This is a genomic window from Vibrio sp. OY15, from assembly GCF_000742455.1.
Taxonomy (GTDB): Bacteria; Pseudomonadota; Gammaproteobacteria; order Enterobacterales; family Vibrionaceae; genus Vibrio; species Vibrio alginolyticus.
This window is the reverse complement of the sequence record NZ_JPIL01000006.1, coordinates 1-57671: the sequence shown is the minus strand read 5'-3', so window position 1 is coordinate 57671 and position 57671 is coordinate 1. Positions and strand designations below refer to the sequence as shown.

At 45.8% G+C, this 57671-nt stretch carries 54 protein-coding genes (1 of these 54 running past the window's edge); 18 read left to right on the top strand and 36 right to left on the bottom strand.

Going from position 1 to position 57671, the window contains the following annotated elements; translation table 11 throughout:
- The 3 genes from glnG to add all read left to right on the top strand — a co-directional run.
- Nucleotides 1-632, top strand: partial view of a nitrogen regulation protein NR(I) gene (glnG, locus tag IJ23_RS07380; RefSeq protein ID WP_033905903.1) — the 3' end only. 772 nt of this gene lie to the left of the window's left edge; only the last 632 of its 1404 coding nucleotides appear in the window; its start codon lies beyond the left edge, outside the window; its stop codon occupies nucleotides 630-632.
- A 102-nt stretch (nucleotides 633-734) separates the two neighbouring features.
- On the top strand, nucleotides 735-3281 hold the full coding sequence (locus IJ23_RS07375; RefSeq protein ID WP_025768297.1) for a bifunctional diguanylate cyclase/phosphodiesterase: 2547 nt from the start codon (nucleotides 735-737) through the stop codon (nucleotides 3279-3281).
- Nucleotides 3282-3428: 147 nt separating this feature from the next.
- Entirely contained in the window at nucleotides 3429-4433 is a 1005-nt protein-coding gene (gene add / locus IJ23_RS07370; protein ID WP_033905900.1) for an adenosine deaminase, read from the top strand.
- Between the two features lie 69 nt (nucleotides 4434-4502).
- On the opposite strand, the gene hemN is transcribed toward add, so the two are convergent.
- The 5 genes from hemN to IJ23_RS07345 all read right to left on the bottom strand — a co-directional run bounded on the left by hemN (nucleotide 4503) and on the right by IJ23_RS07345 (nucleotide 9210).
- Nucleotides 4503-5894, bottom strand: coding sequence for an oxygen-independent coproporphyrinogen III oxidase (hemN, locus tag IJ23_RS07365; RefSeq protein ID WP_033905898.1), 1392 nt, complete (start codon nucleotides 5892-5894; stop codon nucleotides 4503-4505).
- Nucleotides 5895-6078: 184 nt separating this feature from the next.
- Nucleotides 6079-6567, bottom strand: a complete 489-nt coding sequence (locus IJ23_RS07360) for a DUF2489 domain-containing protein (protein ID WP_005379254.1) — start codon at nucleotides 6565-6567, stop codon at nucleotides 6079-6081.
- 7 nt (nucleotides 6568-6574) lie between these two features.
- Complete coding sequence (gene yihI / locus IJ23_RS07355) at nucleotides 6575-7117, bottom strand: Der GTPase-activating protein YihI (protein ID WP_005379252.1); 543 nt, start codon at nucleotides 7115-7117, stop codon at nucleotides 6575-6577.
- Complete coding sequence (locus tag IJ23_RS07350) at nucleotides 7117-7755, bottom strand: class I SAM-dependent methyltransferase (protein ID WP_005379250.1); 639 nt, start codon at nucleotides 7753-7755, stop codon at nucleotides 7117-7119. Before IJ23_RS07350 ends, yihI begins: the two co-directional genes overlap by 1 nt.
- An 837-nt stretch (nucleotides 7756-8592) precedes the next feature.
- The gene (locus IJ23_RS07345; RefSeq protein WP_005379248.1) at nucleotides 8593-9210 is read right to left on the bottom strand and encodes a c-type cytochrome; all 618 of its coding nucleotides are present in this window, start codon (nucleotides 9208-9210) and stop codon (nucleotides 8593-8595) included.
- A 159-nt stretch (nucleotides 9211-9369) separates the two neighbouring features.
- Here IJ23_RS07345 and yihA point away from each other — a divergent pair, with 159 nt between their 5' ends.
- Nucleotides 9370-10029, top strand: coding sequence for a ribosome biogenesis GTP-binding protein YihA/YsxC (gene yihA / locus IJ23_RS07340; RefSeq protein WP_017635019.1), 660 nt, complete (start codon nucleotides 9370-9372; stop codon nucleotides 10027-10029).
- 506 nt (nucleotides 10030-10535) lie between these two features.
- On the opposite strand, the gene IJ23_RS25805 is transcribed toward yihA, so the two are convergent.
- The 4 genes from IJ23_RS25805 to hemB form a co-directional block, all read right to left on the bottom strand.
- Nucleotides 10536-10583, bottom strand: a complete 48-nt coding sequence (locus IJ23_RS25805) for a hypothetical protein (RefSeq protein ID WP_438356636.1) — start codon at nucleotides 10581-10583, stop codon at nucleotides 10536-10538.
- Between the two features lie 193 nt (nucleotides 10584-10776).
- Entirely contained in the window at nucleotides 10777-13563 is a 2787-nt protein-coding gene (polA, locus tag IJ23_RS07335) for a DNA polymerase I (protein WP_005379246.1), read from the bottom strand.
- A gap of 619 nt (nucleotides 13564-14182) precedes the next feature.
- On the bottom strand, nucleotides 14183-14617 hold the full coding sequence (locus IJ23_RS07330; RefSeq protein ID WP_005379245.1) for a GNAT family N-acetyltransferase: 435 nt from the start codon (nucleotides 14615-14617) through the stop codon (nucleotides 14183-14185).
- Between the two features lie 127 nt (nucleotides 14618-14744).
- The gene (gene hemB / locus IJ23_RS07325; RefSeq protein WP_031777176.1) at nucleotides 14745-15806 is read right to left on the bottom strand and encodes a porphobilinogen synthase; all 1062 of its coding nucleotides are present in this window, start codon (nucleotides 15804-15806) and stop codon (nucleotides 14745-14747) included.
- A 184-nt stretch (nucleotides 15807-15990) separates the two neighbouring features.
- Here hemB and IJ23_RS07320 point away from each other — a divergent pair, with 184 nt between their 5' ends.
- Nucleotides 15991-16752, top strand: a complete 762-nt coding sequence (locus tag IJ23_RS07320; protein ID WP_033905897.1) for a TatD family hydrolase — start codon at nucleotides 15991-15993, stop codon at nucleotides 16750-16752.
- A 458-nt stretch (nucleotides 16753-17210) separates the two neighbouring features.
- Here IJ23_RS07320 and tatC read toward each other — a convergent pair whose 3' ends face one another.
- The 7 genes from tatC to rmuC all read right to left on the bottom strand — a co-directional run bounded on the left by tatC (nucleotide 17211) and on the right by rmuC (nucleotide 23399).
- Nucleotides 17211-17963 carry a twin-arginine translocase subunit TatC gene (tatC, locus tag IJ23_RS07315; RefSeq protein WP_033905893.1) on the bottom strand — a complete coding sequence of 251 codons (753 nt, stop codon included), beginning with the start codon at nucleotides 17961-17963 and terminating at the stop codon, nucleotides 17211-17213.
- A 68-nt stretch (nucleotides 17964-18031) separates the two neighbouring features.
- Nucleotides 18032-18430 (bottom strand): Sec-independent protein translocase protein TatB, encoded by a 399-nt coding sequence (gene tatB, locus IJ23_RS07310; RefSeq protein WP_033905892.1) that lies wholly within the window; start codon nucleotides 18428-18430, stop codon nucleotides 18032-18034.
- A gap of 3 nt (nucleotides 18431-18433) precedes the next feature.
- On the bottom strand, nucleotides 18434-18679 hold the full coding sequence (gene tatA / locus IJ23_RS07305) for a Sec-independent protein translocase subunit TatA (protein ID WP_005382958.1): 246 nt from the start codon (nucleotides 18677-18679) through the stop codon (nucleotides 18434-18436).
- Between the two features lie 52 nt (nucleotides 18680-18731).
- Nucleotides 18732-20366 (bottom strand): ubiquinone biosynthesis regulatory protein kinase UbiB, encoded by a 1635-nt coding sequence (gene ubiB / locus IJ23_RS07300; protein WP_033905891.1) that lies wholly within the window; start codon nucleotides 20364-20366, stop codon nucleotides 18732-18734.
- Nucleotides 20363-20998 (bottom strand): ubiquinone biosynthesis accessory factor UbiJ, encoded by a 636-nt coding sequence (locus IJ23_RS07295; protein WP_005379213.1) that lies wholly within the window; start codon nucleotides 20996-20998, stop codon nucleotides 20363-20365. Before IJ23_RS07295 ends, ubiB begins: the two co-directional genes overlap by 4 nt.
- Nucleotides 20999-21009: 11 nt before the next feature.
- Entirely contained in the window at nucleotides 21010-21789 is a 780-nt protein-coding gene (gene ubiE / locus IJ23_RS07290) for a bifunctional demethylmenaquinone methyltransferase/2-methoxy-6-polyprenyl-1,4-benzoquinol methylase UbiE (protein WP_005379210.1), read from the bottom strand.
- 77 nt (nucleotides 21790-21866) lie between these two features.
- On the bottom strand, nucleotides 21867-23399 hold the full coding sequence (gene rmuC, locus IJ23_RS07285; protein ID WP_033905890.1) for a DNA recombination protein RmuC: 1533 nt from the start codon (nucleotides 23397-23399) through the stop codon (nucleotides 21867-21869).
- Between the two features lie 168 nt (nucleotides 23400-23567).
- Here rmuC and IJ23_RS07280 point away from each other — a divergent pair, with 168 nt between their 5' ends.
- On the top strand, nucleotides 23568-24473 hold the full coding sequence (locus tag IJ23_RS07280; protein ID WP_033905889.1) for a DMT family transporter: 906 nt from the start codon (nucleotides 23568-23570) through the stop codon (nucleotides 24471-24473).
- Nucleotides 24474-24667: 194 nt separating this feature from the next.
- The gene (locus IJ23_RS07275; protein WP_033905887.1) at nucleotides 24668-27115 is read left to right on the top strand and encodes an EAL domain-containing protein; all 2448 of its coding nucleotides are present in this window, start codon (nucleotides 24668-24670) and stop codon (nucleotides 27113-27115) included.
- An 18-nt stretch (nucleotides 27116-27133) separates the two neighbouring features.
- On the opposite strand, the gene IJ23_RS07270 is transcribed toward IJ23_RS07275, so the two are convergent.
- Genes IJ23_RS07270 through IJ23_RS07255 form a run of 4 tightly spaced genes read right to left on the bottom strand, consistent with a single transcriptional unit; the run spans nucleotide 27134 to nucleotide 29375 of the window.
- Nucleotides 27134-28204 (bottom strand): AI-2E family transporter, encoded by a 1071-nt coding sequence (locus tag IJ23_RS07270; protein ID WP_033905886.1) that lies wholly within the window; start codon nucleotides 28202-28204, stop codon nucleotides 27134-27136.
- 45 nt (nucleotides 28205-28249) lie between these two features.
- On the bottom strand, nucleotides 28250-28576 hold the full coding sequence (locus IJ23_RS07265; protein WP_050550070.1) for a hypothetical protein: 327 nt from the start codon (nucleotides 28574-28576) through the stop codon (nucleotides 28250-28252).
- On the bottom strand, nucleotides 28566-29078 hold the full coding sequence (locus IJ23_RS07260) for a hypothetical protein (RefSeq protein WP_033905884.1): 513 nt from the start codon (nucleotides 29076-29078) through the stop codon (nucleotides 28566-28568). Before IJ23_RS07260 ends, IJ23_RS07265 begins: the two co-directional genes overlap by 11 nt.
- Before the next feature lie 48 nt (nucleotides 29079-29126).
- Nucleotides 29127-29375, bottom strand: coding sequence for a hypothetical protein (locus IJ23_RS07255; RefSeq protein WP_005379196.1), 249 nt, complete (start codon nucleotides 29373-29375; stop codon nucleotides 29127-29129).
- Nucleotides 29376-29737: 362 nt separating this feature from the next.
- Between IJ23_RS07255 and IJ23_RS07250 the strand changes: the two genes are divergently transcribed.
- Entirely contained in the window at nucleotides 29738-30175 is a 438-nt protein-coding gene (locus IJ23_RS07250; protein WP_005379194.1) for a DUF2383 domain-containing protein, read from the top strand.
- A gap of 148 nt (nucleotides 30176-30323) precedes the next feature.
- Nucleotides 30324-30722, top strand: coding sequence for a hypothetical protein (locus IJ23_RS07245; protein WP_005379193.1), 399 nt, complete (start codon nucleotides 30324-30326; stop codon nucleotides 30720-30722).
- Between the two features lie 201 nt (nucleotides 30723-30923).
- Here the strand turns inward: IJ23_RS07245 and IJ23_RS07240 are convergent, their stop codons facing one another.
- From IJ23_RS07240 to IJ23_RS07220, 5 genes are all read right to left on the bottom strand, one after another.
- Nucleotides 30924-32588, bottom strand: coding sequence for a diacylglycerol kinase family protein (locus IJ23_RS07240; protein WP_033905882.1), 1665 nt, complete (start codon nucleotides 32586-32588; stop codon nucleotides 30924-30926).
- 144 nt (nucleotides 32589-32732) lie between these two features.
- The gene (locus tag IJ23_RS07235; RefSeq protein WP_005379185.1) at nucleotides 32733-33164 is read right to left on the bottom strand and encodes a hemerythrin domain-containing protein; all 432 of its coding nucleotides are present in this window, start codon (nucleotides 33162-33164) and stop codon (nucleotides 32733-32735) included.
- A gap of 103 nt (nucleotides 33165-33267) precedes the next feature.
- Complete coding sequence (locus tag IJ23_RS07230; RefSeq protein ID WP_005379178.1) at nucleotides 33268-33465, bottom strand: hypothetical protein; 198 nt, start codon at nucleotides 33463-33465, stop codon at nucleotides 33268-33270.
- 8 nt (nucleotides 33466-33473) lie between these two features.
- Nucleotides 33474-33650: a DUF1328 family protein gene (locus IJ23_RS24055; RefSeq protein WP_005379177.1), complete on the bottom strand. Its 177-nt coding sequence runs from the start codon at nucleotides 33648-33650 to the stop codon at nucleotides 33474-33476.
- 45 nt (nucleotides 33651-33695) lie between these two features.
- The gene (locus IJ23_RS07220) at nucleotides 33696-34247 is read right to left on the bottom strand and encodes a BON domain-containing protein (protein ID WP_005379174.1); all 552 of its coding nucleotides are present in this window, start codon (nucleotides 34245-34247) and stop codon (nucleotides 33696-33698) included.
- Nucleotides 34248-34683: 436 nt separating this feature from the next.
- Between IJ23_RS07220 and IJ23_RS07215 the strand changes: the two genes are divergently transcribed.
- Nucleotides 34684-36027: a sigma-54 interaction domain-containing protein gene (locus IJ23_RS07215; protein ID WP_005382945.1), complete on the top strand. Its 1344-nt coding sequence runs from the start codon at nucleotides 34684-34686 to the stop codon at nucleotides 36025-36027.
- 93 nt (nucleotides 36028-36120) lie between these two features.
- On the opposite strand, the gene IJ23_RS07210 is transcribed toward IJ23_RS07215, so the two are convergent.
- The 3 genes from IJ23_RS07210 to ftnA all read right to left on the bottom strand — a co-directional run bounded on the left by IJ23_RS07210 (nucleotide 36121) and on the right by ftnA (nucleotide 38436).
- A complete protein-coding gene (locus IJ23_RS07210; protein ID WP_005379170.1) occupies nucleotides 36121-37314 on the bottom strand; it encodes an NAD(P)/FAD-dependent oxidoreductase in 1194 nt (397 codons plus the stop codon).
- 179 nt (nucleotides 37315-37493) lie between these two features.
- On the bottom strand, nucleotides 37494-37817 hold the full coding sequence (gene uspB / locus IJ23_RS07205) for a universal stress protein UspB (protein WP_005379169.1): 324 nt from the start codon (nucleotides 37815-37817) through the stop codon (nucleotides 37494-37496).
- 91 nt (nucleotides 37818-37908) lie between these two features.
- Nucleotides 37909-38436 (bottom strand): non-heme ferritin, encoded by a 528-nt coding sequence (gene ftnA, locus IJ23_RS07200; protein WP_005379167.1) that lies wholly within the window; start codon nucleotides 38434-38436, stop codon nucleotides 37909-37911.
- A 282-nt stretch (nucleotides 38437-38718) separates the two neighbouring features.
- Between ftnA and uspA the strand changes: the two genes are divergently transcribed.
- The gene (gene uspA, locus IJ23_RS07195) at nucleotides 38719-39144 is read left to right on the top strand and encodes a universal stress protein UspA (protein ID WP_005379165.1); all 426 of its coding nucleotides are present in this window, start codon (nucleotides 38719-38721) and stop codon (nucleotides 39142-39144) included.
- Between the two features lie 64 nt (nucleotides 39145-39208).
- Complete coding sequence (locus IJ23_RS07190) at nucleotides 39209-40087, top strand: carboxylate/amino acid/amine transporter (protein ID WP_017635030.1); 879 nt, start codon at nucleotides 39209-39211, stop codon at nucleotides 40085-40087.
- A 69-nt stretch (nucleotides 40088-40156) separates the two neighbouring features.
- On the opposite strand, the gene IJ23_RS07185 is transcribed toward IJ23_RS07190, so the two are convergent.
- From IJ23_RS07185 to IJ23_RS07175, 3 genes are all read right to left on the bottom strand, one after another.
- Nucleotides 40157-40729 carry a hypothetical protein gene (locus tag IJ23_RS07185; protein WP_017635031.1) on the bottom strand — a complete coding sequence of 191 codons (573 nt, stop codon included), beginning with the start codon at nucleotides 40727-40729 and terminating at the stop codon, nucleotides 40157-40159.
- Nucleotides 40730-40915: 186 nt separating this feature from the next.
- Nucleotides 40916-41695 carry a class I SAM-dependent methyltransferase gene (locus tag IJ23_RS07180; RefSeq protein ID WP_033905881.1) on the bottom strand — a complete coding sequence of 260 codons (780 nt, stop codon included), beginning with the start codon at nucleotides 41693-41695 and terminating at the stop codon, nucleotides 40916-40918.
- A gap of 89 nt (nucleotides 41696-41784) precedes the next feature.
- A complete protein-coding gene (locus tag IJ23_RS07175; protein ID WP_033905880.1) occupies nucleotides 41785-44910 on the bottom strand; it encodes an EAL domain-containing protein in 3126 nt (1041 codons plus the stop codon).
- A 113-nt stretch (nucleotides 44911-45023) separates the two neighbouring features.
- Between IJ23_RS07175 and asnC the strand changes: the two genes are divergently transcribed.
- Complete coding sequence (gene asnC / locus IJ23_RS07170) at nucleotides 45024-45488, top strand: transcriptional regulator AsnC (RefSeq protein WP_005389595.1); 465 nt, start codon at nucleotides 45024-45026, stop codon at nucleotides 45486-45488.
- A gap of 66 nt (nucleotides 45489-45554) precedes the next feature.
- Here asnC and prlC read toward each other — a convergent pair whose 3' ends face one another.
- Complete coding sequence (gene prlC, locus IJ23_RS07165) at nucleotides 45555-47597, bottom strand: oligopeptidase A (protein WP_033905877.1); 2043 nt, start codon at nucleotides 47595-47597, stop codon at nucleotides 45555-45557.
- Between the two features lie 399 nt (nucleotides 47598-47996).
- Here prlC and IJ23_RS07160 point away from each other — a divergent pair, with 399 nt between their 5' ends.
- Nucleotides 47997-48836, top strand: coding sequence for a 23S rRNA (adenine(2030)-N(6))-methyltransferase RlmJ (locus IJ23_RS07160; protein ID WP_005379158.1), 840 nt, complete (start codon nucleotides 47997-47999; stop codon nucleotides 48834-48836).
- Nucleotides 48837-49095: 259 nt separating this feature from the next.
- A complete protein-coding gene (gene gorA, locus IJ23_RS07155; protein WP_005379157.1) occupies nucleotides 49096-50451 on the top strand; it encodes a glutathione-disulfide reductase in 1356 nt (451 codons plus the stop codon).
- Between the two features lie 81 nt (nucleotides 50452-50532).
- Here the strand turns inward: gorA and IJ23_RS07150 are convergent, their stop codons facing one another.
- Nucleotides 50533-51438, bottom strand: a complete 906-nt coding sequence (locus IJ23_RS07150) for a LysR family transcriptional regulator (RefSeq protein WP_005379156.1) — start codon at nucleotides 51436-51438, stop codon at nucleotides 50533-50535.
- A gap of 121 nt (nucleotides 51439-51559) precedes the next feature.
- Between IJ23_RS07150 and xapA the strand changes: the two genes are divergently transcribed.
- Nucleotides 51560-52384, top strand: coding sequence for a xanthosine phosphorylase (gene xapA, locus IJ23_RS07145; RefSeq protein WP_005379149.1), 825 nt, complete (start codon nucleotides 51560-51562; stop codon nucleotides 52382-52384).
- A gap of 105 nt (nucleotides 52385-52489) precedes the next feature.
- On the opposite strand, the gene IJ23_RS07140 is transcribed toward xapA, so the two are convergent.
- Together IJ23_RS07140 and IJ23_RS07135 are read right to left on the bottom strand one after the other, a co-directional pair.
- The gene (locus tag IJ23_RS07140; RefSeq protein ID WP_005394384.1) at nucleotides 52490-53101 is read right to left on the bottom strand and encodes a bifunctional 4-hydroxy-2-oxoglutarate aldolase/2-dehydro-3-deoxy-phosphogluconate aldolase; all 612 of its coding nucleotides are present in this window, start codon (nucleotides 53099-53101) and stop codon (nucleotides 52490-52492) included.
- 9 nt (nucleotides 53102-53110) lie between these two features.
- Nucleotides 53111-54487, bottom strand: a complete 1377-nt coding sequence (locus tag IJ23_RS07135) for a GntP family permease (RefSeq protein WP_012841240.1) — start codon at nucleotides 54485-54487, stop codon at nucleotides 53111-53113.
- A 153-nt stretch (nucleotides 54488-54640) separates the two neighbouring features.
- On the opposite strand from IJ23_RS07135, the gene IJ23_RS07130 reads away from it, so the two are divergent.
- Both IJ23_RS07130 and edd read left to right on the top strand, forming a co-directional pair.
- A complete protein-coding gene (locus IJ23_RS07130) occupies nucleotides 54641-55165 on the top strand; it encodes a gluconokinase (protein WP_033905875.1) in 525 nt (174 codons plus the stop codon).
- On the top strand, nucleotides 55165-56961 hold the full coding sequence (gene edd / locus IJ23_RS07125) for a phosphogluconate dehydratase (RefSeq protein WP_033905870.1): 1797 nt from the start codon (nucleotides 55165-55167) through the stop codon (nucleotides 56959-56961). Before IJ23_RS07130 ends, edd begins: the two co-directional genes overlap by 1 nt.
- Nucleotides 56962-57460: 499 nt before the next feature.
- Here the strand turns inward: edd and IJ23_RS25285 are convergent, their stop codons facing one another.
- Entirely contained in the window at nucleotides 57461-57622 is a 162-nt protein-coding gene (locus tag IJ23_RS25285) for a hypothetical protein (RefSeq protein ID WP_155396189.1), read from the bottom strand.
- Nucleotides 57623-57671 lie beyond the last annotated feature (49 nt).

The window sequence follows — 57671 nt, the reverse complement described above, 5'->3', positions numbered from 1 at the left end:
TAGCTGACGGGCAGTTTTATCGAGTGGGCGGTCACTCTCCGATCAGTGTCGATGTACGAATTGTCGCGGCAACACACCAGAACTTAGAAAAGCAGGTGCAAGAAGGTGACTTCCGTGAGGACCTCTTTCATCGCTTAAACGTGATTCGCGTGCAGATCCCGGCACTGCGTGAGCGTAAGCAAGACATTGAAAAGCTTACACAGCATTTTCTTATCCGTGCGGCTGATGAGCTTGGTGTGGAAACAAAAACTCTCCACCCATCGACCGTGGAGATTCTTAACCGCCTTGATTGGCCTGGCAACGTTCGTCAATTAGAGAATATTTGCCGTTGGTTAACCGTTATGGCCAGTGGTAGCGAAGTGTTACCAAATGACTTGCCAAGCGAACTACTCGAAGAGAAAAAATCCATTTCAGACTCTGCACATGGTAGTTGGCAAGAACAATTGGCGGATTGGGCACGGCATTCACTCGCAGCAGGAGATAAAGAACTACTTTCTTACGCTTTACCAGAATTTGAACGCATTTTATTAGAAGCAGCCTTAGAGCACACTAAAGGTCATAAGCAAGATGCCGCTAAAGTATTAGGCTGGGGGCGAAATACACTCACCAGAAAATTAAAAGAATTGTACTGACAATCACTTACGTGGTGCGTTAACAACGAGCGTCGTTTGTCACTCGATATTAATAAAAACATCAGTACAATTGTGGCGCACCACCATCTATGTGATTAGGCGATGTCTACTGCTACGACTCAAATTACACTGCGTACTGCTGTTCTGATTCCATTTGTCATGATCTTCTTACTGGCGATCGGTGTCATTGTCTACGTCCAAAAACAAAGTTACGAAGAAGTGGTCACGGATATCAGTGACAAGCAACTTTCCGTGTTAACCGAAAGTGTCCACGACCACCTCAATAGCTATCTACGTAAGCCTTTTACTGCGGTTATGGCTCTCGCGCACAACGTCAGCTATCACAACCTTTATCGCCCTCACGATACCTCAGACATTCAAAACTACCTGCTAAGTGCATTCAAAAATCTTTACCAATCGATACCGCAGTTGGATGTAATCGCATTTGGTTCAGAAAACGGCGACTTTGCAGGCTTTCGCCGCGAACTTTCCGACGATTACACCTTAATGGTGCAAGATCGCCACACCGATGGTGATCTGGTTATTTATGGAACCAACCATGTGAGTAACAACATTCGAACGGTTATCTCCCAATACGATCCTCGCACTCGCCCATGGTATAAGCCCGTTGCAGAGAGCCAAAACGCCACTTGGTCTGAAATTTATACCAATGCTGATGAACGCCAGGATATTACGCTATCAGCCATGACGCCGGTGTACAAACACGACCAATTTGCTGGTGTTTTGGTGACAGACATTCGTATCAATACATTCAACGAATTCCTGCGCGAGTTAAAATACAACACTAAAGCGTCGGTCTACATCATGGACCCAGATCATCGTTTAATCGCTCACTCAGGCCCGGGAAGCGTCATCTCATGGGGCACAAAATTTTCGGATAAAGGGCAGCGTTTGCTTGCCGCTGAAAACGCAGACCCGATCATCAAAATCAGTGCGAGCCGAGTCCGGTCTTTCGATCTCAACAACACCAAGCAACCTTATACTTTTTCATTTGAACATGATGGCCAACGTATTTTCAGTCGGCTAACCCCGTATCGAGACCAAGACGGCTTAACATGGTTTATCGGCACCTCCATTTCGGAGTCTGAGCTTCTCGGCCTGTTACCAAAAAGCCAGCAAGAGAGCTGGCTCGTTGGCATTATTGTAAGCCTATTTGGTATCGCCATCAGTTGGATCATTTTCAACCGAGTTACCAGACCAATTAACGCGACGGCCGCCGCCGCTCAGCACCTGGCAAATGGGGATTGGGATAGCGGCATGCCAAAGCCTGGTTATGTGTATGAGACAACCGTACTGGTTCATGCTTTTAATGAAATGGCGAACAATCTAAGAGCTTCATTCAAAGCATTGCGTGAACAGTTGGTTTATGACTCTCTAACACGCTTATATAGTCGTCAGGGTTTGGTCGAAATCTGTGAAAATCAGTCTGATCTTTGTCACGGCAGTTTATTTTTACTTGGTATCAACAAATTTAGAGATATCAACGACAGTGTGGGTCATCACAACGGCGACCAGCTGTTGGTCAGCATCGCTGAAAGGTTAAAACAGCAGTTTCGTGACAACGCATTATTGGCTCGGATTGGTGGTGATGAGTTCGCGGTGTTTCTCTCAAATGTCGACACTGAAACCAAAATTAAACAAACCGAGCGTCGATTACAGCAACTCTTTTCCACCCCATTTATGGTGGAAGGCGAGAATGTAGTGATGAAGATTTCACTTGGTATTGTACAAACCCAGCCAAACGAAACCATGCCTTTATGGTTACGCAACGCCAGCATCGCATTAAGTTACGCTAAACAAGACTCACTGACTGGTGTTTGTCACTACAGCCCAGAACTAGCGAGCGCTTCAAAGTTTCGTACACAAATGCTGACCAAGATCCAAACTGGCATTGAAAACCGAGAGTTTATTCCTCATTACCAACCGATTGTGGATCTCGTCAGTGGCACAGTGTGTGGCGCCGAAGCACTTGCGCGTTGGCATAGCGACTCAGGTATGGTGTCACCATTAGATTTTATTCCAATTGCTGAAGAAAGCGGCATGATCAAAGCCATCGGCCAACAGATTCTGTTACAAGCTTGTCGCGACACTTACCAAGCGATCGAAAGCAAACAGTGGCCGTCGGACTTCCAACTGCATGTGAATATCTCTGTTAATCAACTATCCTGCCCAAGTTTTGTTGATACGGTGACAAGCGTATTGGATATCACGAAATTACCAGCAAGTAACCTCACACTAGAGATCACAGAATCACGTATCATTGATAGCGCACCGACCACACTAGAAAATATGACTAAACTGCGTGAAATGGGTATTGGTATCGCGATAGATGACTTTGGCACCGGCTACTCATCACTGGGTTACCTCCACTCTCTGCCGTTTACCTGCTTGAAGATTGATCGCACCTTCATCAATCAACTCACACAAGAAAACTTAAACAGTTCAGTCGTCGCTGCCGTCATCAATATCACAGCAGGTCTCAAAACTAATGTCGTCGCGGAAGGTGTCGAGGATAGCAATCAAGCACAATTACTCCGCTCTTTAGGCTGTAATCAGGTGCAAGGCTTCTACTACAGCCGCCCTATGCCACTAGAAGAATGGCCAACACATTTGGTGAACATGAAGTAGAAAAGAGCGAGAATCGTTGATTTCCTAGTCATCCTCTACTGACAATCTACCCAACTGTTATTTATACTTAACTGCAAATCTTACCCATGTATTGTCACAGATGATGTTTGGGCCCTGTTCCAGTTCATAACTATCCGGATCGACAAAATGATAACGAAGAACCTTCCTCTTACTGATTTGCACCGTCACCTCGACGGTAACATTCGTACTAAAACGATTCTTGAGCTAGGCCAAAAGTTTGGCATTGCCCTACCAGCGTACGATATTGAGTCTCTCACTCCTCACGTTCAAATTGTCGAAGCGGAACCCTCTCTTGTTGCTTTCCTTTCTAAGCTTGACTGGGGTGTTGCGGTACTGGGCGATCTAGATGCGTGTCGTCGTGTCGCGTACGAAAACGTAGAAGACGCGCTAAATGCACAAATCGATTACGCTGAGCTGCGTTTCTCTCCTTACTACATGGCGATGAAACACAAACTGCCAGTAGCGGGGGTTGTTGAAGCCGTCGTGGACGGTGTGCAAGCGGGTATGCGCGATTTTGGCGTGAAAGCCAACCTGATCGGTATCATGAGTCGTACATTTGGTACTGACGCATGTCAACAAGAACTGGACGGCATTCTGAGCCAGAAAGATCACATCGTTGCCGTTGACCTTGCGGGTGACGAGCTAGGCCAACCGGGTGATCGCTTTGTGTCTCACTTCAAGCAAGTACGCGATGCTGGCCTTGGGGTAACGGTCCATGCTGGTGAAGCAGCAGGTGCAGAGAGCATGTGGCAAGCAATCAATGAGCTGGGCGCAACTCGTATCGGTCACGGCGTAAAAGCGATTCACGATCCAAAACTGATGGATTACCTAACAGAAAACCGCATTGGTATTGAATCTTGCCTGACGTCAAACTACCAAACAAGTACGGTAGAAACGCTAGAAAACCACCCTCTCAAGCAGTTCCTAGAGCATGGCGTTCTTGCGTGTTTGAACACTGACGATCCAGCGGTTGAAGGCATCGAACTGCCATACGAATACGAAGTAGCGGCACCAGCCGCTGGCCTGAGCCAAGACCAGATTCGCCAAGCGCAAATCAATGGCCTTGAGATTGCGTTCCTTTCAGAAGCAGAAAAATCGGAACTGAGAGAAAAAGTAAAAGATCGCGCTTAAATCCAGCGAAAACATAAAAAAATGCCAGCATCTGCTGGCATTTTTTATATCTTGAATCTGTATCTCTGATTAAATAACACGAGAGAACTGTTGCTGACGTGCCTTTGCTCGTAGGTATTTATCGAAGCTCATACAAATATTACGGATCAACAAACGACCTCGCAGCGTCACACGAATTTCATTATCATCCACTTCCACCAGCTCATCGTTAATAAAGGTCTGAAGTAGCTGCAAATCTTCTTTAAAGTACTGTTCAAACCTCACTTTAAACTCAGACTCAATGGCTTTCTTGTCTAACTTGAAGTTACAAATCAGCTGCTTAATCACTTCGCGACGGAGCAAATCATCGGAGTCCAGAGAGACCCCTTTCCATAGAGCGTGACGAAGTTCGTTGACTTGAGCGTAGTATTTCTTCAGCTCTTTCTGGTTTTGCGCGTACGCATCGCCGATCATCGAGATTGCAGAAACACCAAAGCCAACCAAGTCACATTCACCTTGTGTGGTGTAGCCTTGGAAATTGCGATGCAAAATACCTTCGCGCTGGGCAACAGCAAGTTCATCGTCCGGCAAAGCAAAGTGGTCCATACCGATAAATTGGTAGCCAGCACCGGTCAGTGTCGCGATGGTGTCTTGCAGAATCGCCATCTTCTCTTCTGCCTTTGGCAGGTCTTCGTCTTTAATCTTACGCTGCGCTGCAAATAGCTGTGGCATGTGCGCGTAGTTAAACACGGATAGACGGCCCGGCTGCATCTCTAGCACTTGTTCTAGAGTCTTGGCAAAAGATTCTTTGGTCTGCTTCGGTAAACCGTAAATCAAATCTAGGTTCGTCGAACGAAAGCCTAACTCTTTTGCGCGCGCAACCATCGCAACGATGAACTCTTCATCTTGCTCACGATTCACCAGTTTTTGCACTTCTTTGTTGAAGTCCTGAACACCGATGCTCAAGCGATTGAAGCCTTCACTACGCAGATGATCCAGCATGATCAGCTCGATTTCACGCGGGTCAACCTCGATACTGATTTCAGCATCGCTACTAAAAGTAAACTCTTGGCGTAGCAGGCTCATTACACGCGTGATTTGCTTTTCAGAGAGAAACGTCGGTGTACCACCACCAAAATGCAATTGCGTCACGGTGCGACCAACAAGTAATGCAGCACGTTGACGAATTTCGTGTTCAAGCACGTCGAGGTATTCATCCGCTTTGTGCGAGTGGCGCGTAATGACTTTATTACATCCACAGTAGTAACAAAGCTTGTGACAGAACGGAATGTGTACGTACAGCGATAATGGGCGTTCTGGGTATTGAGTGCATGCCATATCATAATCAGAAATGGTGAACGCTTCATGAAACTCCAGCGCCGTTGGGTACGACGTATAACGAGGCCCGGAATAGTTGTACTTATCCAATACCGCTTGATCCCAGACTATTTGCTGTTTCGATTCAGTGTGTTGATTCGACATGGTGGTACTTTCCGTTAAATGCTAGGGCAACGAAAGCCGTCACCCGATATTCAGAGCCGCTATTTTGCCATACGACGATGACAAGCGTGGCAACGCCGACTGGCTTTTTAAGTATAAAACTAAAGAAGTGCTAGCGTGATCACGATACCCCCATTAGCCATAAGGAGACTATTGGGGGTCGCGCTTAAATCATCTGAATATTGATTTGATTATTCAGTGGCTGGACGTTTTTCTGCAACACTTTGAGCTCCTCAATAATCGCATCAGTGAGGCGGCTTTCCGCTTTATGACGCGTCAAGTTCTGTTGCATACGCTCTTTCTTGGCAAGTTGTTGGCGTTCTTCGCCACGCGCCATATCTTTCACTATGTGGTAAAGCTCAGAAATCGCAGGGTACGTTTTATCGAAATCAACGCGGTCTTCACCTTGTACATAATCCATGATGTTATACACACGGATACTGATTTCAGATAAATCGCACTGCCCTTGAATGCCCGCCTGACACAAGGTATGCACATTCTCAAAAATGTTGGCGTTACGTTTGTCTATCGCCAATTTTTGATGCTTCAGCTGCAATTCCTTTTGCTTTTTCAATTGAAGCAGAAGGTAACCTGCATAAGAAGCGAGTGCGATGATAATCACAACACCAGCAATAGCTAATAAGGTTACATTCATAGCTTAATTATCCTTTATAGTCGTCGAAATTAATGTCGTCGAAATCTGCCAGCAAGTCATCATCGTTGCGCGTGCTTTTCTCAGCAGGTGCAGTGAAGTCTTCCTCTTCTTCAGGTTCCAACAAACCTAGTTGGTCCATTAGCTTCTCAATGCGATCGAGTTTCTCATCGACGAATTTCTGTAGACCTGTGCCCAGGTTTTCACCCGCTTCAATACGGTCTAGCAACACGTTCAATTGCGCGTCATTTTCTAGCATCTCTAGTTCTTGCTCTGCCGACAAACGACGCTCTTGCTTCGTCATTTTCTTCGCAGGTTCAACAATCAGAGGTATTTTCTTTTTGCTGCCTAAGCGCGGGTCGCGATTTTGTGCAGCAGCTTGCTTTTTCTGCTCGTTAACTTCTGAGTTACGGTTACCCGTTTTCAGACCTTTACGCTTTTTAGCACGCTTGCGTAAGCGGCCTTCCACATCAGATTCTGTACGGTTACGAGTTACAACAAACTCAGGTGCACCAGCGGCACCCGGTTTTCTAGATTTTTTACTACGGCTCATTACTGGGGTTTCCTCAGTAAAATTACATCATTACCAATAAATTCGAGTTCGAGCTTATCCCGCTCTGCTAGGAACTGGAACGTGTCACGACTAAAGAACACTACGTGAGTGAGATCGTTCTTATAATGCCATGATTTGAAAGCCTCCACGTCGATGACCATTTTCGTCATCAGGCCTATCCAGCCCCCTGGCTTAACTAAATTCAACCATTGCTTCCACACCAAATCTGGGTGGTAGAGGTGCTCTATCACCTCTGTTGCTGTCATGAAGTCGTACGTTTTTTCTAAAACCGACGTATCAGGGTGGTAGTAGAGATCGTACAACGCCATGTTGTGCCCCGCCTCTTCCAGCATCAAGGAGAGCGTTGGGCCAGGACCACAACCAAAGTCGATACCATTTGATTGTGGAGAAATTCGCTCTGTGATCGGGTCAGCAATACGCGACAAAAAGCGTCGGTAACCCAAATCATCGGGGTTGTTCTCATGCAAATCATAGTGAGCTTTTTCGCTTTCCGCATCCAAACGTTGGTCTGGATTTACGAATACCAAGCTGCACTGCTCACATTGAAGATATTCACGACGCTTATCTTCAAAATAATGGTGAGTGCGCTGATTTTGGCATAAAGGACAGGTATGCATGCTGACTTCCTCAAACAGGGATGCGAAACATACCAGAAAGTGAACTCGGATTGGAGTGTTGTTGAGTATTTTTTCAGCAATTTTTGTTAAAAAACTTTGTTTACAACCTATAAAGCTAAATAAGTGCAGTAATCTCAATTCAAGTTACGGCTGAGCAAGTCAACGGATATAAAAAAAGCGACAGTCAGACTGTCGCTTTCTAAGTGCCATCAATTGGCGAAACTGTGTTGCACACATTTGGTGCACCAATGATCCCTTTGTTTTTAGAGCTTTCCCTGCCAAAAAGAGTTGTTTTTCATCTTCCTGATGAGTTTTGGCTATCCGTTTACTTCCTGTCTACTGAGCAACTTCCTGTGCCTGATCCGTTTCACTGTCTTAACCGTCAGACGAGATGACCATCCTTATCTGATAGGCTCCCTACCTATCTAAATCCCTTTCTAAATCACCAAGCATCCGAGCTACATCCTTGGAGACCTAAACCGTAGTCTTAAATCCTTACATTCACCCCCTGTGAACGACTTCTACTTTACGCCATCCCGTTATGCTCACAAGTAATGGGTTGAAAAAAAATCCGCCTATTTTTCTAAAAAATCAAAATTATCATTTAATCAAAAACTTAAAAACACTAACAAGAAAAAGCCAACATCAAGTATGGCAAATGTCTCACAAACTGCCGAGCCAACTATCGCTTTCGCATCCAAACTCGACTGTGATATCTGTCACGAACAAAAATGCCCTAGTGGATTCACTAGGGCATTTTTGTACAAGTTGCTCGAACGATGTAGGGACATCTACCCAACCAGCTCAAGATGCAGGATCTTGAGCGATTTAGGTATATTAGTGCAGACCGCCAACGTATTTAGACAGCACTTCGATATCTTCGTCTGTCATTTTCTTCGCGATGTCGCGCATCATGGCATTCATATCATTACCACGGTCGCCATCACGGAATTTTTCTAGCTGAGCTTTGATGTAGTCAGCATGCTGACCAGAAATTTTCGGGAAACCTGAAAGCTCAGTACCATTGCCACGAGGACCATGACATGCAATACATGCGGTTAGGCCACGCTCGGCATCACCAGCGGTATAAAGCGTTTTGCCTTTTGCTACTACATCTTCAGGTGTTGAGTTTTCTGAAACTGGTAGCGAAGCGTAGTAAGCAGATAGGTCTGCGATATCTTCATCGCTCAGTGGCATTGCCATACCACTCATTACAGGATCGTAACGACCTTGTTTACCACCACTTGTCATGCCTAGCTTAAGTTCTTTTAACTGCTTCTCAAGATACTTAGCGTGTTGGCCTGCGAGTTTCGGGTACGTTGTTATTGCACTGTTGCCATCTGCTCCGTGACAGGCGACACAGGTTTGTGATTTTGCTTTACCAGCCTCAATATTACCTTGGGCCCATACTGAGCAACTGGCTAAAAGACTCAAAATTAGCGCTAATTTCTTCATGACATTCCATTATAATTATCAAGCTTCCAGTACCACGGAATGTGAACATACCGCGTACACTCATGGTACAATAGGCGACCTTATGCCGAGCACGGTTATTTTACACATTTTCACAAAAAAGTAATCAATCGACTACACAAAGTCGAGATGGAGTTAACAGTGAGCGTAAAAATTCATTACCAAAATACGCATTTCATCACCAGCGCACCCGATATTCGTCACCTGCCGGAAGACGAAGGTGTCGAAATTGCGTTTGCAGGACGCTCAAACGCTGGTAAATCGAGTGCACTTAACCGTCTAACTAATCAAAAAAGCTTAGCCAAGACATCAAAGACACCTGGTCGTACGCAATTAATCAACCTTTTCAAAGTAGAAGAAGGTTGTCACATTGTCGATCTACCTGGATACGGTTTTGCTCAAGTACCGGTAGAGATGAAAAACAAATGGCAGAAATCTTTGGGTGAATACCTACAGAAACGCGAGTGCCTAAAAGGCTTAGTGGTTCTAATGGACATTCGTCATCCAATGAAAGATCTCGACCAACAAATGATTTTCTGGGCCATCGATAGCCACATTCCTGTGCAAGTTTTGCTAACCAAAGCAGATAAACTAAAAAGTGGTGCACGCAAACAAACTCTACTGAAAGTTCGTAAGCAAGTAGAAACTTTCGGTGGTGACGTTTCTGTTGATGTGTTCTCTTCACTGAAAGGATTAGGTGTCGATCAGCTACGTGCAAAACTGGATACCTGGTTTGCACCAGCACTAGCACACCTGATAGAAGAAGACGAACAAGAGATACCAGCGAGCGATGAAGAATAATTAACAATATTTGTTAAATTTCTTCGACACGGCCCTGCCATTTGGTGGGGCTTTTGTTTATCTGAACTAAATAACAGGCAATAAAAATCCCCGCCTTCCTGGCAGGGATAACGGGAGAGAAAAATTGGTAATTATTGTTATGTGACGAAGCATTGCTGAACTGAGATTCGATTTCAATAGGTTAAAAAGCGCTCTTGTTTCCTGTGTATCACCAAACATTCACTCCAAAAACACCCAATAACGTTACAATTCAGACAGTTAAGCCAAGCAAATCTTCAAAAAGATGTAACTTAGTTTCTTTCAAGAAAAAATAATAGTGTGACTGGCGTAAATTTACAGGATGAATAACGCAATAAATTTGAAGGAAAAATCGAGATTTTGCAGTGACTTAGAAAGGTCAAAAAAGAAGGTTTTTGAAGGCTTACTTTAAGCTACTGATACAAAAGAATAATTTTCTTTCGCCCAATAAAAAACGCCCCAGTCAAAAACTGACTGGGGCGGCTGAATCAGCCTAATCCAATAACGTGAAACAAAAGGTCTGAAAGATAGAACATCTTACCTCTGTACCCTACGAGTATTAATGTACAACAATTGGTCAGAATTGCAAAGAATTTTTGTAGTTTTTTTTCATGAAACTTTTATTAAGCAACATCAAAGTTAACTTTGCGCTAGCTTTTTTAATCTCAAAAAAAAGCCAGCGTTTGTGCGCTGGCTCATAATTAATTGGTTATTTTGGTCTAAAAATGACTAATGAGCTTGATCCCAGTTATCACCATGACCTGCTTCTGCAACCAACGGTACTTTTAGCTCTGCTGCAGATTCCATCAATTTCTGTACTTTACTTTCAATTTCGGACAATGATGACTCTTCAACTTCAAAGACCAATTCATCGTGTACTTGCATTAATAACTTCACACGACCATTGCCTTCTTCCTGAATCCACTGATCAACCAACAGCATCGCTTTCTTAATGATGTCCGCAGCCGTACCTTGCATTGGTGCGTTGATTGCCGCACGTTCAGCAGCTTTACGACGCATCCCGTTGCGCGATTTGATTTCTGGTAAATGCAAACGTCGACCAAAAATCGTTTCAACATACCCTTTATCTGCTGCCGTGCTGCGTGTGTCTTCCATGTACTGCATCACGCCTGGGTAACGTTCAAAGTATGTATCCATGTACGCTTGAGCCTCACCACGAGGAATGCCTAATTGCTTCGCCAAACCAAACGCACTCATGCCGTAAATAAGACCGAAATTAACCGCTTTCGCACGACGACGTTGCTCACTTGAAACGTCTTCAATAGAAACACCCATGATTTCTGCTGCGGTTGCCGCGTGGATATCTTTGCCATCACGGAATGCATCCAACAACGCTTGGTCGCCAGAAAGGTGCGCCATGATGCGTAGTTCGATTTGCGAGTAGTCGACCGCTAAGATTTTATGCCCTGATGGCGCGACAAACGCTTGACGAATACGACGGCCAGCTTCGTTACGAATTGGAATGTTCTGTAAGTTCGGATCAGTAGAAGATAGACGACCCGTTGCAGTCACTGCTTGGTGGTAAGAAGTATGCACACGTCCCGTCGATGGGTTGATCATCTTCGGCAGTTTGTCGGTGTAAGTTGATTTTAGCTTCGCCAAACCACGGTATTCCAAAATCAGTTTTGGTAGCGGGTAGTCTAGCGCGAGTTCTTGCAGAACTTCTTCATTCGTCGATGGTGTGCCTGATGGCGTTTTCTTCACAACCGGTAAACCCATTTTTTCAAATAGGATGGCTTGTAATTGCTTTGGCGAGTTCATATTAAACTCTTGCTCAGCAATTTCGTACGCTTTCTTTTCAAGCTCATCAAGGCGAGCGGTAATCTCGACCGACTGCGCACTCAGCTTCATTTCATCAATAAAGACCCCAGTGCGTTCAATGCGCGAAAGAACTGGCACCAACGGCATTTCAATCTCTTCGTAAACTGTCTTCAGGCTTTCATCCTGCTCGATATTAGCAAACAAGCGATTGTGCAGACGAAGGGTCACATCCGCATCTTCTGCCGCGTATGGCGATGCTTGTTCCAGTTCGATTTGGTTAAACGTAAGCTGATTTTTGCCTTTACCTGCAATTTGCTCAAAAGAAATGCAGCTGTGCTGTAGGAAGCGAAGCGCCAAGCTGTCCATATCGTGTTTACCGCCGACACTGTTGTAGATATACGATTCCAACATCGTGTCGTGCTTGATACCTTTTAGCTCAATGTCGTAACGAGCGAGTACAGACGCATCATACTTTAAGTTTTGACCGACTTTTGCTTTCGCTGCATCTTCAAGAATTGGCTTCAGCTGTTCTAGTACCCAATCACGATCAAGCTGTTCAGGCGCATCTAAATAGTCATGTGCAACTGGCACATAAGCCGCAATACCTTCATCGACAGCGAATGACAAACCAACTAGATTCGCTAGCATGTAATCTAGGTTATCGGTCTCCGTATCAAATGCAAACAGCTCAGCCGTTTGAAGTTTATCTAGCCAAGCATTGAAGGTTTCTTTATCCAGAATTGTTTCATATTGGCTGCGATCGATTGTTACCGCAGAAGTTTCCATCTCGGCTTGAGAAGAAGAAGCTTGTGAAGATCCTGCAAGCTCTACGGCCTCCACAGATCCAGAACCGCCTTCAAGTAGTTCATTCAACCAAGATTTAAACGTCAGTTGGCCATACAGCTTCACTAATTCGTCTTTATTTGGTTCCGCTTTCAGCAATGATTCTGGCGTTTCCTCAAGCTCAACATCCAATTTGATGGTCGCGAGCTCATACGAAAGCATGGCATTTTCTTTGTTGTCGATGAGCTTTTTCGCCATGGTTTTAGAACCACGGAAACCAAGCCCTGCAATATCATCGAGGTTTTCATACAACTTCGTCAGACCACCAATACCTTGCAGTAGTGCGGTCGCTGTTTTATCACCGACACCCGGTACACCAGGAATGTTATCTACTTTATCGCCCATCAGTGCTAAGTAGTCGATGATCAATTCAGGTGGAATGCCAAACTTTTCAACCACACCTTCACGATCCATTACGACGTTCGTCATGGTGTTGATCAAGGTAATGTTATCATCCACTAGCTGCGCCATGTCTTTATCACCAGTACTGATCAATACAGGCATGCCCTTTTGTGATGCTTGGTATGCTAACGTACCGATGACGTCATCCGCCTCGACGCCAGGAACACAGATCAGCGGCAAACCCATTGCACGAATAACATTGTGTAATGGTTCAATTTGACAACGCAGGTCATCCGGCATTGGCGGACGATTCGCTTTGTATTCTGCATACATATCATCACGAAAGGTTTTTCCCTTTGCATCGAAAACCACCGCGATGCGCTCAGACGCAAACTGACGCATCATGCTGCGTAACATGTTCACGACGCCGTAAACGGCATTAGTTGGAATTTCACCATTGCTCATGGTGCCCGGGTAGGCGTGAAAAGCGCGATATAGGTAAGAAGAGCCGTCGATAAGGATCAACGGATTTTCAGGAATACTTGCCATAATTGTCTGTATCCAATTCAGTACTTGAGAGATCTGCCTAGGATGCCATGACTGCTGATCTGAATCTATCTTGTTCGCTCGATCTAGGTCGCGTAAATTTTTCCGACTTTATTCACGAAAACACCACCTCCTGTGGATAACTCTGTTTATAGAAATTATCCACTGGTTATCCAATAACAAAAAACACAAGAAAGCACCAACCCAAACCATTGATTAATAACAACAAATTCGCATAACGGCGAGAAGATCAACGATCCTAAAATGATCATCGCATGTGGAAAAGATATTAATAGTGACGTCAAATAGAAATCGTAGAAAAGAAAAAAGCGACCCGAATGGGGTCGCCTAGCAGAAGTGGTAAAGCAAATTCTGTAAATAGAGCAGCTTAACCAAGAAGCTATAAATTACACTGGAAGCAATGTGAGCAATGTCGTGTCAAAAAGAATTCGTGCAAGTTCTCGGAAAAATGTTTCATCACTTCTCAACTTTCAGTTAATTAACTTCTGTTAATAAGTCACTCAACGTCCTTGTGAACTTTCCTCATTCCCTAAGACAGGTTTAATAATAATGATTCTCATTTCGTAGTCAACAGTTAAATGAGAAAAAATCTCATTTATTTTCACATTGCTTTAATGAAATGCACTCGAGATTCTCGAAGATTTACTTTTTCTTCAAACTTTTCAATTATATAGCCATTTCTCAACAACAAGCGAAGCATAGCCGGAAACTGGTTTCGAGATTTCACTTTTAATGTGTTGTAGCCTTGTTCTGCCACCCAATCCTCTTGAGCTTCCAAAAGCAGTTGTGCCACGCCTTCATTTCGAGCTTCAGGGACAACACCACCTAACCAGCTATAGAAAACACCATCCTCTAATTCGTAACCTATTTTGAAGCCGACAATCGTGCCATTTTTTTCTGCAACGAGGATTAAACTGTTTTTCTCTTCTAAACGTTGAGTCATGGAGTCTACCGTTTCTCCTTTCGAAAACTCGGTAACACGCGCCACAACTTGAAGTGCTTCTTCCAATGTGCCTTCACGAATCAGCATTGTCATTATTCTCTTCTCCAAAATAAAAATACCCAAGCACCTTGGATTGTTACTGTTGTAATCCGCCTGAGGTTACTTGGGTATATACAGACGAACAACTCTTGTTGGTCTGGTATTTCTCACTGAGCGATAATTACTCTTCTGTCGCTTCCGGAGTACGATTTAGGTGTTGAGCAGTTTGTGCATTCTCTTCTGCCAACCACTCAGCAACGTCTTTCGCAAAGTACGTTAAGATGCCATCTGCACCTGCACGTTTGAAGCACAATAGTGATTCCATCACAATTTCACGCTCTTTGAGCCAGCCATTCATGATCGCCGCTTTATGCATCGCGTACTCGCCAGAGACTTGATAAGCAAATGTCGGTACTTGAAGTTCAGTTTTTACTCGGCGAACTACATCTAAGTATGGCATACCAGGTTTAACCATCACCATGTCCGCACCTTCATTGATGTCTAGCGCCACTTCGTGAATCGCTTCATCAATGTTTGCTGGGTCCATTTGGTAGTTTTTCTTGTTGCCGCCTTTTAGATTTGAAGAAGAGCCAACCGCATCACGGAATGGTCCGTAGTAGTTCGATGCGTACTTAGCCGAGTAAGCCATGATTTGAGTATGAATGTAGCCCGCGTTTTCTAATGCTTCGCGGATCTTACCAATTCGGCCATCCATCATGTCTGAAGGCGCGACTACGTCAGCACCCGCTTCTGCATGAGACAAAGCCTGCTTAACCAATACTTCTGTGGTTTCATCATTCATTACGTAGCCATCTTCATCGATGATGCCGTCTTGGCCATGTGTCGTGAATGGGTCGAGTGCCACGTCTGTGATTACACCAATTTGAGGAATGTGTTCTTTAAGTGCTCGTACTGCTCGCTGAACCAAACCTTCTGGGTTGTAGGCTTCAGTAGCACATAAGCTTTTAGCGTCTTGGTTTACGACAGGGAAAAGCGCGATTGCTGGAACGCCTAGATTTGCAAGGTATTGTGCTTCTTCTAGCATTAAATCAATCGACAAACGCTCTACACCCGGCATGGACTCCACGCTCTCACGACGATCTTTACCCATAAGAATGAACATTGGGTAAATCAGATCATTAACAGAAAGTTGGTTCTCAGCCATCAAACGACGACTAAAATCGTGCTTACGTAAACGACGCATACGGCGTGCAGGGAATGGACCTTGAATTGATACAGACACCATTTTCTCCTTGTCTGGACGGTTATGATGATCAAATCATCTGGTGAACAAAATCATATCACTCTTGATGCATGTTGCGAGTGACAATCTGGAAAAAGGTAATGAAAAAAACTGAAAATGACCCAGCACTCACACTCAAGTATACTTCGAATACGAAACCAACCATGAAGCACAGAGAGTAACGATGATCGATACCCACGCGCACATCTATGCTAGCGAATTTGATAACGACCGCGATGAAGTAGTACAACGCGCCTTAACGCAAGGCATTAATAAAATCCTGTTGCCAAACATCGATCTGGACTCAATTGAGCCCATGCTAAAAACCGAAGCGGCATATCCTGACGTATGCCACTCAATGATGGGGCTGCACCCTTGCTATGTGGATAACAACGTTGAGCAAACGTTGGAGATCATCCGCGGCTGGTTTGAGAAACACCAGTTTATTGCGGTGGGCGAAATCGGTATCGACCTGTATTGGGACAAAACCTATCGTGCTGAGCAAGAAATGGCGTTCGTAGCTCAACTTAACTGGGCAAAAGAGATGGATTTACCGGTCGTTATCCACACTCGTGATTCGATTGAAGAAACACTCACTTTGCTACGACAAGAGCAAGATGGTCGTCTGCGTGGTGTATTCCACTGTTTTGGAGGCAGCTTAGAAGAAGCACAAGCAATCAATGAGCTAGGCTTCCACTTAGGCTTGGGTGGCGTATCAACCTTTAAGAATGGCGGGATGGATAAAGTCATTCCACATTTGGATATGCAGTGGGTCATTTTAGAAACCGACTGTCCATATTTAGCGCCGGTGCCACACCGTGGTAAACGTAATGAACCAGCCTACACTTCTCTCGTTGCACAACGTGTTGCCGACTTGCGTGATGTCGACATCGCAACCATCGATGCCATAACGACTGAGAATGCCAAAAAGCTGTTTAATATTTAATTCACGAGAATTGAAAAAGCGACGAAATCAACGTCGCTTTTTTATCACCTAAACTATTGAATGAACGATTCAACCCGTTGAAATAGTAGAACAATCCATACAAAATTATTGATAAACATAATAATTAACTAGCAACTCTACTTACTTCTCATATCGTCACTTTACTTCGTCCGCTTTGCAAAACTGTCGACAACTCGACACATTATTTTTCTATACTGATTTACGCCCATTAATTAGCACAAATGTAAGACAGCATGAATATGGAAGTTGAAGTGTGTACACATGGTGCTTACTTACAACGCGTACCGCGCAGTTTTTTTCAAAAGCTGCTGGGCATCAAGGAAGTATACGTATGCACAAAATGTGGTTACGTCATGAAAGTTAAGTAATTAGCCCAAGAAAAAACCAACCGCAAAAAAAGCGGCTCAATTGAGCCGCTTTTCACATCTAGATTAGCCTTATTCTTCGGTTTCCGCTTCTACTTCTTCGCTTCGACGAGTATAAAAACGCGCGAAGAACAAACCGACTTCAAACAGTAAACACATCGGAATAGCGAGTAAGGTTTGCGAGATCATGTCTGGTGGCGTTAACACCATACCTACGACAAACGCAGTCACTATAATATAAGGACGTTTCTGTCTTAAATCTTCTGGTGTAGTGGCCCCAGTCCAACACAACAAAATAATCGCAACAGGCACCTCAAATGCGATACCAAACGCCATAAATAGCGCCAGCACAAAGTCGAGATAACTCGAGATATCAGTTGCAAACTCTACTCCACCAAGAGAGATGGCGGTAAAGAAGCCAAACACCAATGGAAATACCACGAAGTAGGCAAATGCCACTCCACAGTAGAACAATAGCGAACTAGAGAACAGCAGTGGCATGATCAATCGACGTTCATGCTTGTACAAACCTGGCGCTACAAATGCCCACACTTGATACAAGATAAACGGCACCGCAATAAATACCGAAGCAATTAACGTCAGCTTAAGTGGCGTAAAAAAAGGTGATGCTACATCCGTAGCAATCATGGTCGCGCCTTCAGGTAGACGTTCTACTAAAGGTGCGGAAACAAACTCGTAAATGTGGTTAGAGAAATAAATTAGTCCGACAAACACGACCAACACTGCGAGGATTGAGCGCAGTAGTCGGTTGCGAAGCTCCAACAAATGACTAATTAAAGGTTGTGTCTGCTCGACGGTAGACATGGCAAACCTCTTATTAAAAACCAGATCAAAAAGGAGCTACCAATCACTAGTAGCTCCTCCTAATGAGACTATTCGGCTTTCTTATCTGCCGCTGTAACCTTGCTCTCTTGCGCTTTCTCTACCTTTTCTGCTGCTGGCTCTGTTTTTACAGGCTCAGCCTCTGAATCGGTGTTCTTTGCGTAAGGACGATTTACAGATTGCGCTGCCTTCTTCAACTCTTCAACTGAAGATTTCAACTCAGGGGACAAATCATCCATCCCCATTTGTTCTGCTTTGCGCAAGTTTTCTTGCAGCTCTTGGACTTTCAGCTCGTGTGACAATTCGTCTTTGACGCTATTTGCCATACTCTTAGCGGCACCGATAAAGCGAGACACGCTGCGAATAGCATGAGGCAAACGCTCCGGCCCAAGAACGACCAGACCAACAACAGATATTAATACCAGTTCCCAAAAACCGATATCAAACACGTTTTACGCCTGCTCTTTGTCTTTTTTCGTTTCAGGAGCAGCTTCTTTTTTCTGCTGCTCTTCTAGACTTTTTGGTTCGAAGTCTGCGTCTTTGTCATTTTTCGCAGGTTCATCTTCGCTCATCGCTTTTTTGAAGCCCTTAACGGCACCACCCAGATCGCCACCGATACCGCGTAGTTTCTTTGTTCCGAATAGCAATACAACAATTACAGCAATGATTAGAAGTTGCCAAACACTGATACCACCCATTCTCTTTACCTCGGGTCTTTAAACAAACAAAAATATTTCAAGAGTTTAACGTCTATTGACGATAAGCTCGCCAACTAAGCAGCCAAAATGTGACACCTGCGATACCGCAGGCCAACGAAAGCTGCTCAAAAGCATCGTTCACCAATATTGCCGAGCATACGACTAAAGTCGCGCCAACGCCAAACAAAAACTTTCCTGTCGCCTGCTGGCGCTTGCTCTGGCGATACCCTTGATAAAGCTGATCCATACGTTGATTCATCGCTTTACCTTGTTTCAGGCTATCGTAAAGTAGCTCTGGCAGTTCAGGTAATTTCTCTGCCCAAAATGGTGCGCGGTCTTTAATCGCATTCACTAGAGCTTGCGGCCCAACTTGATTCATCATCCATTCCTCCAGGAATGGTTTTGCGGTCTCCCACAAATCAAGTTGAGGATATAGCTGCCTACCAAGCCCTTCCACGTACAACAGCGTTTTTTGCAACAGTACAAGCTGTGGCTGAACCTCCATATTGAATCGACGTGCCGTGTTGAACAAATTCAACAACACATGACCAAAGGAGATTTCGCACAATGGCTTAGCAAAAATAGGCTCACACACAATGCGAATCGCGAACTCAAACTCATCGACATTGGTATCCGCAGGCACCCACCCTGAATCCACATGTAACTCCGCCACTCGGCGGTAGTCACGATTGAAAAACGCCAGGAAGTTTTCCGCCAGATAACGCTTGTCTTCGCTATTAAGTGTACCAACGATTCCGCAATCTAGCCCTATCCACATTGGGTTCTCTGGATGTTCGGGGTTGACGAACACATTACCCGGATGCATATCGGCATGGAAAAAGCTGTCTCGGAACACCTGAGTGAAGAACACACTCACACCGCGTTCCGCGAGCAATTTCATATTGGTGCCATTTGCTTTCAAGCCTTCAATATCAGAGACTTGAATGCCATATATTCGCTCAGAAACCATGACAGTTTCATTACTGAAGTCGGGAAAAACTTCAGGAACATATAATTCTTCGCTGCCCTCAAAGTTGCGGCGCAACTGAATGGCATTCGCCGCCTCACGTCGCAAGTCGAGTTCATCAAGCAGGGTTTTCTCGTACTCACGCACGACTTCAACTGGTTTTAAACGACGTGCTTCAGGCATCGCTCCGGCGACTATACGCGCCATTCGGTGCATCAGTTTTAGATCTGAATCAATGACTGGGCGAATATCTGGGCGGATAACCTTTAATACCACTTCTTGGTTAGTGTCTTTTATGCGCGCAGTATGTACCTGAGCAATCGACGCAGACGCCAGTGGTTTGATATCAAACTCGGTAAACCATTTTTCTAACGGACCACCTAATGCTTGCTCCATCTGCTTTTTTGCCAACTCGCCATCAAAAGGCGCGACTTGGTCTTGAAGTAAAGCTAGGGGATCAGCGATATGCGGAGGAAATAAGTCACGGCGCGTCGACATCATCTGACCGAACTTAATCCAAACCGGCCCCAGCTCTTGCAGTGCTAAACGCAGACGTTCACCGAGTGGTTTTTCTGGGTGCTTGTTCTTAATCCAAAACAAGCTTTTGCGCAGTAAAAGCGGAGCTTTGGTCAGTTGGTGATCGGGAAGCAGCTCATCTAAGCCGTATTCCAGTTGTACTTTGGCGATGTGGTATAAGCGCTTTAGTTCTGCTGGCGTCATGGTTTCTCCAATGCAGGCTTATCTGCATCCAGCTTATTCAGCAAAGCCGTTAAACGAGCTTCAATGCGAGAAGCCTGGCTGCGAACCTCATCAACTTGGTCACAGAAATAGGCCACTTCTAACGGAGCGGGAGCCAGTTTCCATTCTTCAGTCACTACTTGCGCAAGATGACGCTGGTGTTTTTCTGCTTGAGACGCAAGAAAGTTGCCGATGTTTTTTGAACCTTGCACAAAGGTATGTGCGGCGACATCGCCAGTCACGCGAGACAACCACTCTTCAACATCTGGTTTGCAATCCACCATCAACTGAGAGAATTTCTGCGCCAATTGAATATCGCCTTCAAGTTCAAGTTTATCTTGTTTAATAAGACGAGTGATGTTGGCCTGATCGCGCAGCTCTGGTAACACACTCAAGTTGAGCGATAGATAGCAGTTAGGCTGCCCTTCGTAATGACCAAGCACATCAATTTGCTGACTAAAAACGAATGTCAGTGTTTTATTGATCTCTTTCAGGTGAACTTGAATAACTTGACCTTTTAGACGCGCTAAACGACGGCCCAATGCAGGGTCGTCTTTGATCAGTGTATTCAGTGACGTTTCAATCACAGCGGTGATAAGTGGTTCAAATGGCATGCCGTTAACCCTTAGAATTTATAACCGCGATGCAAAGCCACAATACCACCAGTTAAGTTGTAGTATTTGGTGTTTTCAAAACCTGCGTCTTGCATCATGCCTTCCAGCGTTTCTTGGTCTGGATGCATACGGATTGACTCCGCTAGGTAGCGGTAACTCTCTGAGTCATTCGCAACTAGCTCACCGATTCTCGGCAACAAGTGGAATGAATATGCGTCGTATACTTTCGATAACGGCTCTAGCACTGGTTTTGAAAATTCCAACACCAATAGACGGCCGCCAGGCTTCAGTACGCGGAACATTGAACGAAGCGCTTTGTCTTTGTCTGTCACATTACGCAAACAAAAACTGATGGTGATGACATCAAAATAATCATCAGGGAACGGCAGTTCTTCTGCGTTGGCTTGAACGTAATGCACGTTACCCACAATACCGTTGTCACGCAGTTTATCGCGACCAACGTTAAGCATTGAGTTATTGATATCGGCAAGGATGACATGGCCTTCATCGCCAACAATGCGCGAGAATTTCGCCGTCAAATCACCCGTACCACCACCTAGGTCAAGAATACGTTGGCCAGGGCGAGCACCACTACAATCGATAGTGAAGCGCTTCCAAAGGCGGTGAATACCACCAGACATCAGGTCATTCATGATGTCGTATTTTGTTGCCACGGAGTGGAATACTTCGGCAACCTTAGTCACTTTTTCGTCTTTTGCCACTGTAGAGAAACCAAAGTGAGTGGTTTCATTCTCTAACGCTGTATTGGATTGCAAACTTGTGTCCGTCATTCTAATTCCTCTTAGGCAGCGCTTTCCTCTACGGGGCGTTTGTTGACAAATAAAATCGCCCACTGCACTGCGGGCGATTAGTTTACTTTATCCTCAGCCGGATGTCTTTCTACTAACGGGTCATTTTCTGAAAATGCATCACTCTGCGCTAACTGCGCGAGGTCGGAAGAAATCGGTCGTTTAATTTCAACTCCCAAGTGTTTAAAGCTTTCGGCTTGGCGAATCACATTTCCGCGCCCTGTGGCAAGCTTGTTCATCGCACCTTGATAGCTTTGATTCGCCTTATCCAGCGCACCGCCGAGCCCCTCCATGTCGTCTACAAACAATCGTAATTTGTCGTAGAGTTTTGTCGCACGCTGCGCAATCATTTTGGCGTTTTCATTTTGGCGTTCATTGCGCCATAGATTATCAATGGTGCGCAGTGCCACCAGCAACGTTGTTGGGCTCACCAAAATGATGTTTTGCTCCATCGCGTCTTTAATCAAGCTCGGATCGGCTTGAATCGCGACTTGGAACGCCGGCTCAACCGGAATAAACATAAGTACATAGTCCAAACTCTGAATACCTTTGAGTTTGTGGTAGTCCTTCATGCTTAACCCTTTGATATGTGCACGTAGAGCAGCTAAGTGCGCATTCAAAGCCTGATCGCGCTCAGCATCAGTTTCGGCGTTGAAGTAGCGCTCATAGGCAACCAGCGCCATTTTAGAATCCACAACCACTTGTTTGTTTTGTGGGAGATGCACAATGACATCAGGTTGGTAACGCTTGCCTGCTTCATTTTGTAAGTTCACCTGAGTCTGATATTCGTGCCCTTCACGCAAGCCAGATTCGGCAAGTACCCTAGCGAGCACCACTTCGCCCCAGTTACCTTGCTGTTTGTTGTCCCCTTTCAACGCTTGGGTCAAATTAACCGCTTCGCGCGTCATTTGCTCGTTCAAACGTTGCAGGTTTTTCAGCTCATGCACTAAGGTATGGCGCTCTTTAGCTTCTTGGCTAAAGCTGTCATTAACGTGCTTTTTGAACCCTTCTAACTGTTCTCTAAGCGGTGACAACAAGCCTTCTAAACTCTGACGGTTTTGCAAATCGACCTTCGCGGTTTTTTCTTCAAACAGTTGATTTGCCAAGTGCTCAAATTGTTGTTTCAAGCGTGCTTCCGCTTGTTCTAAAATTTGCAGTTTTTCGGCATTAGCTTGGTTAATTTGCTCATGGCGAGCTTGCTGTTCACGCAGCTGCGTTTCTAGACGTGATTTGTGTTCACGCATTTGACCAAGCTCATCAAAGTATTGCTGGCGCTCTTGCTTTACAGCCTCGAAGTAACGCAGTTTTTCCATTGCTGCCATCAGCTTTCCATGTGTTTGGCGTACTTCAAACGCGGCTTTATCGCGCTCATCATCTAATTCATCCAACTCTTGCTGGGCATCGGCAAGGCTTTGCTTGACCTGTTCAAGTTGCTGTTGATGAAGCTGTTTTTCTGAAAAAAGTTGTTGCTCGAGAAGCTGAGTTTGGGTGATAAAACGCTGTTTCACCCACCAACCGGCAGCGACACCACTAAGCGTGGCAGCACAAAGAGAAGAGAGAATGAGAGATTGGTACTCAAGAATCCATTGCATAATAGCGAGTTAGCCTGTGTTTTGTATCTATAACAATGGTATTTAGACACTGGATAAATGTCCAGTTTGTTGGATGAAAAATCCTCGCATACACTAGGCCTTCCTATAATATTCTTTCTTCCGCTCAAATTATCCAAACCGAGCGGCACATCATCACGCAGAGGCATCATGAACGAGCGTCGCGCCCTAGGATTTGGGCTCTCAGCAGTATTACTTTGGTCTACCGTTGCAACCGCATTTAAACTCACGTTGGCAGAATTTACGCCGATTCAAATGCTATGCATTGCCAGCATCATCTCTGCGATTGCGCTAACAGTAATCTGTGGTGTGCAAGGTAAACTGGGCCAGTTAAGCGCTACATTTTTCTCAAACCCTTGGTATTACCTACTGCTTGGGTTGATTAACCCTTTGGCGTATTACGTTATTCTGTTCAAAGCATATGACTTGCTGCCCGCATCTCAGGCTCAAGCGATCAACTACAGTTGGGCCATTACCTTGACGCTAATGGCCGCTGTTTTCTTAGGACAAAAGATCCGTGGTAAGGACTGGCTGGCTTGCGGTTTTAGTTATGTCGGCGTGATAGTGATTGCCACACAAGGCAATCTTTTAGGCATGGAATTTGAGAGCCCGTTGGGTGTTGGTCTTGCGCTGCTATCAACGCTGCTGTGGGCCGGTTACTGGATTTTAAATACCAAAAATAAGGCCGACCCTGTGGTTGGCGTTCTGCTCGGCTTTTTGGTCGCTATTCCATTCGCCATTGGTTTAAGTCTTTATGAAGGTGCTGGCTGGCAGATGATCTCAGCTAAAGGCTGGGCAGCGGTGACGTATGTCGGACTGTTTGAAATGGGGATCACTTTCGTTTTGTGGCTGAGCGCACTCAAATCAACGCAAAACACCGCGCGTATCAGTAATCTGATCTTTGCTTCTCCATTTATCTCACTCATGTTGTTAGCTACCATCATCGGCGAAGAAATTCACCCTTCAACCTTGATTGGCCTAGTATTGATCATCAGTGGCTTAGTCATTCAGCAAGTCTCATGGGGCAAGAAAACCAAAGCGGTAAACGCTTCTTAATCACCTATCAAAAGCCCTAAAAAACGATGCAATAAGTTGGATAAAAAAGAGATATAGATAACATTTTAATGATAGAAAGCACTTTACGCTGCTAGGATTTAGCTACGCGTTGGATACGATACTCACAAAGCCCAATAGCTTACGCTAGATTCTAATATAATTACCTTTGGGCGATTTAGGACTCGTTATTAATTATGTTTCGCTTCGCTATTCCTTCGCCTTTGATGGCAGACTGGCAACACGTTCTGCGACAATGCTGTAATGTAACTCAAGCTCAGGGACAGCTTTATACTCTGAGCGATACTCAGCAGTGGCTATCGACTGAGGTGTCCACCTCAACCCAAAATCATCGTGCTATCATCGATGTGATAACGCAAGTTGTCGATCACTTTACGCCGACAGATTTTACAGTTAGCCATACCCCCTTTGAAGAGCAAACCTTGAGCATTGGACCGATTTGGCTACCTAATGGCGAATTGCTTGCCGTACTGACATTGACTCACCCTAATGATCAATCGACGGTTGTTTCGGCATGGCTAAGCGCAATGGCGGGGCGGATCAGCTTTGATATCAACTTGCACTGTCAGCAAGAACAAACGCGACATCAAAGCGCGGAAATAAAGCCAACACCAACACTACAAGAGTTTATCGACTGCCTTGAAGACCACGTATGGATAAAAGGCATGGATGGTCTTTATTCGATGACCAACCGAAGCGTAGAAAATGCGTGGCAAAAAACCAACAGTGAAATCATTGGAAAAGACGATTTTGCTCTGTTTAGCCATGAACGTGCGGAAAAATTCATTGATGCCGATAAATTGGTGGTAGCCACGGGCACGCAAAATATTGTTGAAGAATGCCGTCAAATTGATGAAAACAATAACCCCACTTGGCTAGAAACCATTAAGTCTCCTGTCCGTGATCATGCGGGAAACTTAATCGGCATTCTGGGGATGACACGTAACATCACCCGCCGAAAAATGGTAGAAACGCAGCTCTCCTTAGCGTCCCAAATTTTCAACAATTCGCAAGAAGGCATGGTCATTACAGACCGCAATGCCAACATCATTGATGTAAACACGGCTTTTACCCAAATTACAGGCTACCGCTCTGAAGAGGTGATAGGAAAAAACCCACGAATTCTGCGCTCAGGTCATCATGATCAAGGTTTCTATCAACAGTTGTGGCATCAACTCGAAAACAAAGGCCAATGGAAAGGCGAATTCATCAACAGAAAGAAAGATGGCAGCATTTATCCGCAATTAGCGACCATTAGCGCCGTAATGGACGATAAAAACCACCTTATTAACTACATTTGTGTGTTTGAAGATATCTCTGTGCGTAAGGCACACGAAGAAAAGCTGCAGCGCATGGCTTTTTACGATCCATTAACCAATCTACCTAATCGCACCCATTTACTCAGCTTACTCGAACAACACATCGAAACCGGACACAAAAACCAGCAGACGTTTGCCACCCTATTCTTAGATATCGACCATTTCAAACACATCAACGATAGCATGGGCCACTTCTGTGGTGACCAATTGCTGTCTAAGTTAGCGATTCGTCTGCAAGATGTGCTTCACCTCAATGCGCATGTGGCTCGTATTGGCGGCGATGAATTTGTGATTATTTTGCCAGACATCCATAGTGATGTTGCCTTACTGGAAACCGTCGGCGATATTCTAAGCGTATTCCAGCAACCATTCGACTTGGCAAACCACGACTCACTTCGTGTCTCGACCAGTATTGGTATTGCCTTGTACCCAAGAGATGGTCAAGACAGTGAAACCTTACTGAAAAACGCAGACACTGCGATGTACTTAGCGAAGAAAAATGGACGCAACGGCTACGCGTTTTACTCACCGGATTTGACCGATAAATCCGTATCCCATGTACGCATTCAATCCGCTTTGCATCAAGCAATAGAAAAACAACAACTCCGGTTAGAATTCCAACCGCAATACAACTTGGAACAAAATACGATTGTCGGCGTGGAAGCTTTATTACGCTGGCAGCATCCAGAATTTGGCCTTGTACCACCAGCAGACTTTATTCCAATTGCAGAAAAAACAGGGCTGATTCAAAGCATTGGTGAGTGGGTGTTACAACAAGCTTGTTTGCAAGGTAATGCTTGGCTGGACCAAGGCATCGAGTTTGGCAAAATCGCCGTAAATGTTTCTGCGTTGCAGCTTCAGCAGTCAAATTTCATTCAGCGATTAAGTACTATCCTCGATAACACCGGATACCCTGCCCAACGGTTAGATTTGGAGATCACAGAGAGCTTTTTACTGATCGACCCTCAACAAGCCATTGCATCGTTAAATCAATTACGAGAACTGGGTATTGAGATTTCTCTGGATGACTTTGGAACTGGCTATTCGTCTTTGTCTTACTTGAAAGGTTTGCCAATCAACAAACTGAAAATTGACCGCTCATTTGTCAGTGATGTCCCAAGTAATAGCGACAGCAACGCGATTGTGAATGCCATTATTGCCATGGGAAAAACGCTGTCGTTGAAAGTCGTCGCGGAAGGGATAGAAACTCGGGAACAAGCCGATTATTTATTCGAAAAAGGCTGTATTTATGGTCAGGGATATTTATTTAGTCAGCCAGTGAGCGCTGAAAAACTGTTTCGTTGAACCAGCTTGACCCTCAAGTCACTCTCGCGGTGCCACGTCCGCGGAGGTGATTTGCTTTGCTTGATTTTGGGTTGATTGGCATAGCTCTAGACGATCAACCAAAATATTGATACAAACCAGTAACGGCACACCGATCAATAGTCCCATTCCGCCCCAAAGCCAGCCCCAAAAAACAAGCCAAACAAAAATCACTAACGGGTTTAAGTTAAACCTTTTCCCCAATAGTGTTGGTGTAACAAACTGACTTTCAATCAAATTGAGCAGTAAATAGATAGACACCACCGTCAGCATAAAACTGACCGACTCCAACTGAAGATAAGCAACAAAGCCAAAGCTCACCATGGATATGACAGGGCCGAGGTACGGCGCAAAATTCATCACGCCTGCAAATGCGCCCCATAGAAATGGATCTTCAAGGCCTAGAACAAAAAACACGGCCCCAACACTCAACCCCAGCCCCGCATTCACTAAAGTGATGGTGCCAATGTATCGAGATAGGTCTTTCTGTAGCGCTTTGACCAACTCAATCGCTTGGCGCTGTTTGGCGAACCCATGTAAGTAAGACACTGACTTTCGAAATAAGCTTCGTCCATGATTGAGCATAAAGTAAACCATAAACAGCACGATCATCGCTTGTGTCAAAATCGTCGGCGTAGTGGTCGCGAGCGTTTTTACCAAAGAAAATACGGTGTTGTTCCCGACCTCATCCATACTCATATCGTTGGCGATATTCAATGGAGTATTAAGGTGATCAGCCGAAGCTTTAGTAACTTCGCTTACTTCTTGCCACACATTTTTCACGATACTGGGCAGCTCAGACCACCATTGCTTGGCGGGCTCCGACATGGCGGCAAGACCAATAATTGAAGCGCCAACGAGGAATGACAGCGTCAACACGACGGTAATAGCACGTGGTAAGCCTTTGTCTTCAAGATAATTAATGAAAGGACTGCACAGCAGAGAAATAAAGGTGCTAAGCACAATAGGTAACAATATTGGCTTGGCAAAATACAGCCCTGGGACGAGTAACAGGACGAGAAGCGTTGCACCAATCGCAGTGTTGGCAGGAATGTTCAATTTCGCTGTCATAATAAGCTCAGAATCGGTAAGAAAGTTTTGCGGTGAAATCCGCTATTAGAGTGGTTCGCCCTCTGTCGTCGCAGCGTTGCTTACTTGTGTTGCTGCATTTCCATTTTGCTCCGCATCTGACTCATCCAGAGAAGCTGCCGCGACCGGCTTTGTGAGCGAATCGGCAATATCAGACACGCTGCTAACCAATAGCCCCATTGACGAAATAGAAGAAGTCAGTCGAGACAATCGACCTGCTTTTGCTGCGGTAACGGCAACGACAGCACTAATGCCTAATGTCGTCCAAGGGTTTTCTCTCACAAACTTCTTGGTGGTAAACGTGAACATTTCCATCGACAAACAGCATTGCTCTAGAGACGCTTTACCTTCCATCCGCTTGATCCGCATGGCTCGATTGAGCTTTTGTAGCGAGCGCATCCCACCCCTCCTGTAATTGTTCTGTCGTATTTTTGAATCCAAGAAATCCAACTAAACGCTTCTGCCACCAGGCTAAAGCAAATAATGCCAAGCCTAATGATGTGATAAATACACCCACGGCAACATACACGTTGGCAGTTAACTGATAAGCCACCACCCCAGAGGCAAGGCACAAACTGAATACGAACAATACCGACAATAGAGTAAAAACAACGGTACACAGCAAAATCTGACGCACTGCGGACACGTTAACTTTCATCTCCAAGAGGAACAAATCCAACGTTGAACCTGACCATACTTTTAGCGATTTCGTCAGTTGGTCCAATTGCGCAAGAATGCTGCTCAAACCATTAATGGTTTGTTGGATATCCTGTTCTTCTGCCCCATCAGGGGCTCGGCCGCTGTCTGAAGCCGCCGAGCCTGATTGCTGATTGGTAACTTGCCCTGAGTTATTCATGTGAAGCCTCGCCTTTCTGTTGTGTGGCTTAATCCTTGGTGACCACTATTATTTGATCAGCTTCGAAACCGCCCAACCAGCAAGGAAGGCACAGCCTATGCTCAGCAATGGGCGCTCCTTGATTACATTTTCTGCCGACTTGGTCGCCTGCTGAACTTGCTGTGCACCGACATCCAGCTTCTCTTTGGCTTGGTCTTTCATCGCGCCAACAGCTTCCGTCGTGGCTTGCTCCGCTAAGTGATATGCTTCTTCTAACTGCTCTTGAGGTTTTACTGTGCTTTCTTTTGTAGTAGCCATAACTAGCCTCCATTAATGAGTTGAGTAGTGAATCAAGTGAAACAATGTTTGACCTCACTTACTCCCTACAAAGCCATATCCATGCCAGAATTTTAAGTTATTGTTTTTTATTGATTTTATTTTCATTTCGATAAAAAGCCGTATCTGTACGTGTAATTCTTTCCAAGCTTTCCCCGCCATTCTTGTAATTTTTTCTTAGCGCCTTACCGACTGTTAGCAAGTTATTGCAAAAAAAAGATATTAAGTCACTGATTAATAAGACTTAAAATTCATTGGCATACAACCTGCAATTAAAGATGAAACATCGTGTTTGTATTCCATACGCTCAAACACCCCTATCACCAGTAAATAAGGAGTGGCATATGAAAAATGAAAACATCGCCTCAATCATTGAGCTTATCGAAAGCGGAAATGAAATTTACAACAAGGCCATCGAGAACATCGACAACACTTCTTTGAATAATGTGTTGGTAGAACTGCTCAGAGTACGTGAGCGTGCAGTCATTGAGCTCACTCCCTACTCTCTAGCAAGTAACAATGAAGAATCTGCCGACGACACTCCGGTTTCCTACACCATCAAGGCGCGTGAGGTTTACAGCGACGTGATGAAGGAAGTGTCCTCTGACAAAGAGTCAATGTATTTAGAACAGCTTGAAGGTGTCGAAAGCAAGGTACTCAAAGAGATTGAGAATTTGATTACTTCCCACCCAGAGCAGGCGGATAACTCGGTTCTGCTGAAAGTTCGTAGCGATATAAAAAGCTGCAAAGAAAAACTCAGCAGCATCAGCCTTATTAGCTAAAACCTGGTGGTCGCCTTTGCAATAAAGCTCGGTATTGATCAAAGAAATGGCCAACTTGCTTTGGCCATTTCTGACAAGCCCACAGGCGCATTAACATAACCATCACGAGAAATGTCCCACGACAATAGTCATAAATAAAGAGGTCACTATGACATTGGATAACAATCGAGTAAGGGAGCTACTCGTAAAAATGACACACCATCGCCAAACGTGTTTGCCTCTCGTTAACCCGCAATCACATATGACACTCGCAAGAGCGGCATATCGATTCGTGAAAATAGAAAAAGTGATGATCAAAAAGATGGCGAAGCTGTTTTTCGACCAAGATGGTGAACAATTCATTGCAGAAAATGCCACCGAATACGGCGTTGCCGAGCTAGGTAATTACAAAGAAATGCATTTTATGAATAAATTACTGTTAGATGATTTAAAAGCCCTGCTTAGAGCCATTGACGACACCAACTTAACCGCACTTGTTTCTTATTGGTTAGCTGCTTTACAAGTTGAAAACGATGAAATTGAAAAGCACTTACCTCAGGGTGAGTAATTATACTCGCCCTTCTTTCTTCACTTTGTTTAACCCTCATCCCCAATCAACCTAATAAAAAGGTGCAGATAGACAAAAGCCGCTGCATCTACGCAACGACCTTAATAGCCTTTTTACGACGCACACCAAATCATCAAACAGCACAGAAAAAGCGCCATGTAGAATACGAAGCAAATGGCGCGTTATCCGCGGATTACAGTGTTAAAGCGAAGCTGATTTACGTCTCTGGCTTGGAACAAATACGTTCAATGACTTTGGACGCAGCTTGATTGCCAGTTGCTCATCAGAATACAGTTCACCATCAATCACATACTCAATCGGCTTATTCGCAGAAATAGTGACACTCTGAGCCGTCGCGTATTGAAAATGTGTCGATTCTTCCTGTGCGCCTACGCTCGTTAATGTCAGATCCGACAAGGCGATAAGACGTCCGCCTAAAGACTCGGTGTTATCTAAATATGTGATATGCAGCTTGCCATCATCAGGCTGCGGCGCATCACCACCTTGGGCAAGCAACGTACTAAATGGAGCGATATTCGCAACGACAAAACTATGGACTTCAAGCGTTTGTGTATTCTTGTCGTGGTTTCCATCTTCAGTGGGAGCGTCTAACGATACGGTTAAAGCTTGCGTTTCTTCCGCCACTACAGCATTAAAAAAGCCGGTGAGGTAAGCGAGTTGTCCAAAAACATTTTTCTCTTCTCGCTGAGCGTGCTCGATCATCTTCTGTTCTAGCCCAATACCTAAGACCAACAAAATAAGCCGCTGATTACAGTCCGCAGTATCAATACGTTGGTAGTGTCCGCCAAGCAACGCTTCACACGCTTTTTCGACCGGTGAGAATTTTGCGCCAACGCCATAGAGCACATGACATAACGCATTGGCAGTTCCGAGCGGAACAATACCGAGTTTGAGGTCGGTATCCACCAATTGGCTCGCCACCTCTGTTACTGTGCCATCGCCACCAGCTACGATGATTTGCTTAGCTCCACTTTCTTTTGCCTGTTGTGTTAGCTGCTCGGCGCTGAGGTTTGTGGTGGTTTGATGAATACTCAAGCGATATTTTTTGGTTAGCTCACGAATCAAGTGCTGTTCGTTTTCCTCCCATTTGCCGCCACCTGCAACAGGGTTAACCACCATCCAAGTGGATTGATCCAGCCCCAGTACGCCTTTTTCACTGATCGCTCGTAACGTCCTAATCTGTAATTTATTCAATCTCGCGGTACTGCGTACGTCATTGATTTTTTTCATCACGGATTCAACCGTCAGTGACGGGTCTTTGCTTAATAAATACGCCGCCACAACAAACACTGAACGACCACGCCCTAACGCACAATGCACAACCACAGCCCGCGAGCACGAGATTTGAGTATCAATCCAGTTAATCGCATGGCGAAGGCGCTCTAGCGTTGGGGCTTTGTGGTCGAGTACCGGAATCGAAAGGTAATGAAACTGCTTGTCGGTCATCGCACTTTCAAGGCCTGCAAATTCTGCGGTGACATCGACAATACAAGAGATCTCATTGGATTCGAGAAAATCTAAGTCACTCTGAAACAAACGGCGAGATAGGTATAAATTGTCGCTGACTTTTTGGATTGGAGGCACAGTATCACGCCGTCTTTCCCAGGCGTTATACGCTCTAGCCCCCAATAAAAATGGAATGAATGCCCAGCGAATCCACCTGACAATCTTGCCATCTTGGTTTTTTCTAAAAATAGAGGGAATGTCGAATACGTAGGCTACGCTGACCAACGCTAAAGAAAGAGATATCCACAAGAACAGCAGACTAACGATAATTTGAGGCGTATAGATAGCGGCCAATAAACTGATCAGAGCGCCAAGAATATAATATTTGATGATAAACATTCGCTCTCCTTGCCTTCAGCGAGTGCACTTTTTAGTGGAAGTTAGAATACGCGGGGGATTGAGCTTGGATACATGAACTTGAGTAAACGCCTTGATTGAGTGCCTTCCCGTGCCGAAATGGCACGAAAAGGTCCAACACTCTACCTAGCTTGCCATCTCTTCAACATAACCATCCGCTAGTTTCATTTTCTGCTTATCGGTCATTACCTTACCGGCTAACTGGAAGAAACGCTGCTCTTCTTCCTCAAGATGGTGCAACACTTTGTGACGCAAGGTTTTCATTAGGTTGAGCCACGCTGGCGAGCTCATATCGGTTGCATCAAGCTGTGCAATCACTTTATCAATTTCATGATGCTCTGCGATGCCATGGCGAGTGAGATCAATGGTCTTATCGCTATCTATTAAAGGCGCGTAGAAAAATCGCTCTTCTGCCGCTGCGTGCTGTTCGAGTTCCTCTTTAAGGTTGTGGTAAAACTCTTCACGAGCGGGGGAATCTCCAGACGTTTCCATCAGAGCATCGAGTAAAAGGCGCTGCTTTTCATGACTCTCTTTCAGTACATCAAATATGTTTTTCATCTTTGACTCCTTATCTGATTGTAAACAATTGGGACAAAAGGAAGGGCGGTGATTGACCGCCCCTCTCTTACATAGCTATGCGTAAAAACCTAACCTGATTCGGCTAACAGTCTTGGTCTTCAGCGTTTAGGTTTTCTTTAATGTTTTCACATTCATCTTCAATCGCATTTTGGGTTTCTTCGGCGGCTTCATCTATCTTTTTGCCGGCCTGTTCCATTGGCCCTTCTTCACTACAAGCTGCCAACGCAAACACCAAACCGAATACTGCGGCGATACGGTAAATAAATGACGTAAGTCGCATGGAATCTCCTATCTATTTACGTTTTTTCTTCCCAGCAGAACAATCACTATTGATACAATTAATGACAATAGGAATAGGTAAAATATCACTTGCGCGATAGAGGCAGCAGCTCCTGCAATACCGGTAAAGCCTAATAGTGCAGAAATTAGTGCCAGTGCCAGAAAAATAAACATCCAACGAACCATAGTGTTACCTCCTAATAAAAGTGGGTTAAATCACTCGGCTCGCTATTATTGAACCACTTCTAGCTTATCAATCACCTTATTTACGTCATTGGTGTTATTTGCAATTGAAATTGCAAGATCATGCTCCGCATCTGAATTAACTTTACCTGCCAACGTTACCGTTTTGCGTTCTGTCGTTACATCAATATCCGTACCACTCACATTGGTATCCATTAGTAGGCGCGTTTTAACTATAGTCGTGATTTTAGAATCGGTCAGTGTAGCTAAAGCTTCTGAATCAGTTTCTTTCTTGCCTTCATTCACTACTGACAATTCGTTGTTTACTTTTTTCACACCATCAAGACCAGTAACAAGCTCTTCGGCAAGTGATTTTTCAAGATCATTGTTTACCGAACCAGAAAGGGTAACGACCTGATTCTCTACATCGGTATTGATATCAAAAGAGTTGAGATTGCTGTTTAGCAGTAGTGTGGTTTCAGCTTTACCATCTAGCCAAGCGTCCATGGATTCTTTTTCCCATTTATCACTCGCTAAGACTGCTGTAGATGAAGTAGCAAGAACTGACGTAAGTACAATTTTAGCTGCGATGTTATTCATGGTAATTCTCCTTTATTGACGTTGCACTTCCCTAGGAGCAAACCATGTGCCAACTTTATAACTCATTGTTTTTAAGTGACTAATAAAGGAAAGAGGTAAAAATGAGATGAGCAATAAAGTATAAGCATGAATTATTTACACGTAAAAAATGTAATTTTTAATCGGTGATAAAGCCTCCGCCACTTGTGCAGAAATAACCTGATAAAACAGAAAGGCTATTTCTCCAGGATCAATTAATAGCAAAATTATTATTTTAAAAATAAAAATCTGAACAAAAGGAAATATCTACTGATGGCTCTCACCGATATATATCAAAAAGGGGCTAACAACATAAAAATACCGAACAAATCCTTAAATCTATGCTGACAATATTTTGTCTTGTGAAGTGAGAATAATCCACGTACATTGTTTCTGTCATAGTAAAGAGGACATTTCTATGTCGATGCCAAGCCTGTTTCTAAGAATACAAGATCCATCACTTAAAAATGCCATCGCTTCTTGCCAGGAACTGAACAAATTTCGTCTGCATGACATCGATGCCGCAGACCAATGGATTGAAGATTTCCTACAACTCAAACCGGAAGTTGCGATTGTTGAAGTCGCCCACTTTACTAGTGCAGATTATCAACGTCTTTCTAATATCGAAGACATCTACGATATGGACTTGATCATCATTAGCTCAGGCGCTCCAAACGAGAACTTGGATAAACTGATGAACTTGGGTGCTATTTTTCACTACAGAAAGCCCGTTGATATTGCCATTCTGACGGACACCCTGAGCGAAGTCAGCCAGTACTATCAACACAAACAAGATCAAGGGCGTAAAGTGTCCACCAGCGATCTTGACCAATTTGGTCTTTTGGTCGGATCTTCCTCTCCGATGCATCAGCTCTATCGTATGATCAGGCGCGTTGCTAAAACAGAAGCCAACGTCCTTATTGTCGGTGAAAGTGGATCAGGCAAAGAACTGGTGGCGCAGACCATCCACTTAGCGAGTGAGCGTAAACAACAGCCCTTTATAGCGATTAACTGTGGTGCCATTAGCCCTGAATTGGTTGATAGTGAACTGTTTGGTCATGAGAAAGGCGCTTTTACCGGAGCAAATAAAACTCACCAAGGTGTATTTAAGCAGGCAGAGGGCGGCACACTATTTTTAGATGAAATCACCGAGATGCCTATCGAGCATCAAGTGAAGCTATTGCGGGTGCTAGAAACCGGAGAGTATCGCCCAGTTGGCAGTAATACAGTTCATATCGCTAATACTCGCATCATTGCTGCTACAAACCGTGATCCTAAAATCGCCATTGAGGAGCAGTTCCTGCGTGAAGATCTGTTTTTCCGGTTATCGCATTTCCCATTAACGATACCGCCACTGCGAGAACGAGGCGGTGATATCGTCGGTCTGGCCAAGCACTTTATCGCGCACCGCAACGCCAATGAGGCAAAAACCAAAACGATTCTTGACTCTGCGATCCAAAAAATCGCTGCACACGACTGGCCAGGTAATGTCCGTGAGCTCAAACACACGATCGAGCGTGCATTTATTTTGGCTGATGACACCATCCGAGATGAACACCTGATCTTCGACACACCACCATTGGAAACAGGCACCAGCATCGAAGACCTTGTTCCGGCGGGCGTTTCACTAGAAGAGCTAGAAAAAGCCGCCATTCTCAATACCCTTGAAGAGAATCAAGGCAATAAAACGGAATCAGCGCAGGAGTTAGGCATTAGCGTGAAAACGCTCTATAACAAACTCGAAAAGTATCAAGACGAGTAACTCGCTATGGGAATACAAAAAAAGCACTGAATAAAACTCAGTGCTTTTTTTGTATCTTATCTTTTATGCAGTTAGGCTGCGTTTGGTGTTTGATTAAACCCACTGACCCGCAACAAAACCGCTCGACCAGCACCACTGAAAATTGTAGCCCCCTAGCCAACCAGTCACATCCATCACTTCACCAATAAAATAAAGCCCTTTAATGTCTTTGCATTCCATGGTTTTCGAGGATAAGTGATCAGTATCGACACCGCCGAGTGTCACTTCCGCAGTTCGGTAGCCTTCAGTGCCATTCGGGGCGATATCCCAATGCTCTAGACGCTCCACAATCGCCGCAAGCTCCTTTTGATTGAACTGTTTTAGCGGTTTATCGACTAGCTCTTTACGTTCAATTAAGACTTCAACCAGACGCTTAGGCAGCACTTTGGCAAGCGTATTCTTGAGTGACTGATTTGGATGCTTCTCACGACTGCGTTCTAATAACTCAGCAACATCATCGTTTGGCACAAGATTGATCAACACCTTTTGTCCGGCCCGCCAGAATGAAGAAATCTGTAACACTGCTGGACCAGATAACCCACGATGTGTGAACAACAGGGCTTCTTTGAACATGGTGCCATCTTCAGCCGTAATTTCCGCAGGTACCGCGATACCAGATAACTCAGCAAAGTCTTCTTTGTCTTCTTTATGCAGAGTAAATGGTACAAGCCCTGCCGTGGTTGGGATAACTCGAAGACCAAATTGTTCCGCGACTTTATAACCAAATGGTGTCGCTCCCAGTTTTGGCATCGACAAGCCACCTGTTGCGATAACTAAAGACTCACATTCGACAATCTCAGTACCAGCATGCAAACGAAAGCCTTCATCAATTTTTTCAATCGAATGAACATCGCATTGGTAACGCTGCTCGATGTTCGGCATGTCACACTCAGCTAACAACATCTTCACGATATCTTTGGCCGTAAATGCTTCGACACAAAACAACTGGCCGTGATCACGCTCTTCGAACTCAATGCCATGTTTACACACCATCGAGATAAAATCCCAGTTAGTGTATTGGGAGAGCGCCGACTTAACAAAGTGCGGGTTTTGACACAAATAGTGATTAGCTGAAACGTCGTAGTTAGTGAAGTTACAACGACCACCGCCCGAGATAAGGATTTTACGTCCTGGCTTTTTAGCATGATCGAGCACCAAAACACGGCGGCCTCGCTTGCCTGCTTCTGCAGCACACATTAAACCTGCTGCGCCTGCGCCAATTACAACAACATCAAATTTCTTACTCATCGGTAGCTCTTAGACTGATTGGTATCAAATCAAAATAAAAAAGGATGTGCACATTGCACATCCTTGCTTTCTAGGCGCGACATTCTACCGACAAATACCGAAAGGGAAAAGCGCTTAAACTCTAAGCGCTCTGTATGTCCGCAAAATCTCAGACAGAACAACTTCTGGATTATTGACTCTTAGAGAATGAAGGCCGCAAGTAGCGTCACGCCGAGCAACGCGGTCGATAGAACAAACAATTCACGCACTCTTTCACACTTACCAGTAAAAATTTCATCGTGGTGATGATGATATTCTTTACTTTTAATGTAGTGATACAACCTCACCTGCTTGGTGACATTTCCATGAGTAGTAAAAAAACCATTACCATCAACTTGCTGATATAACAGCGGATGCGCTTCACGCATGATATAAATTAGAGAACGAAGAGCGGTGAGATACCGGACCATATTAACTCCAGTTACCACCATTAGCGCAAATAAGATTGTGTCTCCACTGATCATCTTTTCCTCCCTACATCTTCAACAATGCTCAAGAGAAAAAGACGACCAACACTTCGTCTTTACCCGCTACTTACAACGTCCCAAAACGCGTTTACGCAGCTGGAGCATCCATGATTGAAGATGAACCTTCTTTCGCCATTTGTGCTAGATCTTTGTCAATGAAGAACAACGCTTTACCGTCTTCACCTACCAGTTCGATCTTATCTAAAATCCCTTTAAACAACTTCTCTTCTTCGTGCTGTTCTGACACGTACCACTGTAGGAAGTTAAATGTTGAGTAGTCTTGGCTTGTAAATGCAACGTGCGCCAGTTTGTTGATTTTTTCCGTGATCATTTGCTCATGTTCAAATGTCTCGCGGAAAACGTCACCTAGGCTCGCAAAGTCATGCTTTGGCGCATCAATAGCGCCTAAGATTGGCATTGAGCCAGTTTCACTCACGTAAGTGAATAGGCGTTGCATGTGCTCCATTTCTTCTACGGCGTGAGCGCGTAAAAATTCAGCCGCACCTTCAAAACCTTTGTCTTCACACCAAGCACTCATTTGTAAGTATAGATTGGATGAGAAAAATTCTAGGTTAATTTGCTCATTCAATTGTTCGACCATAGTTTGAGACAGCATGTTAACTCCTATTATTGTGCATGCAATATACCCAAGTAACCTCGAAATAAATGACGCTGCGAGAATAGCTTGGTCTGGCAGACACGGCGAAGTTTCACTTCAACTCTAGTCAGTAACACTACGCTTATTTCAGCATATCAAAGTCACTTGGGTATAACGCCACTATAACATGATTACTGAGACAAGACTTTGTACCTACGGCACCGATATGAGATCACTTCAGCAAATTTTTTTTGGGGTTGGTGCTAATCTAAAACTATGACCTTACAAGGAGATAGCAATATGAGTTACAAACACATACTTGTGGCAGTCGACCTTTCAGACGACAGTAAAGTGTTGATTAAGAAAGCCGTATCACTGGCTAAACCTCTGGATGCGAAAGTCTCTTTTATTCACATCGACGTGAACTACGCAGAACTCTACACCGGGCTTATCGATATCAATATGGCAGAAGCGCAACATCAAGCAATGGAAGCATCGCGCACACAATTGGCAAACTTCGCTGAATATGCGCAATACCCAATTGCCCATACTTTAGTCGGTAGTGGCGATTTGAGTAATGAGCTGTGCGATACCATTCAAGATTACAGTATTGATTTGGTGGTTTGTGGTCATCACCAAGATTTCTGGAGCAAGATTCTATCTTCGACTCGACAGCTGATTAACTGCTCACCAGTCGATATGCTGGTCGTACCGCTAAAAGACTGATTGGCGCAGCGATAAAACTTGGTTAGACTGCGGGCACATTTGTTGTTGATAAAGATTCTCATCCATGGCTTATCTATCCGCAGTTACCCTACTTTGGGCATTCTCATTTAGCCTGATCGGCGTTTACCTCGCCGGTCAGGTTGATTCTTGGTTCTCGGTGTTCATGCGCGTGGCACTGGCGAGCCTGGTTTTCATTCCCTTTTTGAAATTCCGTGGCGTTAGCAAACCCCTGATCGCGAAACTGATGACCGTCGGTGGCTTCCAGCTCGGCTTGATGTATTGCTTCTACTACCAATCTTTTTTGCTCCTTTCCGTGCCAGAAGTATTGCTGTTCACCGTATTCACACCCATTTACGTCACGCTAATCTATGACTTCTTGAAAGGTCGCTTTTCACCTTGGTACTTAGTTACCGCTGCAATAGCCGTATTTGGTGCCGCCTGGATTAAATTTGCAGGCATTAATGAAGATTTCCTACTGGGCTTTTTGGTCGTACAAGGAGCAAACCTCTGCTTTGCCATCGGTCAGGTGGGCTACAAATATATCATGGAGAGTGAACCCGTCGATTTGCCACAACACACCGTGTTTGGCTACTTCTACTTAGGTGCACTTTGTGTAGCAACCGTGGCTTTCGCGCTCATGGGTAACCTCGACAAACTACCTACCACTGCAACACAATGGGGCATTCTGACATACCTTGGGTTGATTGCTTCTGGTTTTGGTTACTTTGCTTGGAACAAAGGCGCGACTATGGTGAACGCAGGTGCACTGGCAGTAATGAACAATGCATTGGTTCCGGCGGGCTTGATTGTAAACATTGTGATTTGGAACCGCGATGTTGATGTCATGCGACTCGCCATTGGCGGTGCGATCATCATGCTATCCCTATGGATTAACGAAACCTGGGTGAAAAAGCGCGTAGAGATGAGCTACGCCAATAAGTAACGCAGCTAATCCTATAAACATTTCGACAATAAAAAACGCTCTCCGACTGGAGAGCGTTTTTTTATTTGATTAATGCACTTTGGCTTGTGAGATTGCGTTCATCAAAGCATTAGGTGGCGTTGGCAGCAACACTTCTAGTTTCGCATTACGCGCTTCCAGTTTACGCTGACGCTTAAGTAACTTTTGTTGTTTTTTCGCCACTTTTAGCAACTTCTTTTGCTGCTTATAGTGCTTTTTCAGTGCTTTTTTCGCTTTCTTGAGCGATTTTTTATCGGCCAAATCAAACAGTGCAGGAGCCGCCATCGACACTGGTGTCACCACTTTCGCGGCTTGTTTCTTCTCTTTCACTCGCTCGACCACACGTTTCACGATCGCCGCCTTTTCTGCGCTGTGTTTTGACGTGACGGAAATGGATTGCGCAGGCAGCGCTTCAGCTAACAAACCGCATGCTTGTTGCTCGTTTAACGGCTTGTCTTGGCATTTTTGTGGAGGAATTGCGGCAGGCTTACACAATGAGTCTTTAGAAGCGGAAGAGCGTGCACAAGAGCGACAAACGAACTTAGGTGCGACGACCAAACGGTGAATGTCACCCAAGTTGGCCGCAATTTGTTTGCGGTTCATCTTACATAAGCGTTTAGACATTCGACTACTCCAGCTTCCCAATTATCGACAGCATCACAACAAGTGAAATAATAATAATTCTTAGTTAGATATACAGTCAGGGAAGGGAATTAGCAAGAGAAAACTATCAATAGAGACGAGGAAAGAGAGGCTGAGTCACAGCACGATACACCATACTGTGACAAGAAAAGTTGAGCCGTCAGGAAGTTATGCCATCGATGCTTTAACGTAGACATCGAAGCGATTTTTTTTCGTTTCAATCGCCATGGTCGGTTTTTTCTCGTTCAGCCAGTTAGCATAGTCTGGGCGTTTAACTACTACACGCTTTGTGGCTAACGCCATGGCTGGTTCTAGTAGGCCATCGGCGTCCAAATCGGCGCCAACCAACGATTGGAAAACGCGCATTTCTTTTTTTACGAGCGCCGACTTCTTTTTATTTTCTGGGTGCGGATACATCGGGTCAAGATACACCACATCTGGCTGGACAAAGTCTTTATCTTGCGCCAATTGTTCCAGCGCATCATGGCTAGAAGCATGGATTAGCGACATGCGCTCAGATACCCAGGTGCCGATTTCTGGGTCTTGTTTCGCTCGATCCAAGCCATCATCTAACAAAGCCGCTACGACTGGATGACGCTCGACCATCTGCACTTTACAACCTAGCGAGGCGAGCACAAACGCATCACGACCAAGACCTGCCGTGCCGTCTAACACGGTTGGCGTTACCCCTTTGTTCAACCCCGCAGCTTTCGCAATTGCTTGGCCTTTACCACCACCGAACTTGCGACGATGACCTACCGCACCACCAATCAAATCCACAAAGATTGCACCCAGCTTTGGCTCATCCACTTTACGTAGCTCCAAACGCTCGGTGGTTAGCACCAAAGCAAAATCGCTATCGTCAGTGTGAGAAAGCTGCCAACGCGCAGCGAGTTCATCAAGATGAGATTGTTGAGACGGGTTTTCACAGATCAATTGCAGTTGCAAAAGGAGGCTCCAATAAAAATCGAGGTAACTGGCGCTGAGTGTATACCTAAGTTACCTATTAATGCTAGGTTGAGCTTGCTACGCAGAGGTTATACAACCGTCAGTTGCTCCACTAGCTCAGAAAGCGGCTTAGGATGACCAATACCGTAGCCTTGACCGTAGTCCACACCGAGGTCTATCAAATGCTGCATAACCTGGTCATTTTCGACAAACTCCGCCACCGTCACTTTACCTAGTTGCTTCGCCAAGTCATTGATTGAACGAACCATCACGCGGTCCATTTCATTTACGTTGATATCTTGCACGAAAAGACCATCAATTTTCACGATATCGACAGGAAGTTTCTTTAAGTAGCCAAATGAAGACAATCCAGATCCGAAATCATCCAATGCAATCATACAACCCAAAGCCTTTAGCTTGGTAAACAGCTCAATGGCTTGATCCAGATTGCTCATCGCCGCTGTCTCGGTGATTTCTAAGCAGATTTTTTCACACGGCAGAGTCGAACTTTCCAATCGCTCCAATAAGAAGTCTATAAACTCTTGATTCCCCATAGATTGACCTGAAAGGTTTATCGAACAGCGACCAAGCTGTTCAACCACCTCAGGACGCTGTTCAAACCACTCTAGTGTTTGAGTAATAACCTGCTTATCAATCCAATGGGCAATGTTGTAACGCTCGGAAGCAGGGATAAACAGCGCAGGAGAAACATAATCACCGTACCCATTGCGAATACGCACCAAAATCTCAAAATACATTTGAGTCTCGTGCTTTTGTAAGCTTTTTATCGGTTGAGCAAACAGTTCTAAACGTTGATTCGACAATGCCTCATGCACCAAATTGACGCTCTGCATTTCCATCTGACGACGCTGCAACTCTTCGTTATCTAAGCTGAATAGATTATAGCGGTTACGGCCTTGCTCTTTAGCGGCGTGACAAGCAGAGTCTGCTTGAGCGTGCACCATTTGTGGCGTATCAGCGGTATGATCGATGATACGGATACCAATTGAGCAACTGATGAACAGGCGTGTGTCTTCCCAAATAAAGAGGTGTTCGCTTAGTGTCGAGATGATCAGTTTGGCAATATTGATGGCGCCATATTCGTCACAGTCTTTGAGTAACACCGCAAACTCATCGCCTCCCATTCGAGCCAAGATGGAATTGTACGGCAGAACGCCTTCCAGCATACTGGCGCAGAATTGAATCGCCGCATCACCTGCATCATGCCCAACCGTATCATTGAGGACTTTTAGTTGATCTAAGTCGAGGTACAACATGGCGTGGACTCGACGATGGCTGTCCACTTCGCACAGTGCGGTCTTAAGCTCTAGTTCAAAATGGTTTCTGTTGTAAGTCCCCGTCAGTAAGTCATAGCGAGCTTGGTATTCCAATTTCTCGGAAAGCAGTTTGGTTTCGGTAATATCTTCGCCCACAATCAGTAGTTGCTCAGATTCACTCAGCGGACGAATATTCTCGCGCACCCAAACACGATGACCATTTGCATGACGATACTCGACTTCACGTCGCCAAACACCATGCACTTGCTGGTTGGGTTGCAATAACACTTGGCGAGGGAACAGCACTTTGTCATCAAAATAGAACTCCCTCAGGCGATGTCCGAGCATGTCCATCGGTTTGTAGCCAAGAAGTAGTTGAGCAAATCGATTCACTTCTTGAATTCGGTTATTACTATCAAGCGTCACCATCATCACGGGCTGCTGCTCGTAATAGTTGCGTAGGGTTGACTCACGTTGGTAGAGCTTGTCCTCCATCAATTTACGACTGGTAATATCGCGCGCTTCAAACAAGTATTGCTTATGATTCCCTACTTGCTGAGAAAAAGGCTTGAGCGAAACTTCTAATACCAAGGCGCCGTGTTCTTTACTCCAAATTTCAGCTTCAAACGTCGACACTTGATGGTGAGGCGCGTGGAAATACTCCTCAAGCAACGCTTGTGCTTTTTCACTCCAGTTGGGGTGAAACCAAAGTGGTCGGTCTAAACGCAGTCCTTGGTGATAAAGTAAGGATTGAAGGTGATCGTTGCCCGATTTAAGCACACCGTTGGCATCCAAAATGCCCATATACTGCATGCTCTGATCGAAAATCGATTCTAGAATAGCCTGGCTTTCTCGCGCAGCGCTCTCACTTCGACGCATCCGCTGTAAATAATAACCCATCAGCAAAATGACCACCGACATCACCACAAACAGGCTACCAAACAGGCGAATTTCCTTGGCAAAACGTTCAGAAAGCTTCATTGGCTTATTAAAAAATACCGCAGAAACCTCTTGTTCAGCCCCCAATCCCCAACGCGCTACCGCTTGGTAATCGAGCTTTATTTCAGAATCACTTTTTTTCACCGCAGGCAGAGGCTGATCAGGGTTATCCAAAACGAACTCAAGCATCTCTGCGCTCTCAATACCATGCCGATAACCACTTTGAATAACCCCTCCAACTGCGCCATGGCCCAAACCAATGTCATGCACCATAAACAGCGGCGCGTTTGAGACTTTGTTGACACCAACCCAGTCACGCTCGCTGCCAACCATACCTTGTTTATCTCGGTAATAGGTCCAGAACAAGACGACTTTATTGGAACTCAGTTTTGCGACTTGTTGTTTTAGATCGATGATGCTGTCTGGGACAAGTTGTACGATTTTGTCTCGATATTGCGGGAACTTGAGGACAAAATTGTCGATTTGATAACGCAACACCTCACCGGTCACCGAGTGGTCACTGACGATGAGAACTTGTGTGTAGTTCGGATGTAAGCGCTCAATAAGAGCGAGATTCGCTTCCAAATCGACATCTTCCATGACTCCGGTTGCATTCAGAGAACGATGTAAAGAAGGATGGTAGTTATTAATGCCGTTAAATATAACTGGGGTGTCTTTGATGATTGGGGCTAAACGCTGCATGAGTTCAAGCGCATTGTTATCGCTCACTAAAATGGCATCGAATCGCTCTTTGCGTAATTTCGTAAGATACAAGGATTTTAGTTGTGCAAAAAACTGCTCACTCTGGTTACGTTTCGAGTCTAGATAGAGCACACGCATGTCCAGCGCTCGATCGCCCAGCTGTTGCTCGATGCCTCGCTGTATGGAGTCCGTCCAGAAAAAACCCTGATGATAGGAGTGCACGACCAACACCTTCGGATCTGAGGCCGTAGCAAACGCGCTCCAACATAGCGCGGCAATAACCAGAAAACGCTGCACATTATCTCCATAGCTCGGAGTTAACCCGCAGTTACTCCTGCCAAACCTTGTGAATCCTATCCGCTATGAGTATAAAAGGGAGGTAAAACTCTATCCCTAACGGAAATCATAGTATGAATGCGAGCCTGCCGAAACTCGACGACCTTGACCGCGCAATATTAAAAACACTGATGGCTGACGCCAGAACGCCCTACGCAGAAATGGCAAAGCAGTTCGATGTCAGCCCTGCCACTATCCATGTGCGTATCGAGAAGATGAAGTCGGCTGACATCATCGAAGGAACGGAGGTGATCATCAATACCAAAAAGCTTGGCTACGATGTGTGCTGCTTTATTGGTATTAACCTCAATGCAGCTCGTGATTACCACTCCGCGTTAGAAAAACTCAACGCGCTCGACGAAGTCGTTGAAGCTTACTACACCACGGGCGCGTATAACATATTCGTCAAATTGATGTGCAAATCGATTGAAGAGCTGCAATTTGTACTGATCGACAAGCTGCAAGCCATTGATGAGGTTCAGTCCACGGAGACATTGATATCGTTGCAGAACCCGATCAACCGCAACGTAAATCCGTAAAATTTTTTATAAAAAATGTACAAAAAAGGCCAACCGTTCGGTTGGCCTTGATGTTTTTTGCTCAATTTACGCCGCAATACCCGAATGGCGCAACAGTGCATCGATTTGTGGCTCGCGGCCACGGAAGCGCTTAAACAGCTCCATTGGCTCTTCACTGCCCCCCATTTCTAGGATGTTGTTCAGGAAGCTTAGACCCGTCTCTTTGTTGAAGATGCCTTCTTCTTCAAAGCGAGAATATGCGTCTGACGACAGCACTTCAGCCCACAGGTAGCTGTAGTAACCCGCACTGTAGCCACCAGCAAAAATATGACCAAAGCTGTGTGAGAAACGCGCCCACTCAACCGCAGGAACTACCGCGACTTTCTCTTTCACTTTCGCCAGAGTTTCCAGTACACGCGCACCCACTTCAGGGTCATATTCGGTGTGAAGCGTGAAGTCGAACAAGCCGAATTCTAGCTGACGCAAAATACCCATCGCAGATTGGAAGTTTTTCGCTGCGAGCATTTTGTCTAGCATCGCTTTAGGTAGCGGCTCACCTGTCTCATAGTGACCAGAAATGAACGCCAGCGCATCCTCTTCCCAACACCAGTTTTCTAGGAACTGACTTGGTAGCTCAACCGCATCCCAAGGCACGCCATTAATACCTGAAACAGCACCTGTATCAACTTGCGTCAACATGTGGTGGATTCCATGACCAAACTCATGGAATAGCGTCACGACTTCATCGTGCGTGAACAGTGCTGGTTTGTCGCCCACTGGACGGTTGAAGTTACACGTTAGATACGCAACCGGCGTTTGCAGCTCGCCAGATAGCGTAACGCGACGACCACGACAATCATCCATCCACGCGCCGCCACGTTTGTGTTCACGAGCGTAGAGATCTAGGTAGAAGCTGCCACGGAGTGAGCCTTCAGCATCAAAGATATCGAAAAAGCGCACGGACTCATGCCAAGTGTCTACGCCTTCGCGCTCAGTAACGGTCATGCCAAACACGCGGTTTAGCACTTCAAACAGACCGCTCACGACTTTTGACTCTGGGAAGTATGGGCGCAGTTCTTCATCCGAAATTTGGAACAGGTGCTGCTTTTGTTTCTCGCTGTAGTAAGCGATATCCCAAACGCTCAGCTCTTCAACACCAAACTCACTTTTCGCAAACTGACGTAACTCTTCGACTTCACGTTCACCTTGCGGTTTCGCTCGTGTCGCTAGGTCATTCAGGAAGCCCAGCACTTGATCCGGCGTTTCAGCCATCTTTGTTGCTAACGACTTTTCACTGTAAGTATTGAAACCTAGCATACGTGAAATTTCATGGCGCAGTTTTAGCTGCTCAGTAATGATTTCTGAGTTATCCCATTTGCCTGCGTTTGGACCTCGATCAGAAGCGCGCGTCACGTACGCTTCGTACACTTCTTTACGCAACTCTTGGTTATCGCAGTACGTCATGACAGGTAGGTAAGATGGGATATCTAGCGTAATTAGGTAACCATCTAACTCTTTTGCTTCTGCAGCGGCTTTCGCTGCTGCCAGCGCCGATTCTGGCATACCTGCTAGGTCTTTCTCGTCTGTGATGTGCTTGGTCCAACCCATGGTGGCATCCAGCACATTGTTAGAGAATTTAGAGCTCAGCTCAGACATACGTTTGCTGATCTCGCCGTAACGGTGCTGCTCATCGGATGGCAAACCAATGCCTGATAACTCGAAATCACGCAGTGCATCAGTGATGGTTTTCTGCTGGGCACGAGTTAACGTTGCAAATTCTTCGCTCGCTTTGATGGTTTTGTACGCTTCGTACAACCCTTTATGCTGACCAACCCAAGTGCCGTACTCTGACAAAATTGGTAGGCAACTTTCGTAAGCTTCACGTAGCTCTTCGCTGTTCACTACCGAGTTCATGTGACCCACTGGCGACCAGATGCGGCTTAAGCGATCATCCGCTTCTTCAATTGGCGCAATCACACTGTCCCAAGTTGGGTGAGCGTTGTCTTGTAGAACTTCATCGATTTTTGCTCGGCAGTCAGCAATCGCTTGCTCAACGGCAGGCTTGATGTGTTCTGGTTTAATTTGAGAAAACGGAGGTAGGTCCGTAAACGTCAGAAGAGGATTAGACATGAATAATTCCTTTTGTGTTTTGACTCTGTGATTGCCTGTCTATTTTATGTAGATAGGCCAACTCAATGTACAGACGAGCCAGCAACATGGATTGGGGGAGCTCCGTTCCCTTTCTCTATGCCGCGATGACCATCATATAGTCAACCAGCGCTACTCTGTCCTTGAGTCTTGTTATACCTAAATGAGATTTCACACCCTTTTGAGTGCGAGAAACTCACCTAGTTCAATTCGATTACCAATAGTAAGTGTGGGTGACTTAAAGAAATTTCAATAGCGTCCCCTTATCAGAGGAACAGATTTGATTGGAAGTTCTACATCTTTAAGTTACTTGAGTATAATACCGCCATAGAGTGAAAATCACAGACCACACTCAGCCAAAGAGTGTTTCGAGAGTTTAATTTGTTAAGTTACCGCCACAGCTTCCACGCTGGCAACCATGCCGACGTGGTCAAACACATCGTTCAAAGCCTCATTCTTGATGCGCTGAAACAAAAAGATAAGCCATTCGTTTATCACGATACCCACTCGGGTGTGGGCCGTTACGATCTGACTCACGAATGGTCTGAAAAAACGGGCGAATACAAACAAGGCATCGCACGTATTTGGGATAACCCAAGCATTCCTGAAGACATCAAAAGCTACATCGATGCCATTAAAGTGCTCAACAACGGCGAGAAACTGCGTTACTACCCAGGCTCACCACGTGTGGCGCGCGCGCAAATCCGCCCACAAGATCGCATGGTGCTGACCGAGTTGCACCCAGCCGATCACCCATTGTTAGAGCAAGAATTCCATCGTGATCGCCAAGTGAGCATCTTCAAAGAAGACGGATTCCAACGCCTCAAAGCAAGCTTACCGCCACAAGAACGTCGTGGTTTGGTGCTGATTGACCCACCATACGAACTCGCGAAAGAGTACCGCGATGTGGTGCGAGCGATTCATCAGAGCCATAAACGTTGGGCAACCGGTATCTACGCGATTTGGTACCCAGTGGTAAACCGCCACGACATCGAAGATATGATCGAAGGCTTGGAAGCACTGGGCATTCGTAAAATTCTGCAAATCGAGTTAGGTGTTGCACCAGATACCAACGAGCGCGGCATGACGGCATCCGGCATGATTGTGATTAACCCGCCATGGAAACTGGAAAGCCAGATGAAAGAGATTCTGCCATTCCTGCAAGACGCGATCGCACCAGCAACTGGCCACTGGAAAGTGGACTGGATTGTGCCAGAGTAAGCACTTCAGTACTGATATCTTCAAGCGCAACGATATTCTCGTTGCGCTTTTTTATGCTCTCACCTTCTCCCTCCAATCGTGCTTATTCTTCTTTTTGTGCCTCTCATCGCTATTTGTCATAAGTATTGTCGCTTTTTCCCATTTAGGAATTAGTCGAATTCGATTTATGATAGTGGGATAACGGTGGCATTGAGTTCGGGCAAGGTCATCCCAATCTATCTATGTACCAGATAAAATTTATAAGCTCTTGGAGAAAGTAATGGCGACTCATTTTGACTATATCTGTATCGGTGGCGGCAGTGGCGGCATCGCATCAGCAAACCGTGCGGCGATGTACGGCGCGAAAGTTGCGCTAATCGAAGCTCAAGACCTTGGCGGTACCTGTGTCAACGTAGGTTGTGTACCGAAAAAAGTGATGTGGCATGGCGCGCAAATCGCAGAAGCAATGAACCTGTACGCAGAAGATTACGGTTTTGATGTCGACGTGAAAGGTTTCGACTGGAGCAAACTGGTTGAGAGCCGTCAGGCGTACATTGGTCGTATTCACCAATCTTACGATCGCGTTCTTGGCAACAATAAAGTAAACGTGATTAAAGGCTTTGCTAAGTTTGTTGACGAAAAAACTGTCGAAGTAAACGGTGAACACTACACAGCAGATCACATCCTGATCGCGGTTGGTGGCCGTCCTACTATTCCAAACATTCCAGGCGCTGAATACGGCATCGATTCAAACGGCTTCTTCGACCTAGCAGAGCAACCAAAACGCGTTGCGGTTGTTGGCGCAGGCTACATCGCAGTTGAAATTGCTGGCGTACTGCACGCGCTAGGTACAGAAACGCACCTGTTCGTACGTAAAGAGTCACCACTGCGTAGCTTCGATCCAATGATCATCGATACGTTGGTTGAAGTAATGGACGCAGAAGGTCCAAAACTGCACACCCACTCTGTACCAAAAGAAGTGGTAAAAGAAGCCGATGGCAGCCTAACTCTGCACCTAGAAAACGGTGAGAGCCAAAACGTTGACCAACTGATTTGGGCAATCGGTCGTCACCCAGCAACAGACGCAATCAACCTAGCGTCAACCGGCGTGGCAACGAACGAAAAAGGCTACATCAAGGTAGACGAATACCAAGAAACTAACGTGAAAGGCATCTACTGTGTGGGTGACATCATGGAAGGCGGTATCGAACTAACACCAGTAGCAGTGAAAGCGGGTCGTCAACTTTCTGAGCGTCTTTTCAACAACAAACCAAACGCGAAGATGGACTACGATTTGGTACCAACTGTGGTATTTAGCCACCCACCAATCGGCACTATCGGTCTAACGACGCAAGAAGCGGAAGAGAAGTACGGCAAAGACAATATCAAAGTCTACACGTCTGGCTTTACGGCGATGTACACCGCCGTTACTAAGCACCGTCAACCATGTAAGATGAAGCTTGTATGTGCGGGCGAAGAAGAAACGGTTGTTGGTCTGCACGGCATCGGTTTCACGGTAGATGAAATGATCCAAGGCTTCGGCGTAGCAATGAAGATGGGCGCAACCAAAGCAGACTTCGACTCTGTTGTGGCTATCCACCCAACGGGCTCAGAAGAGTTCGTAACGATGCGTTAATTACGCGCTAATCGCATTGCTGATTTCAGCGAATCATTTGAAAAGGTCATCTTAGGATGACCTTTTTTTGTTATCCCATGCTTAACTCGCATTCTCTAATAATGTGCGAATAAACTCGGCTTTAATAGCACTCTCCTGCTTACCATCATGAATCAGACACAAGTCTGCACGCAGTGATTCTTTCAGCTTGATAAAACGAATCCCATGCCAATGATGCTGAGAAAACGTCGACGGCACCAACGTCACGGTATTGCTGTTTGCCACATACGCCATCAAGGTGCTTGGCTCCACCACTTGTTTGCCAATATGGGGTGAAAAGCCTTCTTGCAGACAGGCATTGATGATGAAGTTTGCCGAAGCAGAATTCGCCAAACTCATAAACGCAAACTCACACGTCTTTAAATCTTGGAGCCGCAGCAAAGATTTGCTGGCTAACTCATGTTGCTCCGACACTGCTACCACAAACACATCTTTGCCCAAAGACACCGACTGATACGGATAAATGTTGAGTGCATCGGCAAAACGCACGATGCCCACATCGATTTTCTTCTCGCTCAGGTGCTTCTTTTGCGTCTCTGGGTTAAGGTCAAAAATGTCGGCGTGATAAGTGTCATGCTCAGCATGGAAGCGCTGTAACAGACGATCAAATCCGCCCCAAAATGCGCTACTTACCACACCAACTCGCAAGATATTTCTCTGGTTCAACCCCACTTGCTGAACTTGATTGAGCGAGACATCCAAGGTCTGAAAAATCAGTTGGCATTTGGACTCCAACAATCGTCCGGCCTCCGTTAGCATGACGTTTCTTGAATCACGCTCAAACAGTTTGACGTTAAGCACCTCTTCCAACTCTTTGATGCGATTGCTCAACGGCGAATTGGTGATATTGAGGTTCTCGGCCGCCTTAGTGAAATGCTTGGTTTGTGCGACCTCGTAAAAGTAACGCAGCATCTTCAGCGTCACGCGCTCAAATGGTTCTGACTTCATGCATAGAGTCCTAGCGAATTTCATCATCCTCTTTTTAAGGATGATAGTAGCGAATAAAGCAAAGATAACCAGCGCAGAAAGTCACACAATGGAATCAACACACAACCAGAAGGTGACTAACATGAATCACGATCCAGTAATCGGCGCGCTACAAACCATTCGCGAACGCAAACCAAACTTCCAACCTAAAGCGGCGTTTATTTTAGGCTCTGGCTTAGGCGTATTGGCAGACGAGCTACAAGACAAAGTGGTCATTCCATACGAAGAGCTCGAAGGCTTTCCGGTTAGCACCGTGCAAGGCCACTCTGGTGAGTTGGTACTTGGCACCATGGGCGGCGTAGACGTAGTGTGCATGAAAGGTCGCGGTCACTACTACGAACACGGCTCAATGAAGGTCATGACAACACCAGTACGCACCTTTAAAAAGCTGGGCTGTGAGTTTTTGCTCGTCACCAACGCGGCAGGTTCACTTCGCCCTGAGCGTATTGATGTCGGTTCTCTGGTGGTATTTCATGACCACATCAACACCATGCCTGAATCGCCAATGATCGGTCCGAATGATGAAGAGTACGGCCCGAGATTCTTCAGCCTCGCCAATGCGTACGACAAAGACCTGCGCGCAGAAGCGTTTGAAGTCGGCAAAGCCAATGGCATTCACCTCAATGAAGGTGTGTTTGTCTCTTACACAGGCCCCAACTTTGAGACCGCAGCCGAAATCCGCATGATGCAAATCATCGGTGGTGATGTGGTGGGCATGTCGGTCGTGCCAGAAGTGATTTCTGCGGCGCATTGCGGCTTACCCGTATTGGCAGTGTGTGCGATCACCAACATGGCAGAAGGCTTGGGAGATGTAGAATTGTCTCACGCCCAAACATTGAAGTGCGCGAAGCTAGCCGAAGCAGATTTTATTCGCTTTATTAAGCGCTTTATGAAGCATCACTTCTAAAGCCGTTTCATTCCAAAAAGCAAAAGGGTCATCAAGTAACTTGATGACCCTTTTTCGCATCACGTTTTCTAACGTTCGGGGGTATTTCGGAGCCGTTTGTGCGTTTTACTTAACTGCGCGCACCAATTCAGCAATGCCTTCCCAATCGCCGTTGTCCATCATTGCGGTTGGCACCATCCAAGTACCGCCACAAGCCACAACCGATTTCAGCGCTAGGTAATCTTCCACGTTGGATGGGCTTACGCCACCTGTTGGCATGAATTCCACTGGGTAAACCGCCGTGAGTGCTTTCAGCATGTTTACGCCGCCTGATGGCTCAGCAGGGAAGAACTTCAACGTACGCAGACCCATTTCCATCGCTTGCTCAACCAAGCTTGGGTTGTTTACACCCGGTACGATAGTCACACCACGTTGCTGACAGTATTTCACTGTGGTTGGGTTGAAGCCTGGGCTAACGATAAAGTCCACGCCCGCTTCGATTGCGATATCCACTTGTTCTGTGGTCAGAACGGTGCCCGCGCCAATCAACAGTTCTGGGTACGCTTCACGCATGATGCGAATCGACTCCGCCGCCGCTTCGGTGCGGAATGTCACTTCCGCACATGGTAAACCGTTTTCTACCAACACTTTTGCCAGTGGCAGAGCGTGTGCTACGTCGTTGATTGCGATAACTGGGACGATTTTGATTTCTCTTAATCGTTGTTCAAGTGTTGTCATGGGGAACCTCTAAAGAATAAAGCTTAATGTTGCGACGATAATAAACGCGATACCGCCAAGTAACGTTTCCATTACCGTCCAAGTTTTTAATGTGGTTTTCTCATCCATCTCAAGGAGACGAGATACCAACCAGAAACCAGAGTCATTGAAGTGAGACAGTACCGTTGCACCACCCGCAATCGCGATTACGATAAAGCAAAGGTCGAGTTCACTCAAACCTGTTGATGCTGCCACTACTGGCGCGATAAGAGCCGCCGTAGTGGTTAGCGCTACGGTTGCCGAGCCTTGAGCAACACGCAGACAAGTTGAAATCACAAACGCCGCCACAATCACAGGCATACCTGTGTCTGTAAGAACGTCAGCCAGTGCATCACCAATACCGCTTGAGCGCAGTACGCCGCCAAACATGCCACCTGCACCCGTTACTAGGATAACACCACAGATAGGAGCCAATGACTCACCACATAATTTTTCTAGTTTTGCCATGCCGTAGTCTTTGGCAAACACAGCCAGACAGACAATCAAAGTGATCAGCAACGCAACTGGGGTTTTACCTAGCATACGTAGGAACTCAACCAGTGCCGTTTTACCATCAATCACACCCGCAACCGCCAGTGTGTTCAATACCGTATCCAAACAGATTAGCAGGACTGGCAGCACAAGGATGGTCATAACCGTGCCAAATTTTGGTGCGTTGCGCTCATCCACCATCGCTTCGCCATTAAAGAAGGCTTTAGATAGTGGGATATCGAATTTTTTGCCCGCGTACAAACCAAATAGGTAAGCGCCAAGGTACCAAGTTGGAATAGCTACCAGAATACCCACCACCAATAACAGACCGATGTTTGCGCCAAGGAATTCGGCCGCTGCAACCGGACCTGGATGTGGTGGAACAAACGCGTGCATAACCGCAAAAGCACCAGCTGCAGGCAACGCGTATTTAATTGGTGAGCCACCAAAACGAGCCGCCACACTGAGGATGATTGGCATCATCACTACAAGGCCAGCATCGAAGAAGATTGGGAAGCCAAACAGTAATGAAGCGACGCCCAAAGCAAATGGTGCGCGCTCTTTACCAAAGCGACCAATCAAAGTGTCTGCCAGCACTTTCGCACCGCCAGTCACTTCAAGAATTTTACCGATCATCGCACCAAGACCAACCAGCAATGCTACGGAAGCCAGTGTGCCGCCGAAGCCGCCCATCATGGTCGATACGACTTTCTCAGAAGGAACGCCAGTGGCGATTGCTGTGCCTAAACTCACCATAGTAAGGGAAGCAAAAGCATGGACTTTCAGTTTAATGATCAGAACGAGTAACGCTGCAATGGCAAGGCCTGCAATCGTCAGTAGGAACGTAGGATCTGGGGCTTGGGTTAATTGCTCCATAGGTTCACCTTTAAGAATTATTGTTTGTGTTATGGTTCACATTTATTTCAGTTACCGGTAACATGTTACCGATAACATGAATAAGATAAACCCATATTTTAAAGTGAATTCAAAAATTGAGATCACGCGCAAATTTGGTTATGAGGATAAGTTATGGCTGGTAGTAGTGTCATCGTTATGGGCGTTTGTGCTAGTGGTAAAAGCACAATTGGTGAGCATCTAGCGAAAAAGCTAGGGCGTAAATTCATTGATGGTGATGATCTTCATCCACGAGCGAACATTCAGAAAATGGCATCGGGCCAGCCTCTGAACGATGATGATCGCAAGCCATGGCTAGAACGCATTCGTGATGCGGCGTACAGCCTAGAAAGCAAAAACGAACACGGCATTATTGTCTGTTCAGCACTGAAAAAGATTTACCGCGATCAGATCCGCGAAGGCAACGACAACGTGACCTTCCTGTTCCTTGATGGCGATAGGGAGTTGATCCTTAATCGCATGCGTATGCGCAAAGGCCACTTCATGAAAGAAAACATGGTGAAGAGCCAATTCGAGACACTAGAGCGCCCAGACAACGAGCCTCAAACTCTGATCGTCAGTATCGACGGAGACATCAGCGACGTGGTGGAACGCTCTGCTACTGAGCTAATCAAAATGCAAGCGATCGAGGTGGCGTAATGACTCACTCTGTTGTTATTGAGGTCACACAACGCTTGACCGAGCGCAGCCGCGAAGCGCGCGCTGCCTTTCTTGCTCGCACCGAAGTGCAAGCCGAAGCTGGCAAAGGCCGTGTTGGTTTATCTTGTGGTAACTTAGCCCATGCAGTCGCCGCTTCTTGCTCTTCTGAAAAGAAAAATATTCTCGATTTTACTCATGCCAATCTCGCGCTGATCAGCGCCTACAACGACATGTTGAGCGCCCACCAGCCGTACCAAGACTATCCAGCGCAAATCAAACAAGTACTGGCGGACTACGGCCATACAGCGCAAGTCGCAGGTTGTGTGCCAGCGATGTGCGATGGGGTGACTCAAGGTCAAGCAGGCATGGATATGTCGCTGTTTTCGCGTGACTTAATTGCGCAATCAACGGCGTTGTCTTTGAGCCACAATGTCTTTGATGCCACATTACTGCTTGGCATCTGTGACAAAATCGCCCCGGGGCAACTGATGGGCGCGCTGTCTTACGCGCACCTACCGACTGCGTTTGTACCAGCGGGTCTGATGGCAACAGGCATCAGCAACGAAGAGAAAGTCGACGTGCGCCAAAAATACGCAGCGGGTGAAGTCGGCAAAGACGCTCTGCTGGATATGGAGTGTCGCGCTTACCACTCTGCGGGGACGTGTACGTTTTACGGCACAGCCAACACCAACCAGTTGGTGTTCGAAGCCATGGGCTTGATGCTGCCAGGTTCGGCATTCATCCATCCCCATACCCAACTGCGTAAAGCGTTAACCGATCACGCGGCTCTGAAAATCGCCTCAATGACGGCGGGTTCTGCACACTTCCGTCCGTTGGCAGAAGTGGTCACAGAAAAGAGCTTGGTCAACGGCATCATCGCTCTACTCGCATCTGGCGGCAGTACCAATCACACCATTCATATGATCGCCGTGGCGCGTGCTGCTGGCATCTTGCTCACGTGGCAAGACATCAGCGATCTGTCGGATGTGGTTCCTTTGTTAGCTCGCGTTTACCCGAACGGCCCAGCCGATATGAACGCGTTCCAAGACGCGGGGGGCGTGCCCGCGTTATTGCACCGCTTGAACCAATCCGAGCTTTTGCATCGCGATGTGAAACCCGTGTTTGGTGAATTTGAAGACCAAATGACGCTGCCGAGCCTTGTCGATGGCCAACTGACTTGGACACCGTGCCAAGGCAGCCAAGACGGTGACGTGATCGCCAAACCAGACGCCACTTTCCAAAACACCGGCGGCACTCGCGTACTTCACGGTAACTTGGGCAAAGCCGTGGTGAAAGTGTCTGCGGTGAAAGAAGAGCAACGCGTGATTGTGGCACCTGCGATCGTATTCCAATGCCAACACGAAGTGGAGGCCGCGTACAAACGTGGCGAGCTGAACAAAGACTGCATCGTTGTGGTCACACACAACGGCCCAGCGGCAAATGGCATGCCTGAACTGCACAAGCTGATGCCAATTTTAGGGAACGTGCAAAAAGCGGGCTTTAAAGTCGCGCTAGTGACGGACGGTCGTTTATCTGGTGCATCCGGTAAAATTCCGTCTGCGATTCACGTTTCTCCAGAAGCCATTCGTGGTGGCGCGATTGGTTTGGTGCGCAACGGTGATTTGATTCGCCTTGATTGCCAAACGGGCGAACTGAACAACTTAAGCGACACCACTGGTCGCGAGTTGATTCATTTCGATACCGAATCGACCCAACAAACTTGGGGACGAGGCTTGTTTAGCGTGATCCGCCAAAACGTATCGAGTGCAGAAGAAGGCGCAAGCTTTATTGTTTAAGGCGAGAAGAAAGACCTCGTCATTCCGACGAGCCTAGGCGAGATCAGGAATCTACTATCAACGTGTTGTGAAGCTAGAGAAAACTCCTCTGCCACTGCACTTTTTGTTGGTAGATTCTGAATCACGCTCGTCCCTCGCTGTTCAGAATGACGAGCTTTGGGATTAGCCTCAGTTCTTTCTAAAAAACGAATGAATCCGTCATTCCGACGAGCCTAAGCGAGATCAGGAATCTAATAGCAAAATGCGTGAAGCCAGAGAAAACTCCTCTGCCACAGCACTTTTTGTTGGTAGATTCTGAATCACACTCGTCCCTCGCTGTTCAGAATGACGAGTTTTTGAGATTGGCCACCGCTCTTTCTAAAAACGAATGAATCCGTAATTCCGACGAGTCTAAGCGAGATCAGGAATCTAATATCAATGAGCTGTGAAGCCAGAGAAAATCCCCTCTGCCACTGCACTTTTTGTTGGTAGATTCTGAATCACACTCGTTCCTCGCTATTCAGAATGGCAAGCTTTGGAGTTGGCCTCGGTTCTTTCTAGAAACGAATGAATCCGTCATTCCGACGAGCCTAAGCAAAATCAGGAATTTAATATCAGCGTGCAGTGAAGTCAGAGAAAACTCCTCTGCCACTGCACTTTTTGTTGGTAGATTCTGAATCACACTCGTTCCTCGCTATTCAGAATGGCAAGCTTTAGGATTGGTCACTGCT

Excerpts from the sequence above, each read along its gene's own strand:
- IJ23_RS07375 (WP_025768297.1), top strand. The coding sequence starts at position 735 with ATGTCTACTGCTACGACTCAAATTACACTGCGTACTGCTGTTCTGATT.
- add (WP_033905900.1), top strand. The coding sequence starts at position 3,429 with ATGATAACGAAGAACCTTCCTCTTACTGATTTGCACCGTCACCTCGAC.
- hemN (WP_033905898.1), bottom strand. The coding sequence starts at position 5,894 with ATGTCGAATCAACACACTGAATCGAAACAGCAAATAGTCTGGGATCAA.
- IJ23_RS07360 (WP_005379254.1), bottom strand. The coding sequence starts at position 6,567 with ATGAATGTAACCTTATTAGCTATTGCTGGTGTTGTGATTATCATCGCA.
- yihI (WP_005379252.1), bottom strand. The coding sequence starts at position 7,117 with ATGAGCCGTAGTAAAAAATCTAGAAAACCGGGTGCCGCTGGTGCACCT.
- IJ23_RS07350 (WP_005379250.1), bottom strand. The coding sequence starts at position 7,755 with ATGCATACCTGTCCTTTATGCCAAAATCAGCGCACTCACCATTATTTT.
- IJ23_RS07345 (WP_005379248.1), bottom strand. The coding sequence starts at position 9,210 with ATGAAGAAATTAGCGCTAATTTTGAGTCTTTTAGCCAGTTGCTCAGTA.
- polA (WP_005379246.1), bottom strand. The coding sequence starts at position 13,563 with ATGGCAAGTATTCCTGAAAATCCGTTGATCCTTATCGACGGCTCTTCT.
- IJ23_RS07330 (WP_005379245.1), bottom strand. The coding sequence starts at position 14,617 with ATGACAATGCTGATTCGTGAAGGCACATTGGAAGAAGCACTTCAAGTT.
- IJ23_RS07320 (WP_033905897.1), top strand. The coding sequence starts at position 15,991 with ATGATCGATACCCACGCGCACATCTATGCTAGCGAATTTGATAACGAC.
- tatC (WP_033905893.1), bottom strand. The coding sequence starts at position 17,963 with ATGTCTACCGTCGAGCAGACACAACCTTTAATTAGTCATTTGTTGGAG.
- tatA (WP_005382958.1), bottom strand. The coding sequence starts at position 18,679 with ATGGGTGGTATCAGTGTTTGGCAACTTCTAATCATTGCTGTAATTGTT.
- ubiB (WP_033905891.1), bottom strand. The coding sequence starts at position 20,366 with ATGACGCCAGCAGAACTAAAGCGCTTATACCACATCGCCAAAGTACAA.
- IJ23_RS07295 (WP_005379213.1), bottom strand. The coding sequence starts at position 20,998 with ATGCCATTTGAACCACTTATCACCGCTGTGATTGAAACGTCACTGAAT.
- ubiE (WP_005379210.1), bottom strand. The coding sequence starts at position 21,789 with ATGACGGACACAAGTTTGCAATCCAATACAGCGTTAGAGAATGAAACC.
- rmuC (WP_033905890.1), bottom strand. The coding sequence starts at position 23,399 with ATGCAATGGATTCTTGAGTACCAATCTCTCATTCTCTCTTCTCTTTGT.
- IJ23_RS07280 (WP_033905889.1), top strand. The coding sequence starts at position 23,568 with ATGAACGAGCGTCGCGCCCTAGGATTTGGGCTCTCAGCAGTATTACTT.
- IJ23_RS07275 (WP_033905887.1), top strand. The coding sequence starts at position 24,668 with ATGTTTCGCTTCGCTATTCCTTCGCCTTTGATGGCAGACTGGCAACAC.
- IJ23_RS07270 (WP_033905886.1), bottom strand. The coding sequence starts at position 28,204 with ATGACAGCGAAATTGAACATTCCTGCCAACACTGCGATTGGTGCAACG.
- IJ23_RS07265 (WP_050550070.1), bottom strand. The coding sequence starts at position 28,576 with ATGGAAGGTAAAGCGTCTCTAGAGCAATGCTGTTTGTCGATGGAAATG.
- IJ23_RS07260 (WP_033905884.1), bottom strand. The coding sequence starts at position 29,078 with ATGAATAACTCAGGGCAAGTTACCAATCAGCAATCAGGCTCGGCGGCT.
- IJ23_RS07255 (WP_005379196.1), bottom strand. The coding sequence starts at position 29,375 with ATGGCTACTACAAAAGAAAGCACAGTAAAACCTCAAGAGCAGTTAGAA.
- IJ23_RS07250 (WP_005379194.1), top strand. The coding sequence starts at position 29,738 with ATGAAAAATGAAAACATCGCCTCAATCATTGAGCTTATCGAAAGCGGA.
- IJ23_RS07245 (WP_005379193.1), top strand. The coding sequence starts at position 30,324 with ATGACATTGGATAACAATCGAGTAAGGGAGCTACTCGTAAAAATGACA.
- IJ23_RS07240 (WP_033905882.1), bottom strand. The coding sequence starts at position 32,588 with ATGTTTATCATCAAATATTATATTCTTGGCGCTCTGATCAGTTTATTG.
- IJ23_RS07235 (WP_005379185.1), bottom strand. The coding sequence starts at position 33,164 with ATGAAAAACATATTTGATGTACTGAAAGAGAGTCATGAAAAGCAGCGC.
- IJ23_RS07230 (WP_005379178.1), bottom strand. The coding sequence starts at position 33,465 with ATGCGACTTACGTCATTTATTTACCGTATCGCCGCAGTATTCGGTTTG.
- IJ23_RS24055 (WP_005379177.1), bottom strand. The coding sequence starts at position 33,650 with ATGGTTCGTTGGATGTTTATTTTTCTGGCACTGGCACTAATTTCTGCA.
- IJ23_RS07220 (WP_005379174.1), bottom strand. The coding sequence starts at position 34,247 with ATGAATAACATCGCAGCTAAAATTGTACTTACGTCAGTTCTTGCTACT.
- IJ23_RS07215 (WP_005382945.1), top strand. The coding sequence starts at position 34,684 with ATGTCGATGCCAAGCCTGTTTCTAAGAATACAAGATCCATCACTTAAA.
- IJ23_RS07210 (WP_005379170.1), bottom strand. The coding sequence starts at position 37,314 with ATGAGTAAGAAATTTGATGTTGTTGTAATTGGCGCAGGCGCAGCAGGT.
- uspB (WP_005379169.1), bottom strand. The coding sequence starts at position 37,817 with ATGATCAGTGGAGACACAATCTTATTTGCGCTAATGGTGGTAACTGGA.
- ftnA (WP_005379167.1), bottom strand. The coding sequence starts at position 38,436 with ATGCTGTCTCAAACTATGGTCGAACAATTGAATGAGCAAATTAACCTA.
- uspA (WP_005379165.1), top strand. The coding sequence starts at position 38,719 with ATGAGTTACAAACACATACTTGTGGCAGTCGACCTTTCAGACGACAGT.
- IJ23_RS07190 (WP_017635030.1), top strand. The coding sequence starts at position 39,209 with ATGGCTTATCTATCCGCAGTTACCCTACTTTGGGCATTCTCATTTAGC.
- IJ23_RS07185 (WP_017635031.1), bottom strand. The coding sequence starts at position 40,729 with ATGTCTAAACGCTTATGTAAGATGAACCGCAAACAAATTGCGGCCAAC.
- asnC (WP_005389595.1), top strand. The coding sequence starts at position 45,024 with ATGAATGCGAGCCTGCCGAAACTCGACGACCTTGACCGCGCAATATTA.
- prlC (WP_033905877.1), bottom strand. The coding sequence starts at position 47,597 with ATGTCTAATCCTCTTCTGACGTTTACGGACCTACCTCCGTTTTCTCAA.
- gorA (WP_005379157.1), top strand. The coding sequence starts at position 49,096 with ATGGCGACTCATTTTGACTATATCTGTATCGGTGGCGGCAGTGGCGGC.
- IJ23_RS07150 (WP_005379156.1), bottom strand. The coding sequence starts at position 51,438 with ATGAAGTCAGAACCATTTGAGCGCGTGACGCTGAAGATGCTGCGTTAC.
- xapA (WP_005379149.1), top strand. The coding sequence starts at position 51,560 with ATGAATCACGATCCAGTAATCGGCGCGCTACAAACCATTCGCGAACGC.
- IJ23_RS07140 (WP_005394384.1), bottom strand. The coding sequence starts at position 53,101 with ATGACAACACTTGAACAACGATTAAGAGAAATCAAAATCGTCCCAGTT.
- IJ23_RS07135 (WP_012841240.1), bottom strand. The coding sequence starts at position 54,487 with ATGGAGCAATTAACCCAAGCCCCAGATCCTACGTTCCTACTGACGATT.
- IJ23_RS07130 (WP_033905875.1), top strand. The coding sequence starts at position 54,641 with ATGGCTGGTAGTAGTGTCATCGTTATGGGCGTTTGTGCTAGTGGTAAA.
- edd (WP_033905870.1), top strand. The coding sequence starts at position 55,165 with ATGACTCACTCTGTTGTTATTGAGGTCACACAACGCTTGACCGAGCGC.